Raw genomic sequence first — 54,810 nt, 5'->3', positions numbered from 1 at the left:
GATCAGCGGCACCACGATGGCCAGCTGCGCGGCGATCAGGTAGACGAACAGCAGCATCAGGAAGGTCAGCGGGTTCTTGCGGAACAGCCAGATGCCCTGGCGGAACCAGGTATAGCCTTCCTTGGCAGGGACTTCCAGTAGTTGCATACGGATCAGATCCAGGGGAGCGGGGCGCTTGCAGGGTCCGCGGGGTTTGCGTCCAGGCGCCGGCGCAGGATGCGTTCGAAATGGGTCGGGTCGTGCGGCTGCAGCATGTCGGCCTCGCGCGGCAGGTAGAAGTCCCACAGTCGCGATACCCAGAAGCGCAGCGCACCCGCGCGCAGCATGTCCTGCCAGTGCGCGGCCTCGGTGGCGGTCAGCGGCCTGACGGCATGATAAGCCCGCAGCAGGGCCTGCGTACGCGTGGGGTCGAGTTCGCCGCTGGCCAGGTCGATGCACCAGTCGTTGACGGTGACCGCCACATCGAACAACCACTTGTCGTTGCCGGCGAAGTAGAAGTCGAAAAAGCCGCCGAGGCGGTGGCGTCCGCTGCCGTCTTCCTCGAACAGTGCGTTGTCGCGGAACAGGTCGCAGTGGCACGGGCCCGCACCCAGGCCGGCGTAGTCCGCGCTGGCGAAGAAAGCGGCCTGGTGGGCGATCTCCTGCTGCAGCAGCGCGCGCTGGCTGGCATCCAGGAAGGGCAGGATCTCAGGCTCGGTCTGCCGCCACCAGGGCAGGCTGCGCAGGTTGGGCTGCTGGCGCGGATAGTCCTGGCCGGCCAGGTGCATGCGTGCCAGCATGTCGCCCACTTCGGCGCAGTGCTGCGCGTCGGGCGCCAGTTGCGACGCCCCGGGCAGGCGCGTGACGATGGTGGCGGGCTTGCCCTTGAGCGGGCGCAGGATCTCGCCGTCGCGCGCCGGGATCGGCGCGGGCACGCGGATGCCGCGCTCGGCCAGGTGCGCCATCAGGTGCAGGTAGTAGGGCAGCTGCGCGAACGTGAGCCGCTCGAAGATGGTCAGCACGTACTGGCGCGTCTGGCCATCGTGCTCCATGGTGAGGAAGAAATTGCTGTTCTCGATGCCCGAGGCGATGCCGCGCAGCTCGCGCACTTCGCCAAGGTTGAAATCCAGCAGCCAGCGGGCGATCTCGTCCTGCGAGACCGTGGTGAATACGGCCATACTCGTTGTGTGAAGCGAATCGGAAAGCGGCGGGCACCTGTTTCGGACAAAGTCCGGGCCACCGCCGCGGCATGACACTGCCGGAGGGCCGGCGCGGCCTGGGGCTTACGCCAGGCCGTGGGCAAGCGAACTCAGAACTTCAGGTTGACCGAAGGCACGCGGTTGACATCGTGCTCGCGGATCTTGGGCGAGCTGTCTTCCGGCTTGCTCATCTCGTACTTGGTGCCGAAACCCGATTTGACCTGGATATCGGTGGCCCGTCCCTTGTCGCGGTACTCGCGCACCTGGGTGCCATCGCGTTCATTGAGCTGGAAGCTCGGCTGGCGCGGCTGGTTCAGCTGCGACTTGGCCGCCGGGGCGATCGGCTGGTTGTTGATCTGGTTCAGCTCCTGCTGCGTCAGCGCATTGCTTTCCTGCGCGACGGCCCAGCCGGAAGCCAGCGCCAGCGTGACGGCCGCCACGGCGGCGAGGCTGGACACGGACCGCCTGGCAGGCGATTCAGGGTCGCCGGCCACGGCGCAAGACCGCGTGGGCCGGACCGAGCGGGCGGTGGAGGGGGAGGTCATCAGGTGCTCCTGTGCGGGGCTGCGGCGCAGCTTGCGCGCAGCCCCGCGGCATGCGGCGGTTGGACTGCAACCCGGCGGCGCCGGGCTTGGCAGACGGACAGGTTCCATTCTAGCAATTCCTGCCGTGCGCAGGCCGCCGCCGTGCCCCGAGGGGCACCTGCGCAACGGTGCCGGGTGCCGGGTACGTGGCTTGGTGCCGCGCGCCTGGCGTCCGGGTGCCTTACAGGTAGAACATCTCTTCCTTGGGCGGAATCGGCTTGTCGCCGCCGCGCTGCTCATAGTAGTCGTAGACCGCTTCCAGCACTTCGTGCGGCTCGTCGACGATCTTCATCAGGTCCAGGTCATGCTCGGCGATCAGGCCCATCGGCAGCAGCGTGAAGCGGAACCAGTCCAGCAGGCCCTTCCAGAAGCGGCTGCCGAACATGATCACCGGCACCGAGCGCGACTTGCCGGTCTGCACCAGCGTCAGCACCTCGGCCAGCTCGTCGAGCGTGCCGAAGCCGCCCGGCATCACGATAAAGGCGTCCGAATTCTTGACGAAGGTGACCTTGCGCGTGAAGAAGTGGCGAAAGCGCATGGCAATGTCCTGGTACGGATTGCCCTGCTGCTCGTGCGGCAGTTCGATGTTCAGGCCGACGCTGGCGGACTTGCCGGCGTGCGCGCCCTTGTTGGCTGCTTCCATGATGCCTGGGCCGCCGCCGGAGATCACGGCAAAGCCGGCGTCCGAAAACAGCCGGGCGATCTCGATGGTGCGCTGGTAGTACGGCGAATCCTCGCGCAGTCGCGCGCTGCCGTAGATCGACACGGCCGGGCGGATCTCGGAGAGGTACTCGGTCGCCTCGATGAACTCTGCCATAATCGTGAACATTTGCCACGAGGCGCGCGCCTTCTTTGCGGTAGCGCGGTCTTCGTCGGCCAGCGCACGCAGGCTGGGGATCATCTTGCGCGGATTGGCGCGCGCGGCCGCAGCAGCGGCCTTTTCAGCAGCAACTTCGGGCGGATGGCCCGCGGCAGCAGCATCGGCCGCCGCGGCGATGGCCGCGGCATGCTCGGAGGCAGCCTCCGGCGGGGGTTGCACGGTATCGCCGGAAATATCGGAAACATCCGGGTCAGCAAGGGGGGCGGTCGAAGCACCGCCTGCAGCGGCACCAGTCAATTTTGAGTCCATGGGAATGTCGGATAGTCCAAAAACACTTTTGCTCGTCGACGGATCGAGCTATCTGTATCGCGCTTATCACGCTCTGCCGGACCTGAGGAATGGGGAGGGTCTGCCCACAGGGGCAATCTACGGCATGATCAACATGCTGCGCAAGTTGCGCAACGACTACCCGGCAGAGTATAGCGCCTGCGTGTTCGACGCAAAGGGCAAGACCTTCCGCGACGACATGTATCCGGCCTACAAGGAACATCGCCCGTCAATGCCGGAAGACCTGGCGCGCCAGATCGAGCCGATCCATGAGGCTGTGCGGGCCATGGGCTGGCCGATCGTGGTGGTGGACGGCGTGGAGGCCGACGACGTGATCGGCACGCTGTCGCGCCAGGCCACGGAGCAGGGCGTGCGCACGGTGGTGTCCACCGGCGACAAGGACCTGGCGCAGCTGGTCAATGACCAGGTCACGCTGGTCAACACCATGAGCGGCGAGGTGCTCGATCCCCCCGGCGTGGCGGCCAAGTTCGGCGTGCCGCCCGAGCGCATCATCGACTACCTGTCGCTGATCGGCGACGCGGTGGACAACGTGCCGGGCGTGCCCAAGGTGGGTCCCAAGACCGCGGTCAAATGGCTGGCCGAGCATGGCTCGCTCGACGGCGTGATGGCCGCCGCCCCCGGCATCAAGGGCGTGGTGGGCGAGAACCTGCGCAATACGCTGGACTGGCTGCCGATGGCGCGCCAGCTGGTCACGGTCAAGACCGACTGCGACCTCTCCGCCGCGGTGGCGGACTTCCACGCGCTGCGCGAAACCGGCGAGGACAAGGACAAGCTGGTGGCGTTCTTCTCGCGCTACGGCTTCAAGACCTGGCTGCGCGAAGCGACCGGCGAAAGCCTGCCCGATGCCCGCGCCCAGGCCCGCGCCCGCGCGGCCGCCGCCCCCGCGCAAGGCGGCCTGTTCGATGCGCCGGCCGCGGCCGGCGAAGCCGCTGCACAGCCTGCCGACGAGGCTGCGCCGACTGAAATCCGCTACGAGACGGTCAGCACCGAAGGCATGCTGGAAGACTGGATGCGGCGCATCGAGGCCGCGCCGCTGGTGGCGATCGACACCGAGACCACCTCGCTGGACCCGATGCAGGCGCAACTGGTTGGCATCTCGCTGTCGGTCGTGGCGGGCGAGGCCTGCTATATCCCGGTGGCGCACCGTGGCCCGGACGTGGCCGGGCTGCCCGACCACGGCCAGCTGTCGCGCGAGTTCGTGCTGGGGCGCATGCGTGCGTGGCTGGAAGATGCCAGCCGCCCGAAGCTGGGCCAGAACCTCAAGTACGACGTCCACGTCTTTGCCAACCATGGCGTGACGCTGCGCGGCGTGGCGCACGACACCATGCTGCAGAGCTACGTGCTGGCCTCGCACCGCAACCATGGCATGGACAGCCTGGCCGAGCGCCTGCTGAGCCTGAAGACCATCACCTATGAAGAGGTGTGCGGCAAGGGCGCCAGCCAGATCGGCTTCGACCAGATCGACCTGGCGCGCGCCACCGAATACGCTGCCGAAGACGCTGACGTGACGCTGCGCCTGCACCGCAGGATGTTCCCGCAGGTGGAAGCCGCGGCGGGCCTGCTCCGCGTGTATGAAGAGATCGAGATGCCGGTTTCGGTGGTGCTGCAGAAGGTCGAGCGCAACGGCGTGCTGATCGACGCCGGCCGCCTGGCCACGCAGAGCGCCGAGCTGGGCCAGCGCATGCTGGCGCTGGAGCAGGCCGCCTACGAGGCCGCCGGCCAGCCCTTCAACCTGGGCTCGCCCAAGCAGATCGGCGAGATCCTGTTCAGCCAGATGAAGCTGCCGGTGGTGAAGAAGACCGCCAGCGGCGCGCCCTCGACCGACGAAGAGGTGCTGCAGAAGCTGGCCGAGGACTACCCGCTGCCCAAGCTGCTGCTGGACTACCGCGGCCTGGCCAAGCTCAAGTCCACCTATACGGACAAGCTGCCGAAGATGGTCAATCCGCAGACCGGCCGCGTGCACACCAGCTACGGCCAGGCCACCGCGGTGACCGGCCGGCTGGCATCGACCGAGCCCAACCTGCAGAACATCCCGGTGCGCACCGAAGAAGGCCGCCGCATCCGCGAAGCCTTTATCGCCGAGCCCGGCAGCGTGATCGTGTCGGCCGACTATTCGCAGATCGAACTGCGCATCATGGCCCATATCTCGGGCGACGAGAACCTGCTGCGCGCCTTTGCCAACGGCGAGGACATCCACCGCGCCACCGCCGGCGAGATCTTCGGCGTGGAGCGCGAGGCCGTCAGCAGCGAGCAGCGCCGCTACGCCAAGGTGATCAACTTCGGCCTGATCTACGGCATGAGCGCGTTCGGGCTGGCCAGTAACCTGGGCATCGAGCGCGACGCCGCCAAGCACTACATCGACCGCTATTTCATGCGATATCCGGGCGTGGCCCACTATATGGAAGAGACCCGGCAGACCGCGCGCGAGCAGGGCTACGTCGAGACCGTGTTCGGCCGCCGGCTGTGGCTGCCCGACATCAACGGCGGCAGCGGCCCGCGCCGGCAGGCCGCCGAGCGCGCCGCCATCAACGCGCCGATGCAGGGCACCGCTGCCGATCTGATCAAGCTGTCGATGATCGCGGTGCAGGACTGGCTGGACCGCGACGGGCTGCAGACGCGCCAGATCATGCAGGTGCACGATGAACTGGTGCTGGAGGTGCCGGAGCACGAACTGGAACTGGTCAAGGTGCGGCTGCCGGAGCTGATGTGCTCGGTGGCGCAGCTGCGTGTGCCGCTGGTGGCCGAAGTGGGCAGCGGCGCCAACTGGGAAGAAGCGCACTGACGAGGCGGCCTGTCAACCAGCCTGCGCCGCCCATGCGTTGTGGTATCGAATGAAGCGACTGCTGAGTCAGGCCTGCCGGCTTGCCAGCCATGCTGCAATGCAGCAGACTGTGGAAAACGCCTCAGGCAAGAATTCACAAAAACGCATCAGGTAGACCATGACAGAAACAAGGACGCCCCGCATTGTTGTCGTCGGTGGGGGAGCAGGCGGGCTGGAACTGGTAACGAAGCTGGGCGACAAGCTCGGCCGCAAGGGGCAGGCGCAGGTGGTGCTGGTAGACCGCCTGCCCACCCACATCTGGAAGCCGCTGCTGCATGAAGTGGCAGCCGGCAGCATGGATCCCAACACGCACCAGCTGGAATACGCGGCGCAGGCGCGCTGGCATCATTTCGAGTTCCAGCTGGGCGAGCTGACGGGCATCGACCGCACCCGCAAGACCATCTCGGTGTCGCCCAGCTTCGACGAGGACGGCGCCGAACTGCTGCCGGCGCGCGAGCTGCCCTATGACACGCTGGTGCTGGCGATCGGCTGCGTCACGCATTTCTTCGGCGTGCCCGGCGCGGCCGGGAATGCCATCGCACTGGACGTCGTGGCGCAGGCCGAGCGCTTCCGCAAGCGGCTGATCGCGGCCTGCGTGCGTGCCCAGAACGGGCGCGGGCGCGTGGGCGAGGACGGCCGGCCGCGCGTGGACGTGGCCATCATCGGCGCGGGCGCCACCGGCGTGGAGCTTTCGGCCGAACTGCGCAACACCGCGCACGTGCTCAGCGCCTACGGTCTGCACCAGCTTGACCCGCGCCGCGATGTGCATATCCACGTGATCGAGGCCGGCCCGCGCATCCTGCCGGCGCTGTCCGAGCGGGTCTCGGTCGAGACCGCCAAACTGCTGAAGAAGCTCGACGTCGATGTCCTGACCAGCGAGCGCGTGACCGAGGTCACCCCGCTGGCGGTGCTGACCGCCAGCGGCAAGCATATCGATGCTGACCTGACGGTGTGGGCGGCGGGCATCACCGCGCCGCCGGTGCTGGCCACGCTGGGGCTGCCGGTCAGCCGCCAGGGCCAGATCGTGGTCGGCCCGACGCTGCAAAGCGAGGGCGACCCGGACATCTTCGCCTTCGGCGACTGCGCCAGCTGCCCGTGGCCCGAGAAGCAGACCACGGTGCCGCCGCGCGCACAGGCCGCGCACCAGCAGGCCACCTTCCTCTATAACGCGCTGCGCGCCCGGCTGGACGGGCGCCCGCTGCCGTCGTTCGCCTTCCAGGACCTCGGCTCGCTGGTGTCGCTGGGGCATTTCAGCGCGGTGGGCAGCCTGATGGGCGGGTTGATCGGCGGCTCGATGTTCATCGAAGGGCTGATGGCGCGCGTCATGTACACGTCGCTCTACCGGATGCATGTGATGGCGCTGCACGGCGCCGTGGGCATGGCGCTGGACACGGTCTCGCACTGGCTGCGCCGCAAGACCAGCCCGCGCGTCAAGCTGCACTGACGCGCGCCGGGCCGAGGCTTCCCGCGCTGCACCATGCCGCGCTGGCGGCTGGCGTGCGGGGGCGGCTGCAAAGCCGCCCCATGTTTTCTCCATGTCTGCTTAAAATCTGCCGCTGGCGCCGCATCTCGGCCCAGCCACCAACGATCCTGGAGACACGCATGCTCAAACCGGAAGTGGATAGCCTCGTCCCCGGCCAGACGTTCGACCGCCGCGGGTTTGTCAAGACGGCGCTGGGTTCCGCCTTTGCGGCTGCGGCGCTGCCGGTGATGGCCCAGCAGGCCATCAAGACCGACTTTGCGGGCCTGACGGCCGGCGAGGTCACCATCCCCTCGGGCGGCTTCAGCATGCCGGCCTACCGCGCCCAGCCCGAAGGCAAGAAGAACCTGCCGGTGGTGCTGGTGGTCAGCGAGATCTTCGGCGTGCACGAGCATATCGCCGACGTGTGCCGGCGCTTTGCCAAGCTCGGCTACCTGGCGATCGGGCCGGAACTGTTCGCGCGCCAGGGCGATCCGCAGAGCTTCGGCACCATCCAGGCGCTGCAGCGCGAGGTGATCGCCAAGGTGCCTGACACGCAGGTGATGGGCGACCTGGACGCCGCGGTGGCCTGGGCCGGTGCCAACGGCGGCGACGTGTCGCGCCTCGCTATCACCGGCTTCTGCTGGGGCGGGCGCATGACCTGGCTCTACGCCGCGAACAGCAAGCGCCTGAAGGCCGGCGTGGCCTGGTACGGCCAGCTGGCGCCCGAGCCGACCCCGCTCAAGCCGAAGAATCCGATCGACCTGGTCGGCCAGCTCCATGCGCCGGTACTCGGCCTGTATGGCGGCAAGGACACCGGTATCCCGCTGGAGCAAGTGGAGAGGATGAAGTCCGCGCTGGCGGCGTCGTCCGACCCGGAAGCCAAGGCCTCGCGCTTTATCGTCTATCCCGAGTCCGGCCATGCCTTCCATGCCGATTACCGGCCCAGCTACCGTGAAGCCGACGCCAGGGACGGCTGGCAGAAGTGCCTGGACTGGTTCAGGCAGCACGGCGTGGCCTGATCCGGCCGTCCGGGCGCCGCGAGGCGCCTCTCGCGCGACAGCAGGATTGCAAAGTCCCGGTGGATACGTACAATGCGGCCTTTGAGTTATTGCAACATTGTTGCGTTAGCCGCCCGGCGCGATGCGGGCGGAACGGCGGGGCCGCCCGCTACCGCCACCCCGGGAGCCCATCATCCATTCGACGCTTTTGTATATCTTGCTCGCCGCCACGATCTCGGGGGTGGGCAGCATCTTCGGGGCGGCGCTGCTGTCGCTGACGGTGGCGTCCCGCGTGGTCGAGCGCATGGTGAGCTTTTCGGTGGGCGTGCTGCTGGCCACCGCGCTGCTGCATTCGCTGCCCGAGGCATTCGAGTCCGGCGCCGACCCGCGCGCGCTGTTCGGCACGCTGCTGGCGGGGCTGCTGGGCTTCTTCCTGCTGGAAAAGATCTCGCTGCTGCGCCACTCGCACCACCACGAGGGCGACGGGCACCACCACCACCACGGCCATGACCGCGAGGAAGCGGGCCGCAGCGGCCTGACCATCCTGGTCGGCGACACCTTCCACAATTTTGCCGACGGTATCGTGATTGCGGCGGCCTTCCTGGCCGATCCGCATATCGGCGTGGTCACCGCGCTGGCGATCGCGGCGCACGAAATTCCTCAGGAAGTGGGCGACTTTATTGTGCTGCTCAACGCCGGCTTCTCCAAGGCGCGCGCCTTCGCCTTCAACCTGCTGTCGAGCCTGGCGGCCATTGCTGGCGGGGTGGTCGGGTACTTCCTGCTCGACCAGCTGAGCGGATGGATTCCCTACGTGCTGGTGATCGCGGCCAGCAGCTTCGTCTATATCGCCGTCAGCGACCTGATGCCGCAGATGCAGCGCAAGCCGCGCTGGCGCGAATCGGCGATCCAGGTGGTGCTGGTGGCAGCGGGCATCTCTGCGATCGTCTTCATCACCAACGGCGTGCACGAGCGGCACAGCCACGGCGGGCACGGCCATGCCGCGCCCGTCGCATCTTCACACTGACTTCAGGCGGCCCCGGTAGCAACCGGGCGCGCCGGGTCGGCGCACCATTCGCTCCATGATCCCGGGTAGAGCGCCGCGCCCCCCAGGCCGGCTGCTTCCAGTGCCAGCAGGTTGTGGCAGGCGGTGACGCCGGAGCCGCACTGCATCACCGCCTGCGCCGGGGCGCGTCCGGCCAGGACCGCGCCGAATTCCGCGCGCAGGGTCTCGGCCGGCTTGAAGCGGCCGTCCGTCCCCAGGTTGTCCTTGAAGAAGCGATTGACCGCGCCCGGGATATGGCCGCCGACCGGGTCCAGCGTTTCGTTCTCGCCGCGGAAGCGGTCGGGGGCGCGGGCATCCACCACCAGCAGCCTGGCGCTGTCGAGGTTGCCGACCAGCGCGGCTGCGTCGACGGTGGGCACCAGCGATTTGCTGCGGCCGATCTTGCCGGGGAATTCCGGCTCGTGCGCGGCATCGTGCTCCAGCGGCAGGCCGGCCTTGACCCAGGCGTCCTTGCCGCCGTCGAGCACGGCCACGGCATCGTGGCCGATCCAGCGCAGCAGCCACCACAGCCGCGCGGCGAACATGCCGCCCTGGGCGTCGTAGGCCACCACGGGGGTGTCGTCATTGACGCCCAGCGCCTGCAGGCGCGCGACGAAGTCGTCGGCATCCGGCAGGGGGTGGCGGCCGTTGCTGCCGGTCTGGGGGCCGGACAGTTCGTTGTCCAGGTGCAGGTAGAAGGCGCCGGGCAGGTGGCCAGTGCGGTAGGCCTCGCGGCCGGCGGCCGGGTCGGCCAGGTCGAAGCTGCAGTCGATCACGACGCAGCCGCCGGGGGTGGCCAGCAGCGCTTGCAGTGCGGTGACGGAAATCAGCGGTTTCTGCATGGGAATCCTGTTGCGATCGATGGGAATGGGTCTATCCACCAGAGGATGCTACACCTCGGGGTGGACTTCCGCCTCCGGCGACTTGACCGGCGTGGCCGGCGTGGGCTTGGCATCGGTGCCCTGGCGCGCGCGCATCAGCGTGGTGGCGATGCCGCTGGCGATGATCAGCCCCATGCCCAGCCACGACAGCCAGTTCAGCCGGTCGGACCAGATCAGCATGCCCCATACGCTGGAAAATACGATGCCGGCGTATTGCAGGTTGGCGGTCAGCAGCGTGTTGCCGCGCTTGTACGCGCGCGTCATTGCGGTCTGGCCCAGCGTGGCCAGGATGCCGATGGCCAGCAGCAGGCCGGCGCCGTACCAGGTGTGCGGGCTGGTGCCGCCCAGCAGCATCCACGCCAGCCCGGCGATCATGCCGACCAGCGAGAAATAGAACACGATGCGGCCCTCGGGCTCGCCCAGCTGGCCGAGCTGGCGCACCTCGACATAGGCCAGCGCCGTGAACATGCCCGAGATCAGCCCGACCAGGCCGCCGGTCAGCTGGTCCTTGCCGACTGAAGGCTGCAGCAGGCAGATCACGCCGGCAAAGGACAGCAGGATCGCCAGCACCAGGCGCCGGTCGGCATTGCCGCCGGTGCCGGCCAGCGCCGCGCCGGCGCCCAGGATCAGCGCGATCGACACCGGCGACATGTAGTTCAGCGTCATCGCGGTGGCCAGCGGCAGCAGCGAGATCGAGGTGAACCACAGCATCAGCGCGGTCACGCCGAATACGCTGCGCTTGATGTGCGACAGCATGTAGGGCGTGCGCACCGGGACCCCGCGCGAAGACAGCAGCACCCACATGATGACCACGCTGATCAGGCCGCGGTAGAAGACGATCTCGCCGGTGGTATAGAGATCGGATGCCAGCTTGACGCCAACCCCCATCAATGAGAAGGCGAAGGCGGCGAACAGCATCCAGAGCGATTGCATGGCGAGGGTGTGGTGAAGCGAACAGAAGCGAAGGAGGGCGTCCGGCGCGCGAGCGGGGCTTCGCGGCTGGCCCCACGCCGCGAAAGCGGTCTGGCGCGGCGGCATGGCCGCCGGCGCCAAACGATGATTCTAGCAGCGCACATTGCGTCCCAAAGCAAAACGGACCGCCGCGGCGGTCCGTTCCTGCGTGGGCTGTGCGGTTATCGCACCGGCCGGCTTGCGATCAGTCGGCGTAAGCCATGGCGCGGCGATACCACTCATGGAAATGCTGCATGCCGTCTTCCATCGGCGACTGGTACGGGCCGACTTCGCTGGTGCCGCGCTTGAGCAGCGCCAGCCGGCCGGCATCCATGCGCTCGGCGATCTCGTCGTCCTCGATGCAGGTTTCCATGTAGGCGGCGCGCTCGGCCTCGACGAACTCGCGCTCGAACAGCGCGATTTCCTCGGGGTAGTAGAACTCCACCACATTGCGCGTCTTGCGCGGGCCGATCGGGTGCAGCGTCGAGATCACCAGCACGTTCGGGTACCACTCCACCATGATATTGGGGTAGTAGGTCAGCCAGATCGCGCCGTGCTTGGGCAGCACGCCGTCGTTGAAGCGCAGCACCGCGTCGTGCCACTTCTGGTACGTCGGGCTGCCGGGGCGCTTCAGGCCGGCATGCAGGCCCACGGTCTGCACGCTGTGCCACTCGCCGAACTCCCACTTGAGGTCGTCGCACGAGACGAAGCTGCCCAGCCCCGGGTGGAACGGCACGACGTGGTAGTCCTCCAGGTAGACCTCGATAAAGGTCTTCCAGTTGTAGTCGCACTCGTGCACCTCGACATGGTCCAGCATGTAGCCGTCGAAGTTCAGGTCGTGCGCCACGCCCAGCCTGGCCAGGTCGGCGCGCACGTCGCGCTTGCCGTCGAACAGCAGGCCGTTCCAGTTCTGCAGCGGTGAGCGCTTCAGGTGCAGGCAGGGTTGCTTGTCGAAATGCGGCGCGCCGAGCAGCTCGCCCTTCAGGTCGTAGGTCCAGCGGTGCAGGGGGCAGACGATGTTCTGCGCATTGCCGCGGCCGTTGAGCATGATGGCCTGGCGGTGGCGGCAGACGTTGGACATCAGTTCGATGCCGGCGGCGTTGCGTACCAGCATGCGCCCTTCGTCCTCGGCCCTGAGCGTGTGGTAGTCGCCGACTTCCGGAACCATCAGCTCGTGGCCGATATAGCCCGGGCCATTCCTGAACAGCAGTTCGAGTTCTTGTTGATGCAGCGCTTCGTCGAAATAGACGCCGACGGGCAGTTGCGAATCAGCCGGCGCCAGGTTGAGCGCGGTGCTGAGATTGGACATTATCCCCACTCCCAGATGAACAGGTGAAAGCAGTGAACAACCCAACCATCGAAAATGGAATCGATTTGGGAAAGACAGTCGCCAAGTCGGGAGAGACTCCCATACACCCCTGGCGGCGAACGGGGGATTGTACCCGAGCCAAAAAGTTAAGGGCCTGATTTTTTTGCCTTTTTAGCGAAAAAGTCGACCCGGGTCGTCATCTGGGTGCCGTACCGGGCGCATTCGGAAAGACGACCCGAGCGCACAAGTCACATATGCCCCAAAGGCACTCATCGGAGGCTGCCGCGCGGATGCGCAAGGATGGGGCAAGGGCCGGCTTTGGCGTAAAATCCGGGCTTCCCCATCCGGGTTTCCTTATGATTCGACCGGATTCCATATTTCCAGGGCCAGACATGCCAAAAACGATGACCGCTCCGGTCCAGACCGACGACACCACCGCGGCCTCGGCGCCGCCCGCTTCCTACGAAGCGGCAATGGCCGAGCTCGAGACCCTGGTGGCCAGCATGGAGAGCGGCGAACTGCCGCTCGAGGCATCGCTGGCGGCCTACCGCCGAGGCGCCGAGCTGGTGCGCTACTGCCAGCAAAAGCTGGAGCGCGTGGAGCAGCAGGTCAAGGTGCTGGAGGGCGACGTGCTCAAGCCGCTGGCCGGCGAAGGCAGTGGTGCAACCGGTGGCAATGGCGGCGCGTCGGGGGCGGACGACGAATGACCGACTTCGCCCAATGGATGCAGGCGCAGGGCGCCCGGACCGAAGCCGCGCTGCAGGCAGCGTTGCCCGATGCCAACACCGTGCCGCATACGCTGCACGAAGCCATGCGCTATGCTGCACTGAGCGGCGGCAAGCGCGTGCGGCCGCTGCTGGTGCATGCCGCCGGCGAAGTCAGCGCGGCGGTCCCCGCCGCCTGCGACGCGGCGGCCTGCGCGGTGGAGATGATCCATGCCTATTCGCTGGTGCACGACGACATGCCCTGCATGGACGACGACGACCTGCGCCGCGGCCGGCCCACGGTGCACAAGGCCTATGATGAGGCCACCGCATTGCTGGTTGGCGACGCGCTGCAGACCCAGGCCTTTGTCGTGCTGGCCGGTGCCGGGGCGATCGCGCCCGCGGCGCGGCTGCAGCTGGTGGCCGAGCTGGCGCTGGCGTCGGGCTCGACCGGCATGGCCGGCGGCCAGGCGATCGACCTGCAGAACGTCGGCCGCGCCATGACGCGCGAGGCGCTCGAGGCCATGCATCGCATGAAGACCGGCGCGCTGTTGCGCGCCAGTGTGCGCATGGGTGCGCTATGTGGTGAAATTGACGCCCAGGGCCTGGCTGCGCTGGACCGCTATGCGGCGGCAGTGGGATTGGCGTTCCAGGTGGTTGACGATATTCTGGACGTCACTGCCGATACCGCCACGCTGGGCAAGACCGCCGGCAAGGACGCCGCCCATGACAAGCCGACCTATGTGTCGCTGATGGGACTTGACCCGGCACGCGCACTGGCCGGGACGCTGCGCGCCGAGGCACACGAGGCGCTGGCCGGCTTTGGCGAGCGCGCGGACCGCCTGCGGGACCTGGCGGACCTGATCGTGCTGCGCACACACTAAACAGAGAGCCGGCCGAACGGACATCATGACCTACGCACTTCTCAACAAGATTGACGCCCCCGCAGACCTGCGCAAGCTCGACCGGCGTGAGCTCCAGACCCTGGCGGACGAACTGCGCGCCTATGTGCTGGAGTCGGTCTCGCAGACCGGCGGCCACCTGTCGTCCAACCTGGGCACGGTCGAGCTGACCATCGCGCTGCACTACGTCTTCAATACCCCGGACGACCGGCTGGTGTGGGACGTGGGCCACCAGAGCTACCCGCACAAGATCCTGACCGGGCGCCGCGAGCGCATGGGCACGCTGCGCCAGTGGGGCGGCATCTCGGGCTTCCCGCGCCGCAGCGAGAGCGAATACGACACCTTTGGCACGGCGCATTCGTCGACCTCGATCTCGGCTGCGCTGGGCATGGCGCTGGGCGCGCGCACGCTGGGCGAGAAGCGCGTCTCGGTGGCGGTGATCGGTGACGGCGCCATGACCGCGGGCATGGCCTTCGAGGCCCTGAACAACGCCGGCGTCTACAAGGACCTGCCGCTGGTGGTGGTGCTCAACGACAACGACATGTCGATCTCGCCGCCAGTGGGCGCGCTCAACCGCCACCTGGCGCGGCTGCTGAGCGGCCAGTTCTACGCGGCCACCAAGAAGGGCATCGAGAAAGTCCTGTCGGTGGCGCCGCCGGTGCTGGAGTTCGCCAAGCGCTTCGAAGAACATGCCAAGGGCATGATGGTGCCGGCCACGCTGTTCGAGGAATTCGGCTTCAACTACATCGGCCCGATCGACGGCCATGACCTGAACTCGCTGGTGCCGACGCTGCTGAATATCCGCCAGCGCGCACTCGAGGGCGCGGGCCCGCAGTTCCTGCACGTGGTGACCAAGAAGGGCCAGGGCTACAAGCTGGCCGAAGCCGACCCGATCCTGTACCACGGCCCCGGCAAGTTCGATCCGGCCGAGGGCATTCGCCCGGCGGCCAAGCCCGCGCGCAAGACCTACACCCAGGTGTTCGGCGACTGGCTGTGCGACATGGCCGCGGCCGACAAGCGCCTGGTCGGCATTACCCCGGCGATGCGCGAGGGTTCGGGCATGGTCGAGTTCGAGAAGCGCTTCCCCGACCGCTACTACGACGTGGGCATCGCCGAGCAGCACGCCGTGACCTTTGCCGGCGGCCTGGCCTGCGAGGGCCTGAAGCCGGTGGTGGCGATCTACTCGACCTTCCTGCAGCGCGGCTATGACCAGCTGATCCACGACGTGGCGCTGCAGAACCTGCCGGTGGTGTTCGCGCTGGACCGCGCCGGCCTGGTCGGCGCCGACGGCGCCACGCACGCGGGTGCCTACGATATCGCCTACCTGCGCTGCATCCCCAACATGATGGTGATGACGCCGTCTGACGAGAACGAGTGCCGTCAGCTGCTGACCACGGCGTTCCACCAGACCTGCCCGAGCGCCGTGCGCTATCCGCGCGGCTCCGGCCCGGGCGCGGCCATTGCCGCCGAGCTCACCACCGTGCCGGTCGGCAAGGGCGTGGTGCGTCGCGAGGGCGGTGCGCGCGCGGGGCATCGCGTGGGCTTCCTGGCGTTCGGCTCGATGGTGCACCCGGCCCTCGGTGCCGCCGAGGCGCTGGACGCCGCGGTCGCCGACATGCGCTTCGTCAAGCCGCTCGACGTGGAACTGGTCAAGCGCCTGGCCGCGGAGAACGACTACCTGGTGACGGTGGAAGAGGGCAGCGTGATGGGCGGCGCCGGCAGCGCCGTGCTCGAAGCGCTGGCCGAGGCCGGCATCGACAAGCCGGTGCTGACGCTGGGCCTGCCCGACCGCTTCGTCGACCACGGCGACCCGGCCTATCTGCTGCAGCAATGCGGCCTGGATGCGGCTGGCATCGAGCGCTCGGTGCGCGAGCGCTTCGGGCTGGACCAGCCCAAGGTCACGGTCGCCTCGCGCGTGGCCTGATCACCTGCTGTCCCGAAGGGGATTCGGCCCTCGCGCCACGAGTGCGTCCGAATTCCCTTAAACTCCCCTTTTTTTGTGTTCGCAGCTGCGGGCCGGCGCGCCATTTGCCGGATCCCGTGGTTTCACACTCGTTGCGCGGCATGGATGGACTGCGAAAATGCCGCGACCGTAAGGGCTCGTGCCGCCCCCTTGGGTGCGACCCTGGAGGAAACCGTAGATGAATGACATCAATCCCGCCTTCGTCATGCCCGACGTCCAGTCGAGCCCCGACACCCGCCAGATTCCGATCCAGCGTGTCGGTGTCAAGGGCGTGCGTTATCCCGTGACCCTGAAGACCCCGACCGGCATCGTGCCGACCGTGGGCACCTTCAATCTCGACGTGCACCTGCCGGCGGACCAGAAGGGCACGCATATGTCGCGCTTCGTCGCACTGCTGGAAGAAGAGCGCGCTCCGCTGGAGCTGTCCAGCTTCCGGCTGATGCTGGACAAGATGCTGGAAAAGCTGGAAGCCGAGGCTGGCCGTATCGAGGTCACCTTTCCGTACTTCATCAGCAAGATCGCGCCGGTGTCGGGCGTGGAGTCGCTGCTGGACTATGAGGTCACGCTGACCGGCGAAGTGCGCAACGGCGCCACGCGCGTGTTCCTGAAGGCGCTGGTGCCGGTGACCAGCCTGTGCCCGTGCTCGAAAAAAATCTCGCAGTACGGCGCGCACAACCAGCGTTCGCATATCACCATGGACGTGGAACTGGCCGGCGAGCTGCCGGTGGAAGCACTGGTCCGCATGGCCGAGGAAGAGGCTTCATGCGAGCTGTGGGGCCTGCTCAAGCGCCCCGACGAGAAGTTCGTCACCGAGCGCGCCTATGAGAACCCCAAGTTCGTCGAGGACCTGGTGCGCGATATTGCCATGCGGCTGAACGCGGATGACCGCATCGTGGCTTATGTGCTGGAGGCGGAGAACTTTGAGTCGATCCACAACCACAGCGCGTATGCGGTGATCGAGCGGGACAAGCGCGTCGACTGACCGCGTTGTCGCTGCAACAGAAAGAGCCACCGCATGCGGTGGCTCTTTCTTTGGTCCGGTTCAGGCCGCCGAAGGCAGGCGGATATCCGCCAGGTCCCAGCGCGGCGTCACGCCGTAGCCATACTCGTGCCGTGCCAGTTCGGGCGCGGCCTGCAGGCGCATCGCGCCGGCAAACGCGATCATCGCGCCGTTGTCGGTGCAGAACGCCAGGTCCGGGTAATAGACCTCAAGCTTGCGTTGCTTGCCAAGCTGGTCCAGCCGCTCGCGCAGTTGCCGGTTGGCGCCCACCCCCCCGGCCACCACCAGCCGCTTGTGGCCGGTCTGCTTGAGCGCCGCCATCGACTTGGCGGCCAGCACGTCGACAATGGCATCGACAAAGGCGCGCGCCAGGTTGGCGCGGTCCTGCTCGCAGGTATTGGCGAGCTTGCGGGTTTGCGTCAGCACCGCGGTCTTCAGCCCGGCGAAGGAGAAATCCAGGTTGCCAGAATGCAGCATCGGCCGCGGCAGCGCAAAGGCGCCGGGGATGCCGAATTCGGCCAGCCGCGACACTTCCGGGCCGCCCGGATAGCCCAGGCCCAGCAGCTTGGCGGTCTTGTCGAAGGCCTCGCCGGCGGCGTCGTCCAGTGTCTCGCCCAGCAGCGTGTAGTCGCCGATGCCGCGCACTTCCATCAGTTGCGTATGCCCGCCCGACACCAGCAGCGCCACGAACGGGAAGGGCGGCGGCTCGCGCGTCAGCAGCGGCGACAGCAGGTGGCCTTCCAGGTGGTGCACGCCCACCATCGGCACGTTCAGCGCAAAGCCCAGTGCATTGGCCACCGAGGCGCCCACCAGCAGTGCGCCGGCCAGACCAGGGCCCTGGGTGAAGGCGATGGCGTCGATGTCCTGGCGCGTACGGCCGGCATCGGCCAGCACCTGCTCCAGCAGCGGCAGCACGCGGCGGATATGGTCGCGCGACGCCAGTTCCGGCACCACGCCGCCGTAGTCGCGGTGCATGGCGATCTGCGAGTGCAGCGCATGCGCGAGCAGGCCGGCCCCGGTGTCATAGAGGGCGAGGCCGGTTTCGTCGCAGGAGGATTCGATGCCGAGGACAAGCATGGGAAGCGCATAGGGCCGTCTCCGGTCAGGGAAACGGCTGTCGAAACAACAGGTTGCAGGAAGCGCGCAGGGTAGCACAGCGGCGCGCGGCGTGCTTTTCGCTACAATCTGCCCTTTCTCTGGCGGTGGCAATACACATGGATGCGCGAGGCGTGCAATGAGCGGGGCAACATCGGCCCGGACGGGCCGGTATGACGTGGCCGTGCTGGGTGCGGGCGCGGCCGGCATGATGTGTGCCGCCGTGGCCGGCCAGAACGGCGCGCGCGTGGTGCTGATCGACCATGCCACCAAGCTTGCCGAGAAGATTCGCATCTCCGGTGGCGGGCGCTGCAATTTCACCAACCTGCAGGCCGGGCCGGCCAACTATCTGTCGTCCAATCCGCACTTCTGCCGTTCGGCGCTGGCGCGCTACACACCGCAGGATTTTCTTGGCCTGATGCGCCGCTATGGCATCGACTGGCACGAGAAGCATCGCGGCCAGCTGTTCTGCAATGACAGCGCCGAAGACGTGATCGCCATGCTGCGCGCCGAATGCGACACCGGCCACGTGCGCTGGCAGACCGGGTGCACCGTGGCCGAGATCCGGCGCGAGGGCGACGACTTCCTGCTGCTCACCGCCACCGGCACGGTGCGGGCCGGGGCGCTGGTGGTGGCCACCGGCGGGTTGTCGATTCCCAAGATCGGCGCCACTGACTTTGGCTATCGGATCGCGCGGCAGTTCGGGCTGGGCATTGTCGAAACCCGCCCGGCGCTGGTGCCGCTGACTTTCGATGGCAAGGACTGGGCGCCGTTCGCGCCGCTGGCCGGCGTGTCGCTGGAAGTGGATATCGCCACCGGCAGCGGCAAGGCGGCTGGCGCTTTCCGCGAAGACCTGCTGTGGACGCACCGCGGCCTGTCCGGTCCCGCCGTGCTGCAGATCTCAAGCTACTGGCGCCCCGGCACGCCGATCGCCATCGACCTTTTTGATGGCGAGGATGCCGCCGCCTGGTTGCTGGAGCAGAAGGCCGGCAGCCGCAAGCACCTGGGCAACCTGCTGGCGCAACGGCTGCCGGCGCGGCTGGCCGATGCCTGGTGCGCGGCCTCGGGCGTGGATGCAACCATGCCGCTGCATGATGTGACCGACAAGGGCCTGCGCAAGCTGGGGGCCACGCTCAACGGCTGGCGCATCGTGCCGTCGGGCACCGAGGGCTACCGCAAGGCCGAGGTCACGCTGGGCGGCGTCGACACGCGGGCGCTCTCGTCGACCACCATGATGGCCCGCGAGGTGCCCGGCCTGTATTTCATCGGCGAGGTGGTGGACGTGACCGGCTGGCTGGGCGGCTACAACTTCCAGTGGGCATGGGCATCCGCGGTGGCGGCGGGGCAGGCCGCGGCAGAGGCATCGCGCACCGCGTCGGCAGGGCAATCGGTAGCCCAGGGGTAGTCTGGCGATGGCTGGAGGGCAATGCGCGGCACTCGGCAAGTGTCACTGCACGCCACTTCCCCGTTGGATTGTTGATGCTACAATCCAGAACTTCGTAGAGCCGCTTATCCCGAAAATTCTTTATTTTCTGGCCAAATGACCACGATCCGTCTCAAGGAAAACGAGCCTTTTGAAGTTGCCATGCGCCGTTTCAAGCGCACCGTCGAGAAGAACGGGCTGCTCCCGGAACTGCGGGCACGCGAGTTTTACGAAAAGCCCACCGCCGCGCGCAAGCGCAAGAAGGCAGCCGCCGAAAAGCGCCATTACAAGCGCATCCGCGGCCAGATGCTGCCAAAGAAACTATACTGACCCGGCGCTCCCGCTTGCATCCGACCCGCTGTGGCATACGCTTCGGCGGGTTTTTGCGTTCTGGGCCTTGCAGCGGGCGGTCGCCGCCGCCACCTGTGAGTGTCCACCCACTTTCTGGAAGATCACGATGTCCCTCAAAGCCCGTATCAGCGAAGACATGAAGGCCGCCATGCGCGCCCGCGAAACGGAGCGCCTCGGCACCATCCGCCTGCTGCTGGCCGCCATCAAGCAGCGCGAAGTCGATGAGCGCGTGGAACTGGACGATACCGCTGTGCTGGCCGTGGTCGAAAAACTGATCAAGCAGCGCAAGGACTCGATTTCGCAATTCCAGCAGGCAGGCCGCAATGACCTGGCCGACAAGGAACTGGCCGAGATCGAGGTGCTGAAGGTCTACATGCCCGCCGCGCTGTCCGACGAGGAGGTCGCCGCCGAAGTCCGGCAGGCCGTTGCCGACACTGGTGCCGCCGGTCCGCAGGACATGGGCAAGGTCATGGGCGTGCTCAAGGGCAAGCTGGCCGGCCGTGCCGACATGACCGCCGTATCGGCCCTGGTCAAGGCCGCACTCGCAGCAAAGTAAATACTGATTTAATCGGTTGCTGGCAAGATAAGCGCCGGATCTGCGTGGTTCGGTGCAGTTGCGCGGAGATGTCATACAGTCCGGGCGGCTCTATCACGCTGCACTACAATATTCCGATAGCAGCCGGGCGCCGCACCGGTCACGCATTCCTAAAAGAAGCCGCCCGCCGCGGGACGGCCATGCCTCAGGACGGTCAGTCGGGTGATTCCGCAATCCTTTATTCAGGACCTGCTCAACCGTGTCGACATTGTCGATGTGGTGGGCAAGTATGTGCAGCTGAAGAAGGGCGGCGCCAATTTCATGGGGCTGTGCCCCTTCCATAACGAGAAATCACCGTCATTCACGGTGTCGCCGACCAAGCAGTTCTACCACTGCTTCGGATGTGGCGCCCACGGCTCGGCCATCGGCTTCCTGATGGAGTTTTCCGGCCAGTCCTACCCGGAAGCGGTGCGCGAACTGGCCCAGTCAGTTGGCATGAGCGTGCCGGAAGAGCGCGACCGGCTGCCGCCCGGGCAGCGCGCGGAGCAGCAGGCCCGTTCGGTGGCGCTGTCCGACGCCATGACCCGCGCCACTGATTTCTACCGCCGCCAGCTGCGCGGCGCGCCGCAGGCGGTCCAGTATCTGAAGGGCCGCGGCCTGACCGGCGAGATCGCCGCCAACTTCGGCCTGGGCTATGCCCCGGATGACTGGCAGGGCCTGGAGGCCGTGTTCGGCAGCTATCGTGATGACAACGTGTCGGCGCCGCTGGTCGAGTGCGGCCTGCTGATCGAAAGCGAGAAGCGTGATGCGGACGGCAAGCCGCGCCGCTACGACCGCTTCCGCGACCGCATCATGTTCCCTATCCGCAACACCAAGGGGGCCGTGATCGGCTTCGGCGGCCGCGTGATGGGGCAGGGCGAGCCGAAGTACCTGAACTCGCCCGAAACCCCGCTGTTCAGCAAGGGCACGGAGTTGTACGGGCTGTTCGAGGCCCGTCACGCGATCCGGGAAACCGGCTACGTGCTGGTGGTCGAAGGGTATATGGACGTCGTGGCGCTGGCCCAGCTCGGTTTTGCCAATGCCGTTGCCACCCTGGGCACGGCGTGCACCCCCGTGCATGTGCAGAAGCTGCTGCGCCAGACCGACGCCGTGGTGTTCTCGTTCGATGGCGATTCCGCCGGGCGCCGCGCGGCCCGGCGCGCGCTGGAGGCCTGCCTGCCGCATGTGGCGGACAACAAGACTATCCGCTTCCTGTTCCTGCCGGCCGAGCACGATCCCGACAGCTATGTGCGCGAAGAGGGCACCGAGGCCTTTGCCACCCAGGTGCGCAATGCCATGCCGCTGTCGCGTTTCCTGCTGCAGTCGGTCACCGAGGACCTGGACCTGCGCCAGCCCGAGGGCCGCGCCCGGGCCCAGTATGAGGCCAAGCCGCTGCTGCAGGCCATGCCCGCCGGCGGCCTGAGGCTTCAGATTGTGCGCGAACTTGCCGATGCCACGGGAACGACACCCGCGGAGATCGAGGCCATTTGTGGGCTGCGCAGCGATCCGGCCCGCGTCGGCCGCTTTGCCCAGCCGCGCCCGCGCACCCGCCGCCAGGCCCCGACCGGGCTGGAGCAGCGGGTGATCCAGCTGCTGATGTGCTATCCGGCGCTGTCGGCAAGGCTTGACGAGGATGCGCGCGCGCTGCTGCTGGGCGGCGAGAGCGGCGACAGTGAAGTGCTGGCACACCTGGTGGAGGCGTGCGACAGCGTGCAGGGCGAGGTCAATTTTGCTGCCTTCAGCGAACACCTGGCCCAGTCGCCCTATGCCGAGGTCTATGCCGTGGCGCGTACCGCGGTGCTGCGGGAAGAGATCGAAGAAGCACCCGCAATACAGGATTTCGATGCGGCCATTACCAAGCTGCTGGCCGAGCCTTTGCGGCGCGAACTCGACGGCCTGCAGGCGGAGGTGGTGGCCGGCACGGCCGATGAAGCGGCCAAGCAACGCATGCGCTGGCTGGTGGGCGAAATCCACCGGCGGCGCCAACTTGGCTGAGGTGCCTGTGGGCGCTCTGGCTATCAACCAGGAGGCAGCAGCAAGCGTTGGATAAGGGACTGGGCCCGGCCCCGCCGAGCTTAAGCCTTGATTTTTCAGGTGAAAACCTCACCTGACAGGGAGCCGGCTATGTGTGGCGTGCTACAATAGACGGTTTGGATTGCGAAATCTTTCTCTCCAGTTCTGGTGAAAGTGAGCGTGCCAATGGCAAAGGCCAAAGCAACCGAAAGGGTTACCTCTAAAGCTCCCCAATCAGGGAGCGGCAAGGCGTCTGTGAAAACAACGGCGGCGAAGACATCGACCGCGTCAGTCAAGACACCAGCCCGGTCTGCGCCATCAAAGTCCGTGCGTAGCGCGCAAGCGCCCGCCGTGACGACTCCCGCCAGGACTCGCACATCCGAAATGACAAAGGCCTCGACTTCGGCACGCGAGAGCGGCAAGAGCGCCAGTACGAGCGGCAAGGTCGCCGCATCTGCACCAGTGAAAGGCAAGAGTATCACCGTGGCGAAACAGCAGAATACCGAAGTCGAGAGCAAGCGAGCGGCAGCCGCCGGCGCCAAGAGTGGGGAAGCCAAGGCTGGCACCACCACGACGGCAACCAAGGCGCGTGCCGCGACACCTGCATCCGTTGCATCCGAGCGTCCCGCTGCGCCGGCAATCAAGCCGGAGCCGAAAAAGCGTGGCCGCAAGCCCAAGGCCGAGATGCAGCACGACGACAGCACAACAGACGACGTGACTGAAGAGTTTTACGAGAACGATACGCGCGCGGCGGCAACACCGTCCGCGGCGCCGAAAACCGAAAAGCAGAAAGCCAAGGACCGCAAGGCCAAGGAAAAGGCCCTGCTCAAGGAGTTCGCCTCGACGCAGCAGGGCACCGAAGAAGAGCTTGAACTGCGCCGCCAGAAGCTCAAGGCGCTGATCAAGCTGGGCAAGTCGCGCGGCTACCTGACCTACGCGGAAATCAACGATCACCTGCCGGACGACATGGTCGATTCGGAAACGATCGACACGCTGGTCGCCACGCTGAACGACATCGGCATCGCTGTCTACGAACAAGCGCCGGATGCCGAGACGCTGCTGCTCAACGACAACGCCCCGTCCGCCACCAGCGAGGAAGAGGCCGAGGAAGAGGCCGAAGCGGCCCTGTCCACGGTGGACTCCGAGTTCGGCCGCACCACCGACCCGGTGCGCATGTACATGCGCGAAATGGGCACGGTCGAGCTGCTGACGCGCGAAGGCGAAATCGAGATCGCCAAGCGCATCGAGGCCGGCCTGAAGGACATGGTGATGGCGATTTCGGCTTGCCCGGTCACCATCTCCGAGATCCTGGCCCATGCCGAGCGCGTGGCCAACGACGAGATCAAGATCGACGAATTTGTCGACGGCCTGATCGACCCGAACGCTGAGGATGTGGCCGAGTCTCCGGCTGCAGCCGCTGCGCCTGCCGCTGAAGAGGACCTCGAGTCCGACGACGAGGAAGACGCCGACGAGGATGAGGACGATGAAGGCGGCGCCGGTGCCGGCGCCTCCGCGCGCCAGCTGGAAGAACTGAAGCAGAACGCGCTGGAGAAATTCCGCGTGATCGCCGAGCAGTTCGACAAGATGCGCCGCGCGTTCGAGAAGGAAGGCTACAACTCCAAGCCCTACGTCAAGGCACAGGAAGCCATCCAGGCCGAACTGATGGGCATCCGCTTCACCGCCCGCAATGTCGAGCGCCTGTGCGACACGCTGCGCGGCCAGGTGGACGAAGTGCGCAAGCTCGAGCGTGCCATCCTGAACACCATCGTGGACAAGTGCGGCATGCCGCGCGCCGAGTTCGTCGCCCGCTTCCCTGGCAACGAGACCAACCTCGAGTGGGTCCACACCATCGTCGCCGACGGCAAGCCCTACAGCACCATCGTCGAGCGCAATGTACCGGCCGTGCATGAGCTGCAGCAGAAGCTGATCGACCTGCAGTCGCGCGTGGTGCTGCCGCTGAAGGAACTGAAGGGCGTCAACCGCAAGATGGCCGAGGGCGAGCGTCGTGCCCGCGAAGCCAAGCGCGAGATGACCGAGGCCAACCTGCGCCTGGTGATCTCGATCGCCAAGAAGTACACCAACCGCGGCCTGCAGTTCCTCGACCTGATCCAGGAAGGCAATATCGGCCTGATGAAGGCAGTGGACAAGTTCGAATACCGCCGCGGCTACAAGTTCTCGACCTACGCCACGTGGTGGATCCGCCAGGCCATCACGCGCTCGATCGCCGACCAGGCGCGCACCATCCGTATTCCGGTGCACATGATCGAGACCATCAACAAGATGAACCGCATCTCGCGCCAGATCCTGCAGGAAACCGGCAATGAGCCGGATCCGGCAACGCTGGCCGAGAAGATGGAGATGCCGGAAGACAAGATCCGCAAAATCATGAAGATCGCCAAAGAGCCGATCTCCATGGAAACGCCGATCGGTGACGACGACGACTCCCATCTGGGCGACTTCATCGAGGACACCAACACGCTGGCCCCGGCCGAAGCGGCGCTGCACGGCTCCATGCGCGACGTCGTCAAGGACGTGCTGGACTCGCTCACGCCGCGCGAAGCCAAGGTGCTGCGCATGCGTTTCGGCATCGAAATGAGCACCGACCACACGCTGGAAGAGGTCGGCAAGCAATTCGACGTCACGCGTGAGCGTATCCGCCAGATCGAGGCCAAGGCACTGCGCAAGCTGCGCCACCCGAGCCGCTCGGACAAGCTGAAGAGCTTCCTGGAAGGCAACTAAACGCTTCCAAGGGCCTCTAGCTCATGCCTGGTTAGAGCAGCGGACTCATAATCCGTTGGTGCCGTGTTCGACTCACGGGAGGCCCACCAATGTGAAAAGGGACTGCAGGTGATACCTGCAGTCCCTTTTTTTCTGCTGTCTCGAACTACCGCTTAATCCTGCGCCGTCACCAACCCCATCGCCGGGTCGCTAACCGTATGCCTGCCAGTCTCCACCCGCCCCGCAAAGCGTCGGTAGAAGGCCGGGTCGCTGTCGCATGTCACGGCAAAGTCATACCACTGTCCGCTTTCCTCGAGCGACCAATGCACGGATTTGTCGCCGTTGGCGCCGACAGTGACTGGCCACGGGCCATCGGTTCGGTACGCGAGCGCCTGGATGTTGAAGTGGCAGGCCTTGCGGCCGGCGTTGATCAGGTCGACGTAAACATCGCCATTGGCAATGTCGTAGCAGACGCGGATCTCCGGTGCGATGCCAGTGTCGCCGATGCGGTTGGTATCGCCGCGGAAATGGCGGTGGAAGCCGTTGGGGCCCAGCACCCACAGGTCGTATTGCCCGGCGTTGTCCTGGAACACGTTCCAGGTGTCGCTCAGGGACTTGCCGGCTTCCACGACATAGCGGCGCGGAATGCGTCCCAGCTGGTAGCGGTTGTAGACGTGGAACACCGCGGCTTGCGTGCCGGTGTTGGCGAACACCAGTTCGACCTGCCCCACGGCGCTGCAGCGCGCGCTGGCGTGCAGCTCATATGGCAGCGCGCGTGACGGGCGGGTGCCGGTGGCCTGCAGCGGCAATTGCATGTCGACCGGCAGCGGCACCGCGGGCAGGGCCTGCTGGGCCTTGCGGAGCTGGTCGGCGTCGCCGCGCGTGGTGCGGCCGCCCAGGGTGGGCAGGGCTTCTGAGTTGGGCGTCTTGAAGTTGAACGCGCTGGTCAGGTCGCCGCATACGGCGCGGCGGAACGGGCTGATGTTGGGTTCGGCCACGCCGAACCGCGCTTCCAGGAAGCGCAGCACGGAGGTGTGGTCGAACACCTGGGAATTGACCCAGCCGCCGCGGCTCCACGGCGAGATCGCGTAAAGCGGCACGCGCGGCCCGGGACCGTAGACGCGGCCGTCCGCAGCGGGCTGAGTCCTGCTGCCCGGCGGCGCCGGATGGTTGAAGTACTCGGCCTGCATTTCGGCGTCGCTCAGCGTTGCCTTGCCGGCCAGCGTCCTGTCGGGGTTCACCGACGGCGCGGAGGGGGAGGGGACGTGGTCGAAGTAGCCGTCGTTCTCGTCGAAGTTGACCAGCAGCACGGTCTTGCTCCAGACCTCGGGCACGGCGGTCAGCGCGTCCAGCACTTCCTGCAGGAACCACGCGCCCTGGACCGGGCTGGAGGGGCCGGGATGCTCGCAGTAGATCGATGGCGCGTTGATCCAGGAAACCTGCGGCAGCCTGCCTTCCTTGATATCGCGGCGCAAGGCGTCGAGGTATTCCTCGGGTCTGGTGCCGGGCAGGGTGTTGGCCACGCCCTTGTACAGCGGATTGGCGGCGTTGTCGGTGGCCGCATCGTAGGCGTGGTACGGCAGCGGCTGGCCGGTGTTGGCATAGGGCGCGCCCGGCGCGCCTCCGCTGGATACCGGAAAGCCCGACGCCAAGTTGGCCTTGCGGAACTGCTGGAATGCACCCAGCATGTTGTCGCCCCATTCGTCCGGCATGTTCTGGTAACAGATCCAGCTGATGCCGGCTGCTTCCAGCCGCTCGGCGTAGGTCTTCCAGGTGTAGCCGGTGTTGGCCGAGGCGGGCAGGCCGTCGATCGCATCCCACTCATTGTTGACGAAGGCGACGTTGGCGGCGGTCGGGCCGTTGGTGCCGGTCAGGTGGAACGAACGGTTCGCGTCAGTGCCCGTATGCATCGAGCAGTGGTAGGCGTCGCACAGCGTGAAGGCATTGGCCAGTGCGAACTGGAACGGGACCTCTCTCTCCTTGAAGTAGCCCATTGACGTATTGGTCTTGTACGTCGGCCAGTTGGCCATGCGGCCGTGGTCCCAGGCCTGTTGGCTGTCCACCCAGGCATGCGGCGTGCCGGCCGCGCGCTGCGCGTTGTTGTTGGTGCCATCCAGGTGATACGGAGTCAGCACGGCGCCGTTGGAGCGCTGTTGCTGCCATACCTTGCGCGCATTGGGCAGCGGGATGGTGAAGCGGTCGCCGAACCCGCGCACGCCCTTGAGTGTGCCGAAGTAGTGGTCGAAGGAACGGTTCTCCTGCATCAGGATCACCACATGCTCGACATCGTTGATGGTGCCGGTGGCATTGTTGGCCTGGATCGCCAGGGCCTTGCGGATGCTGGGCGGGAACGCGGCCAGCGCGGCGGCGGCGAAGCCGGTGCCGGCTGCGGCTTGCAGGAACTTGCGGCGAGAGACCATGGTCTTGTCGGATTGCGTCGGGGCTTGCGTTGTCAGGGGGCGCAGCGGATCACCGGGTCGGGCCGCTTGTCTGGCTTCTTGCCGGTTTGTTCCGGTTGTGCGTTCGGCGTGACAGTCGCGGACGGCGACAGGTTGCCGCCGCCGTCATCGCCACCGCATGCGGTGAGCAATGCCGCCGCGATCAGGGTCGCGGCCAGGGTTCTCGGGAGTTTGCAGGGGAGCATCGGGTTCGCCTGGCTGAGTTGGTGTGGCGGCTGCTGGGAGCCGGAGCCAGGCGAGTGTAGGAAGGCGGGGTGACGTGCCGATGACAGCATGTCCGGCGCCGATCCGTGCCGTCCGCCGGGCTGGCGGACGGCAGGCAGGATGGCTACTTCCAGAAGCCTGCGTGCGGTGCCGCGGCTTCGTCCTCCAGCACCGGCCCGACCACATCCACCTGGCGCTGACCGCGCGCGAACACTTCGCGGCAGGGCAGCGAAAAGGTCGGGTTCTCCGGGTGGTCGCCGGTCAGGCCCAGCAGCTTGTGCTCTGACAGCGCATAGACCACGCGCCCGATGCCGGTCCAGTAGATCGCGCCGGCGCACATGCAGCACGGCTCCGCGCTGGTGTAGAGGGTGCAGTTGGCCAGTTGCTCAGGCGGCAGCGCACGGGCGGCCTGCGCGGCGGCGACCAGTTCGGCGTGCTGGGTCGGGTCGCCCTCCGGCGGCATCGAGTTGTTGCCGGCGCTGGCGATGATATTACCGGCCTGGTCGGCCACTAGCGCGGCGAACGGATGGCGGCCGCGGGCCCTGGATGCATCGGACAGCGCGATCGACTGGCGCAGCAGCCCCAGGTCGAGCGGCGACAGTTCGGTGCCGGACGGGTCTGTGATTCGGGTCATGCTTGGGGTCTCCGGTTGGTGAAAAGAAATCAGGAACGGGTCGACTCTTCGGCTTGCGCTGGCAGCAGCGGTGCTTCCGTGCTGGCCTGCGCGTCGCTTGGAAGCCGCTTCCGCCTCTGGCAGGGCGGATCGGGCAGGGCCGGCCGGGTTTGCGGGGATTTGTGATCCCTCGGCCGTTGCGGCATCATCTCGGCAATTTCATTGGTACAACAAATCAATACCTATCGATCCGGTCGATGGGTCGCGGGAGGGTGGCCATGCGCTTTTCGCTGGACCAGTTGCAGGTATTCGCTCTGGTGGTTGAAACAGGCTCCTTTTCCGCCGCCGCGCGGCGCCTGGGCAAGACCCAGTCCACGATCAGCGCGGCGGTGGCTAACCTGGAGATCGACCTGGGCGTGCCGCTGTTCGACCGCAGCAGCCGCAATCCGGCGCTGACCGAGGCCGGCCGCAAGCTGCTGACCGAGGCCGAAGCGGTGCTGGAGCGCTGCCTGTCGCTGCAGGCCCATGCCGCCAGCTTGGCCGATGCCAACCCGCCCGGGCTGACGCTGGCGATAGAGATCCCGTACCACGCGGTGATGCCGGTGCTGGCCGAATTCGAGCGGGAGTTCCCGTATGTCGACCTGACCATCCGCAACCCGGTCTACGGCGATGTCAGCGAACTGGTGCTGCAGGGCGAGGCCGAGCTCGGCATTGCCTTCGCGCAGCCGCACTACGCGCCGGAACTGGCCTTCGTGCAGTTGGGCAAGCTGATCATGGTGCACGTGGTGCACCCGGGACACCCGCTGGCCGGGCGCGAGCAGGTCTCGTTTGCCGACCTGCATGCCTATCGGCGCCTGGCCTTCAGCGCGCATGCCGACAAGCTGCCCACCAGCGAATACCTGCGCGCGGCGCGGGTGTGGCGCGCCGAAAGCTACCTGGCGCTGGTCGAGATGGTGAAAAGCGGGCTGGGCTGGGCCACGCTGCCGCGGCAACTGGTGCGCGCGGCGCTGGAGCGCGGCGAACTGGTGGAACTGGACCTGGCGGCCTATCCGTACACGGACTGGCTGGTCAGCGTCGACCTGATCTGGGCGAAGTCGGGCCGGCCGCAGGGCCGGGCCGAGCAGTGGCTGCGGCAGCGCTTCCGGGAAAACATGGTGTTCGAGGTCGACCGGCGTGGGCAGCGGACCACCCGCTGAGAGCATGGCGATGGACTATGGTAGTCAGACGCAATCGCGCGTTTGATCCGATTCGCCCGATTCAATCCGATTCAATCTGACCAGGAGTAAAGCCCATGTCCTATATCGACGGATTCGTATTGGCCGTTCCCCAGGCCACTCGCGAGACCTATCGCCAGGTGGCGCAGAAGGCAGCCGCGGTGTTCAAGGAGCACGGCGCGCTGAAGGTGGTGGAATGCTGGGGTGACGATGTGCCGGAAGGCAAGGTCACGTCCTTTACCATGGCGGTGCAGCGCAAGGAGGATGAAGCGGTGGTGTTCGCGTGGATCCTGTGGCCGTCACGCGAGAAGCGCGACACGGGCATGAAGGCGGCGATGGCAGACCCGCGCCTGAAGGAAGGCATGGATCCGATGCCGTTCGACGGCCAGCGGATGATCTTTGGTGGCTTCGAGGTGATTGTCGACGAGTGAGCGGGCCGGGCGCCGGCGTGGCAGCGCTGGCGCCCGGCAAGCCAGTTCAGATCAGGTGGAAGACCATGCCCAGGGCAATCGCGCCGCCCAGGGTCTCCACTGCTGCGAGGGCGAGAAGGTTCTTCAGTACGAAAGCGTCTTCTTTCTTCGTCACCATGGTCTGTCTCCCGGTCATTGGACTTGTTCTGAGGCACCATCGGCTGCGGCGATCCGGCGTTTGCGGTGCCAGGCCGTCGATGTGAGTCCAGTAGACCGCATTCGCCCGCTGGCCGGAAGCTGGCGAAAACCCGCTCGGCGAAAACCCGGATTCCTGCAGGAATGTGACAGGGCCATGATTGACAGGCTTTGCAGGGCGCGTTTGCGGCCTGCCTGCAACGCGGCATGCGCTGATCCGCTGCACCGCTGCCGACACCCGCGGCAACCTCAGCACCCATCGCGAAGCCTTTCACCATGAGCTGCTGGCGATGGCGCAGGCGGCCCACAACTCGGGCGGCATCGTGATCGCGCAGGTGGAAAGCCTGGTCGACCACCATGAGATCCTGCAGGCCATCCACGTGCCCGGCATCCTGGTCGACTACGTGGTGGTCTGCGACAACCCCGCCAACCACCAGATGACGTTTGCCGAGTCCTACAACCCGGCCTACGTGACGCCGTGGCAGGGCGAGGCAGCCGTGGTCGCAGCGGAAGCGGCGCCGCTGGCTGCCGGCCCGCTCGACGCGCGCACTATCGTGCAGCGGCGGGCGGTGATGGAGCTGGCGCGCCGTGCGCCGCGCGTGGTCAACCTGGGCGTGGGCATGCCGGCAGCGGTCGGCATGCTGGCGCACCAGGCCGGGCTGGACGGCTTCACGCTGACCGTCGAGGCCGGCCCCATCGGCGGCACGCCTGCGGATGGCCTCAGCTTCGGCGCCTCGGCCTACCCGGAGGCGGTGGTGGACCAGCCCGCGCAGTTCGATTTCTACGAGGGCGGCGGCATCGACCTGGCCATCCTCGGCCTGGCCGAGCTGGATGGCCACGGCAACGTCAATGTCAGCAAGTTCGGCGAAGGCGAGGGCGCGCTGATTGCCGGCGTCGGCGGCTTTATCAACATCACGCAGAGCGCGCGCGCGGTGGTATTCATGGGCACGCTGACGGCGGGCGGGCTGGAAGTCCGCGCCGGTGACGGCCGCCTGCAGATCGTGCGCGAAGGCCGCGTGAAGAAGATCGTCCCGGAAGTGTCGCACCTGAGCTTCAACGGGCCCTATGTGACGTCGCTCGGCATCCCCGTGCTGTACATCACCGAGCGCGCGGTGTTCGAGATGCGAGCCGGCGCAGACGGCGATGCCCGCCTCACGCTGGTCGAGATCGCCCCGGGCGTGGACCTGCAGCGCGATGTGCTGGGCCAGTGCGCAACGCCCGTGGCCGTGGCGCCGGACCTGCGCGAAATGGATGCGCGCCTGTTCCAGGCCGGGCCCCTGCACCTGTAATCCTGTCATTCGCGGCCGGCGGCGCAAGCACCGCCGCCCTATGCGGCAAGCAGACGGGCCGGCCATGGCCGGTTCGCGAGGAGGCGTGCAGCACGAATGATCGCCGCGCTGCCGCACATCAAGGCCGGCAAGCTGCGCCCGATCGCGGTGGGCTCGTCCAGGCGCGTGAGCTTCACGCCCGACGTCAAGACGGTGGCCGAGCAGGGCTTCCCGGGCTTCGACGCCACCGCCTAGGGCGGGCTGCTGGCGCCGGCCGGCACGCCCAAGGAGGTGGTGGCCACGCTGTCGGCTGAGCTGAAGAAGGCGCTGGCCGATGCGGCCGTGCAGCAGAAGATGCTGGGCGCCGGCACGGTGGCCGCTTATATGCCGCCCGACCAGCTGGCCGCGCGCATGAAGGCCGACTACAGCAAGTGGGGCAAGGTGATCCAGGACAATGGCATCCGCGGCGACTGAGTGATTCGGATGCCGCTACGGCGGCCCGGCAGAAGCTCAGGCGGGCTGCTGCCCTTGCGGCTGGCTGGCCGGCAGCGCCGGCAATGGCAGTGCCGGCTGGCAGGCGGCCGCGGCCAGGCCAAGGAACTGGCTGGAGGTGCGCAGGAAATGCTGGCAGGTCTGGCGGAAAAACTCGAAGTCCATGTAGGTCTCGGTGAGATGGGGTTGCGCGGTCCGGCCGTGGCCACCGCGCCGCCAGCATCTTGCGTGGCCGATATGACAGTTTCTTGAAATCCCGCCAGCCTGCGCCGCCAACTGTCGCGCCAGGCGCACGGCGCTGCCAGAACGCCCACTGTGCTGGCAGAGGTGCTAAAATGTAAGTCTTTGATTCTCTTGGCCAAATGCTGCAGCCAGCATGGCCGTGCCGGAACCCTCCCGGCGCCAGGCGAGAGTCAGGGCGAGATGAGTTCCAGACGCGTATCCGTTTGTGCCGGGTTCGCCTCCCGCCAGATACCGATACCCATGACCACTACGAACGCACCAGAACCCACTACCGCGGGGCAGACCGCCGTGCAGACATTCGACAGCTTCGGCCTGGACGCGCGCATCCTGCGCGCCTTGTCCGAGCAGGGCTACACCACGCCCACCCCGATCCAGGCACAGGCCATCCCGGTCGTGCTGATGGGCAAGGACATGATGGGCGCCGCGCAGACCGGCACCGGCAAGACCGCGGGCTTCGCGCTGCCGATCATCCAGCGCCTGCTGCCGCTTGCCAATGCCAGCGCCTCGCCGGCACGCCACCCGGTGCGCGCGCTGATGCTGACCCCCACGCGCGAGCTGGCCGACCAGGTCTATGACAACGTCGCGCGCTACGCCAAGCACACCGACCTGCGCAGCACCGTGGTGTTCGGCGGCGTGGACATGAACCCGCAGACCGATGCGCTGCGCCGCGGCGTGGAGATCCTGGTTGCCACGCCCGGCCGCCTGCTGGACCACGTGCAGCAGAAGGCGGTCAACCTGTCGCAGGTGCAGATGCTGGTGCTGGACGAAGCTGACCGCATGCTCGACATGGGCTTCCTGCCCGACCTGCAGCGCATCATCAACCTGCTGCCGGCGCAACGCCAGACGCTGCTGTTCTCGGCCACGTTCTCGGCGGAAATCAAGCGTCTCGCCTCCAGCTACCTGAAGCACCCGGTCACCATCGAAGTGGCGCGCAGCAACTCGACCAACGAGAATGTGCGCCAGATGGTGTACCAGGTCGAAGACGGCCACAAGCAGGCGGCGGTCGTGCACCTGCTCAAGCAGCGAGCCGAGCAAGGGCTGTCGCGCCAGTGCATCGTCTTCGTCAACAGCAAGATCGGCTGCTCGCGCCTGGCGCGGCACCTGGAGCGCGAGGGCATCAACGCCGCCGCCATCCACGGCGACAAGACCCAGACCGAGCGCATGCAGACGCTGGACGGCTTCAAGACCGGCACCATCGACGCGCTGGTCGCCACCGACGTGGCCGCGCGTGGGCTGGATATCCCCGACATGCCGTGCGTGGTCAACTTCGATGTGCCGTACAGCGCCGAAGACTATGTGCACCGCATCGGACGCACCGGCCGTGCCGGCGCCAGCGGCGATGCGCTGTCGATCTACGTGCCGGGCAATGACGAGCGCCTGCTGTCCGATATCGAGAAGCTGATCAAGCGCAGCATCCCGCGCGGCAAGCTGGAAGGCTTCGACCCGACCGGCGAGCGCGCGCGCCAGGGCGACACCGAGCGCCGCCGCGAGCGTAGCGACGTGCGCCGCGCGCGTGGCAACGGCGAGGGCGAAGAGCGCCCGCGCCGCCACGACCACAGCGCCAACCGCCAGGTGTTCCGTGCCTCGGATGATCCGTTCTTCTCGCGCCCGTACGAGCCCAGCGCCGCGAGCGTCGCCCAGGCCAAGGCGGCCGATGAAGTGGCCGCTGCACTGACCCGCGGCCGCCAGGCGCCCAAGCGGCCGGTGGCTGCCTTGCTGGGCGGCGTGCCGCGCAAGTCCTGACCCTGCTGTTGCGCAATGATGGCCCGCCTGTGCGGGCCATTTGATTTTGCGCGCCCGCTAGCCATGCGGGGGCTGCGGCAGCGTGGCCAGGCGCTGGCGCCAGGCGTCGGTGGCCTGCGCCAGCCAGCCCTGCACCTGATTCGCGCTGCTCGACAGCCCCAGGTGGGCGCCGGCCTCGCGCAGCGCATCCAGCGGTGCGCCGGTGTCGATCGCTTGCGCGCCGCTCTGCTTGCTGAGTTTTTCGCCGGTGCCGTTGACCACCACCGGCACGTGCAGGTAGGCCGGCGTGGGCAGGCCCAGCAGGTGCTGCAGGTGGATCTGGCGCGGCGTGGAGTCGAGCAGATCGGCGCCGCGCACGATATGCGTGATGCCCTGCCGGCCGTCATCCACCACTACCGCCAGTTGATACGCCCACAGTCCGTCCGCGCGGCGCAGCACGAAGTCGCCCAGCTCGGTTTCCAGGTCCTGGCACTGGCGGCCCTGCCAGCGGTCGTCGAAGCAGAGGGTGGCGGCCGGGCCATCAGGCACGCGCACGCGCCAGGCGCGCGGCAGCTTGCCGTTCAGGCCGTGGCGGCAGGTGCCGGGATAGCCCAGGGTCTGGTGCCGCTCGCGCACGTGCACCAGCGAATCGGCAATCTCCTTGCGTGAACAGCCGCAGGGGTAGAGCTGCCCGGCGGCGTCGAGGTGGCGCAGCGCATCGGCATAGAACGGTTCATGCCGGCTCTGCCACACCGGCGGCTCGTCCGGCGTCATGCCCAGGCGTTCCAGTGTGAGCAGGATGTCTTCGTCCGCGCCGCGCACGCAGCGCGGCATGTCGATGTCCTCGATGCGCACCAGCCACTGGCCGCCGTGCGCGCGCGCGTCCAGCCAGCTGGCCAGCGCGGTGACCAGCGAGCCCATATGCAGCGGCCCGGTGGGCGACGGGGCAAAGCGGCCGCGATAGCCGGCCGCGGCAACCATCGGTGCTGCCGTCACTGCTGTCACTGCCATGAGGCCTGCCCTCAGCCGGCGAAGTCGGGTTGCTGCAGCAGCGCCTGCGCCAGGCGCGGGTCTTCCAGCTTGCTGGCCCACCACTGCAGCGCCTTGCCGCGGTTGCTGGTGCGCCAGGCTACCTTGAAGTTGCCGGGCGCGCGCACCTCGACGGTCTCGCGCGCCTGCAGCACGCCGCTTTCGATATGGGGTTGCGCCATCGGCGCCGGCAGCCAGCCGCAGCCCAGCCCGCGGATCTGCGCTTCGAGCTTGTCGCGCATGGTGGGCACCACCAGCACGTCCTGCCCGGCCAGCACACCGTGGGTGCGCGCGGGCAGGTTGCGCGAGGTGTCGCCCACCGCGACGATGCGATGCCTGGCGATCTGGATGGTGGTGAGCGGGCCTTCCTCGGTCGCCAGCGGATGGTGCGCGGCCACCGCGAACACGAATGGCATCGAGCCCAGCGGCCGGATCTGGAAACCCTGCGTGCTGGGCGCATCGTAGGCGCCGCCGATCACCAGGTCGGCACGGTTGCTGACCAGCGCATCCCAGGCGCCGCCCAGCACCTCTTTGGAGAAGCGCAGCCGGGTGGCGGTATTCTCGGCATAGAAGTCGTGGATCACCGGCAGCAGCGCCCGGAAGTTGATCAGGTCGTCGACCACGATGGTGAGGGTGGCCTCCCAGCCGGTGGCCAGGCGCTTGACGCGCCGTGCCAGGTCATCGGCGGCATGCAGCAGATGGCGGCCCTCATCGAGCAGGGCACGGCCGGCCGGCGTCAGCTCGGCGCGGTGGCGGCGCCGGTCGAACAGCAGCACGTCCAGGTCTTCTTCCAGCTTGCGCACCACGTAGGTCAGCGCGGAAGGGACCTTGCCCATCTCGTGGGCGGCGGCTGCAAAGCTGCCCTTGCGTTCGATGGCGTCGAGGACTTCGAGGGATTCTAGTGAGAGTGCCATGTTCAGAAATTCTGAATGACTGCTTCTAAGGTGATCCCCGTAAATATACGCCTCAGGCCCTAAACTTCCTAGCATCAAAAGCGAAAACGTATGCCGCGACACGCTACCAAGCCGGTGCTTGCGGGCAAACAGGCTCAAGGAGGGCCATCAAAATGATTGAAATCAGAAAGTCTGCAGAGCGTGGTTACGCCGATCATGGCTGGCTGAAGTCCTTTCATTCGTTCTCGTTCGGCGACTACTATGATCCGCAATATGTGCAGTTCGGGCCGCTTCGCGTGATCAACGAGGATCGCGTCGCGCCGGGCATGGGCTTTGGCACCCACGGCCACCGCGACATGGAGATCATCAGCTATGTGCTTGAAGGCGAACTGGCCCACAAGGACAGCATGGGCAACGGCAGCGTGATCCGTCCGGGCGACGTGCAGCGCATGAGCGCTGGCACCGGCGTGCGCCATTCGGAGTACAACCACGCCGCGCACGACACCACCCACTTCCTGCAGATCTGGATCATGCCGGCCGAGAACGGCATCGACCCTGGCTATGAGGAAAAGCATTTCAACGCAGCCGACAAGCGCGGCAGGCTGCGCCTGGTGGCCAGCGCCGACGGCGCCGAGGGCTCGGTGGTGGTGCACCAGGACGTGCGCCTGTACGCCGGCCTGTTCGATGGCGACGAGGCGGCCACGCTGGCGCTTGCGCCGGGCCGCCGCGCCTATGTCCACGTGGCGCGCGGCCGGGTGATGGTCAACGGCAAGGCGCTGGAAGCCGGCGACGCAGCGAAGCTGGAAGCCGTGGGTGAGGTCGCGCTGTCTGGCGGCGATGGCGCCGAAGTGCTGGTGTTCGACCTGCCCTGAGCATTGTTCATTGCCGCATGCGAGAGCCCGCCTTCCGGCGGGCTTTTGTTTTTTGCACTGCGCGCCGGGCCCCGGCAGGTAGCGCTGTGCTATCTTCTCGCTATGCATTGCGCCTGCACCGGCACATCGCCGGCAAGCCCGCAAGGGCCAGGCCCTTGGAACACCCCGTACCAAGATGACCTTTGTTTCCATTCTCCTGGCGCTGATCGCTGAACAGTTCCGCGCCCTGGGCCGCAACAACCCGATCCACGAGATCGTGCGCGCACTCGGCGACCGCGCGGAACACGCCTTCGACACCGGCCGGCCGCGCGATGCCGCGCTGGCCTGGCTGACCGTGGTCGTGCCGTTGACCCTGGCGGTGATCGTGGTGCACTATCTGCTGGCCTCGATCAGCGTGGCGCTGACGCTCGCCTGGAATGTGCTGGTGCTGTACATGACGCTGGGCTTTCGCCAGTTCAGCCACTACTTCACCGACATCCACGAGGCCCTGAACCGCGACGACGTCCATACCGCGCGCACGCTGCTGCACGAGTGGACCGGCCTGGACACCGTCGAGATGCCGGTCTCCGAGATCGTGCGGCACACGCTGGAAGCGGCCATCATCGCCGTGCACCGGCATGTGTTCGGCGTGTTCTTCTGGTTCCTGGTGCCGGTCGGCCCCGGCGGGGTGGTGCTGTACCGCACCGCCGAATACCTGAGCCGCCACTGGAACCTGCCCTCGGCCGAGCGCAGCCCCGCGCTGGGCCGCTTTGCGGCGCGCGCCTTCTATTTGCTGGACTGGATTCCGTCGCGGCTGACGGCGATCGGCTTTGCCATCGTCGGCAACTTCGAGGATGCGGTCTACGCCTGGCGCAACCACGCGCGCAAGTGGAACGATGCCGTCAACGGCATCCTGCTTGCCAGCGGGGGCGGGGCGCTGGGCGTGCGCCTGGGCACGCCGCTGGCCGAGGACGATTCCACCGTGGTGCTGCGCGCCAGCGTGGCCGGCCCGGCCGTGGACTACGCGCCCGGCATGGAAGAGGACAACGGCGGCCCGGAACCGGTGCCGCCCGAATTCGGCACCGAGCCAGGCGTACGCACGCTGCAGTCGGCCGTGGGCCTGGTATGGCGCGCGGTAGTGCTGTGGATGCTGCTGCTCGCCATGCTGTCGCTGGCGCTCTGGGTCGGCTGAAGGGCGTTGAGAAGGGGGTGGCGCGCTAATCGCGGGCCGCGCCGCAGCGCCAGCAGGCGCCGAACTGGGCCTCGTGCCATTCCAGGCAGTGGCGGCATTGCCAGCTGGGCCCCGGCGCCGGGTTGGCGGCGGCATTGAGCACCGCCCACGCCTGCGCTTCCATCTCGTCATCCACCAGCCACACCTGCGCTGCGCTCTCCCGGAACGGGATCTCGCCGGTGGCGCCGGCCAGCCAGGTATTGCGCAATTCCGCCCGGATGCCGGCCGCCCGCAGGACGTTCCGGCAATGGGCCGCATGGACGAAGGAAGTGGCGGACAGCAGCAGTTTCATGGCAGCGCACCGGGTAGCCCAGGTGCGCTTACCTTACCACGGCTTCTGCTGGTTGGATTCGTGCAGCAACTGCATATAGAGCTGGTGGCGGCGCTCGGAGATCGCTCCCGATGCGACCGCGGCCAGCACGCCGCAGCCGGGCTCGTTGACATGGTGGCAGTTGTAGAAGCGGCACTCGGTCAGCAGCGGCCGGAATTCCGGGAAGGCGCGTTCGAGCATGCCCTCGCTCAGGTGGTACAGGCCGAATTCCTGGAAGCCCGGCGAATCGATCAGCGCACCCGGGCGGCCGTCCACGGTGCCCCATTCGGCTGGCAGGTGATAGAGCCGCGTGAAGGTGGTGGTGTGCTTGCCGGAGTCAAGCTTGGCCGAGATCTCGCGGGTCTGCGCATCCACGCCCGGGATCAGCAGGTTCAGCAGCGATGACTTGCCCATGCCCGATTGCCCGATCAGGATGCTGGCCAGCCCCGCCAGGCGCGGCTTGAGCGCGGCCAGCGCCTGCGCCGGGTGGGCGCGCACCGACAGCTCCAGCGTGTCGTAGCCCAGCTCGCGGTACAGCGCCAGGCGCCCTCGCGCTTCTTCCAGCCGGTCGGGCAGGTCGGTCTTGTTGAGCACGATCAGCGGCCGGATCTCCATCGCCTCGGCCGACACCAGCGCGCGGCCGAGCAGGTCTTCGGAGAAGCCCGGCTCGGTTGCCAGCACGATCACGACCTGGTCGATGTTGGCGGCCAGCAGCTTGGATTTGAACTGGTCGGAGCGGTGCAGCAGGTTCTTGCGCGGCGAGGCCGCGGTGATCACGCACTGGTCGGCGGCGGCGCGTTCCACGCTGACATGGTCGCCCACCGCGCAGTCGCTCCTCTTGCCGCGCGGGAAGGCATGCATGCGCGTGCCGTCGCCCAGCTCGACCACGTAGTGGCGGCCATGGGCGGCGATGATCAGCGCGGGTTCGGTGCTCGTGCCGGCATGGCTGCCGCCGCCGGCGTTGCGGTGACGCGCGGCGCGGCTCATGCGTGCGCCAGCAGGCGGTCGATCCGCTGCGCGGCGGGCGGATGCGAGTAGTAGAAGGCGCTGTAGAGCGGATCGGGCGTCAGCGTCGAGGCGTTGTCCTTGTACAGCTTCACCAGTGCCGACACCAGGTTGCCGGCATCGGTCTGGCCGGCGGCAAAGGCGTCGGCCTCGAACTCATGGCGGCGCGACGACAGGCTCGACAACGGCCCCAGCAGGAAGGTGAACACCGGCAGCGCCAGGAAGAACAGCACCAGCGCCAGCGCGTTGTTGGACACACCCAGGTTGGGCACCACGCCCAGCCCGGTGTAGAACCAGCTGCGCGTGGCCAGCCAGCCCAGCAGCGCCAGGAACACCAGGCTCAGCGCAAAGGTGACGACGATGCGCTTGGCCACGTGGCGGCGCTTGAAGTGGCCCAGCTCATGCGCCAGCACCGCCTCGATCTCGTCGCCCGACAGGCGCTCCAGCAGCGTATCGAAGAAGACAATGCGCTTGGCCGCGCCGAAGCCGGTGAAATACGCATTGCCGTGGGCGCTGCGCTTGCTGCCGTCCATCACGAACAGGCCCTTGCTGGCAAAGCCGCAGCGCTGCATCAGGGCCTCGATGCGCTGGCGCAGCGAATCATCGGTGAGCGGCTCGAACTTGTTGAACAGCGGCGCGATAAAGGTCGGGAACACCACCAGCAGGATCAGGTTGAAGGCCATCCACACCAGCCAGGTCCAGACCCACCACAGCGAGCCGGCGCGCTCCATCAGCCACAGCACCGCCAGCAGCAGCGGCAGGCCCAGCGCGCAAGCCACCACCAGCATCTTGGCCACGTCGGCCAGCCACAGGCCGAACGTCATCTTGTTGAAGCCGAAGCGCTCCTCGATGCCGAACTGGCCGTACAGCGAGAACGGCAGGTCGACCAGCCCGCCGATCAGCGCCACGCTGGCCACCAGCGCCACGCCGTAGGCATAGCCCGGACCGAAAGTGTCCAGCCAGGACTGGTTGAGCCACTGCAGCCCGCCCAGCATGGTGAAGCCGATCAGCACCGCGGCCCCGGCCAGCACCTCGAGCATCGACAGCCGGGTGCGGGCGATGGTGTAGTCCGCGGCCTTCTGGTGCGAGGCCAGGGTGATGGTGTCGGCAAAGCGCGGCGGCACCGCGTTGCGGTGCTGCGCCACATGCCGGACCTGGCGGGCGGCCAGCCAGAGCTTGGTCAGCACCATCAGCACCAGGGCGGCGAGAAAGACAATCGTGAACATCGGCAAGAGCCTTGTTGTGGGGGCGGGCGCCCGGCATTGCGCGCGGCGGGCGTCCGTTGGGACCGCCGGGCCCCGGGGTGGGGCAGGCGGCGCTCCGGGATATCCGGAAATCACCCCGGCGCTGGTGCGCAAACGGCCATTCCGGACGGATATGCGAGAATTATAAATTGTTCGCGCCCGGCCCCGCCGCGGCCGCTTTCCTGAAATCCCTTCTTCCGCAGTCCCGATGACAAGCCAAGCCACCGCCAAATCCGTCAAAAGTGAAAACAACCTGATCTGGCTGGATATGGAAATGACCGGTCTGCAGCCGGATACCGATCGCATCATCGAAGTGGCGATCGTCATTACCGACTCCGAACTCAATATCCTGGCCGAAGGCCCCGTGCTGGTGATCCACCAGAGCGACGCCGTGCTCAATGGCATGGACAACTGGAACAAAGGCACCCATGGCCGCTCGGGCCTGATCGACAAGGTCAAGGCATCGACCCTGACCGAAGAGCAGGCCGAGGCCGAGCTGCTGGCCTTTCTCAAGCGCTGGGTGCCGGCCGGCAAGTCGCCGATGTGCGGCAACTCGATCTGCCAGGACCGCCGCTTCATGGCGCGCTACATGCCCAAGCTGGAGTCGTTCTTCCACTACCGCAACCTGGACGTGTCCACGCTGAAGGAGCTGTGCAAGCGCTGGGAGCCGGCCATCCACAAGGGCTTTATCAAGCGCCAGCTGCATACGGCGCTGGCCGACATCCTGGAATCGGTCGAAGAGCTGCGCTACTACCGCACGCATTTTATCCGTCACGCCGCGCCGGGGACCGCACCGGCCGCCGACGCACCAGCCGCCGACGCACCGGCCGCCAACACGCCAGCCGCCAACACGCCGGCGCAATAACCGGGGCCAGCGGCTCCCGAAACAACAACCCACCACAAGCGACGGGCCGCCCGCACCGGGCGGCCGCGTTGCCGCCGCCGGGCGCCGTGCGCTGTCGGGGGCGTGTCCCGCCCGCCTGCCCATGCTTGAGCGCATCGTCTCCATCATCACACCGGTCATCCTGATCATCCTGGTCGGGTGGCTGTACGGGCGCAAGGCCCATCCGGACATGGCCGGCATCAACCGCGCCACGCTGGACGTGATCGCGCCGCTGCTGGTGGTGTCGGCCTTCGTCAGCAAGGATTTCGTGCTGGCCGACCAGCTGGTGCTGCTGGGCTGCGCGGTGGCGGTGGTGCTGGGCTCGGGCGTGCTGGCGTGGGCGCTGGCGCGGCTGCTGAAGGCCGATCCGCGCACCTTCGTGCCGCCGATGATGTTCAACAACTGCGGCAATATGGGCCTGCCGCTGTCGGTATTTGCCTTCGGTCCGGCCGGGCTGGCGCCGGCGGTGGCGCTGTTCGCGGCATCGAACCTGATGCACTTCACCATCGGCATGAAGATCGTCAACCGCCATGCGTCGATGGCGCAGATCGCCCGCAATCCCATGGTGCTGGCTACCGTGGCGGGCGTGGCGCTGGCGCTGGCGCGGCCCTGGTTCACGCTGCCGGACCCGGTTTACCAGTCGGTCAAGCTGCTGGGCGACGCCACCGTGCCGCTGATGCTGTTTGCGCTGGGCGTACGCATGAAGGACGTCAGCCTGCGCAACTGGGGCATAGGCCTGGTCGGTGCCGCTGCGTGCCCGCTGACAGGCATTGCGGTGGCGCTGCTGCTGGCGCAGTGGGTGCCGCTGACCGAATTGCAGCGTGGCCTGCTCTTTGTGTTCGCCGCGCTGCCGCCGGCGGTGCTGAACTTCCTGGTGGCGGACCATTTCCGGCAGGAGCCGGACCAGGTGGCGTCGATCGTGCTGCTGGGCAATATCGCCGCGGTGGTGTTCGTGCCGGTGGGGTTGTACCTGGGCTTGCGCTGAGGCGCGGGAAGGGGGAGCCCGCAGGCGGGCGCCTGCGGGCGATTGGTGCGATTGGTGCGATTGGCGAGATTACGCCGCGGGCTTGGCCCGCACGGCGTTTTTCGGGCGCCAGGCCTTGACGATGGCTTCGTCGGTTTCCATGTAGGGGCCGCCGATCAGGTCGATGCAATACGGCACCGCAGCAAAGATCCCTTGCACCACGGCCTTGCCATCGGCATCGCGCAGGCCCTCCAGGGTCTCGCGGATGGCGCGCGGCTGGCCGGGCAGGTTGACGATCAGCGCGGCGCGGCTGGCGGTCTCGCGGATCACCGCCACCTGTCGCGACAGGATCGCGGTCGGCACGAAATGCAGGCTGACCTGGCGCATCTGCTCGCCAAAGCCGGGCATTTCCTTGGTGCCCACGGCCAGCGTGGCCTCGGGCGTCACGTCGCGGCGCGCCGGGCCGGTGCCGCCGGTGGTCAGCACCAGGTCGCAGCCGGCCACGTCGACCAGGTCGATCAGGGTGCGCGAGATCTGCGCCTGCTCGTCCGGGATCAGCCGTTCCACCGCCTGCCAGGGCGTGGTCAGCGTGCGCCCGAACCACTCGCGCAGCGCCGGGATGCCTTCGTCCTGGTAGGTGCCGGCCGAGGCGCGGTCCGAGATCGAAACAAAGCCGACAACGAGTTCGTCGGGACGGTTGCGGACAACCGGCTGCGTGGTCTGGGTCATGCCTCGGGCTCCGTAGGGGGTTGGTCCTCGGCGGCGCCGGCCTTGCCGTCCTTCACGTCCAGCGCCGTCTTGATCGCCTGGAACAGCTCGCGGAAATAGCGCGGCGGCTTGCTTTGCTCTTTTTCCTTGCGCGCGTTGCGGATGGTGTTGCGCAGCGCCTGCACGTCGATGCCGGGATGCTCGGCGAGGAAGCGCGTCAGCGCCGCGTCGTCGGCCAGCAGCAGCTCGCGCCAGCGCTCGATCAGGTGCATGCGGGCGGTTTCGGCCTTGCTGGTGCCCTTGAAGCCCTCCAGCGCTTGCCGGATCACCTCGACCTCTTCGTCCTCGAGGCCGCGCATGATCTTGCCCACGAACTGCATCTGGCGGCGCTTGCCTTCGTGGCTGTTGATGCGGCGGGCCTGGTGGATGGCGTCGGCCAGTGCTTCGGGCATGGGCACGCGCGCCAGGCGGTCCTTGGCCAGCGCTTCCAGCTCGGCGCCAAGGTCCTGCAGGGCGGTCATGTCGCGCTTGCGCTGCGACTTGCTTTTCGGTTCGTCGTCTTCCGGTTCGGGCGCAAAGCCTCCGGGAAAGCGCGAGCCATTCGGATTACGGGAATTTCGCGTCATGCCCGGCATTTTATCTTGCTATGATTGCCGCTTGGACTTTTGATGACACCCGCCCAGCATGGACCAGATCGCAGAACAGACCGCGCACTTCACCTACACCCAGGCCCAGCTCAGCGAGATGGCCGCCGATGTGCTGCGCGTTGCACGCGAACTTGGGGCGACCGACGCCGCCACCGAGATCTCCGAAGGCAGCGGCCTGTCGGTATCGGTACGCAAGGGGCAGGTGGAAACCATCGAGCAGAACCGCGACAAGGTGGTCGGGGTCACGGTCATGATCGGCAAGCGCCGCGGCAATGCCAGCACCTCTGACTTCTCGCCGGCCGCTCTGCGCGCCACCGCCGAGGCCGCCTACAACATCGCCCGCTTCACGGCCGAGGACGATTGCGCCGGCCTGGCCGAGGAAGAACTGCTGGAACGCGCGCCACAGGACCTGGAACTGTTCCACCCGTGGGCGCTGGACGCCGAGCGCGCCATCGACATCGCCACCCGTGCCGAGGCCGCCGCCTTCGCGGTGTCGCCGCGCATCCGCAACAGCGACGGCGCCAGCGTGTCGGCGCAGCATTCGCAGTTCGTGCTGGCGACCACGCGCGGCTTCTCGGGCGGCTACCCGTATTCGCGCCATTTCATCTCGTGCGCGCCGATCGCCGGCAGCGGCAGCGGCATGCAGCGCGATGACTGGTACTCGTCCAAGCGCTCGCCGCTGGCGCTGGCCGCGCCCGAGGACATCGGCCGCTACGCCGCCGAGCGCGCGCTGGCGCGGCTGCAGGCGCGCCAGTTGTCCACGCGCCGCTGCCCGGTGCTGTTCGAGGCGCCGCTGGCCGCGGGGCTGCTGGGTGCCTTCGTGCAGGCGGTGTCGGGCGGCGCGCTGTACCGCAAATCCACCTTCCTGTGCGATTCGCTGGGCCAGGCCGTGTTTGCCCCGCATATCCAGATCCATGAGCAGCCGCATACCCCCGGCGCCATGGGCAGCGCCCCGTTCGACGAGGAAGGCGTGCGCACCCGCGCCCGCGACGTGGTGCGCGACGGCGTGGTGCAGGGGTATTTCCTGTCGACCTATTCCGCGCGCAAGCTCGGCATGCAGACCACCGGCAACGCCGGCGGCTCGCACAACCTGACGCTGACGAGCTCGCTGACCGAGCCCGGCGACGACTTCCCGGCGATGCTGCGCAAGCTTGGCACCGGCCTGCTGGTGACCGAGCTGATGGGGCAGGGCGTCAACTACGTGACCGGCGACTATTCGCGCGGCGCCTCGGGCTACTGGGTCGAGAACGGCGTGATCCAGTACCCGGTGGAGGAAATCACCATCGCCGGCAATATGGCCGAGATGTTCCAGCGGATCGTCGCGATCGGCGCGGATTCGCTGGTGCGCGGCACCAAGGAAACCGGCTCGATCCTGCTTGAGCAGATGACGATTGCCGGCACCTGAGCGGCGCGTGCCAGCCAAAGAAAAAGCAGGCCGGCCGGCCTGCTTTTTTTGCGCGCGCAACGCCTTACGACTCGTCCGACGGCGGCCGCTCATACGTGACGAAGGCATAGTCGAAGCCATTCGCCTCCGAATGATGCGTTTCGCGCGCGGTTTCAATCCATTGGGTGCGGTCGATCGCCGGGAAAAAGGCGTCGCCCTCCACCTCCGCGTCAATCTCGGTCACCACCAGCCGGTCCGCGCACGGCATCGCCTCGGCATAGAGCTGCGCGCCGCCGATCAGGAAGATCTGCTCCGCGCCCACGCACAGGCGCTGGGCGTCTTCCAGCGAGGCCGCCACCTCGGCGCCTTCGACGCGCAGGTCCGGGTTGCGGCTGACCACGATATTGCGGCGCCCTGGCAGCGGGCGGCCGATCGAGTCCCAGGTCTTGCGGCCCATGATCACGGGCGCGCCCATGGTGGTGCGCTTGAAGTGGGCCAGGTCTTCCGGCAGGCGCCAAGGCAGCGTGTTGTCGCGGCCGATGGTGTTGTTGCGCGCGCGCGCGACGACCAGTGTCAGCAGCGTCATACGGCCACCGGTGCCTTGATGGCGGCGTGCGACTGGTAGCCAACCAGTTCAAAGTCTTCGTAGCGGTAGTCGAAGATGCTGTCGGGCTTGCGCAGGATCTTCAGCTGCGGCAGCGCCAGCGGCTCGCGCGCCAGCTGGGTCTGCACCTGCTCGAAATGGTTGTTGTACAGATGGCAGTCGCCGCCGGTCCAGACGAAGTCGCCCACTTCCAGCCCGGTCTGCTGCGCCATCATGTGGGTCAGCAGCGCATAGCTGGCAATATTGAACGGCACGCCCAGGAAGATATCGGCGCTGCGCTGGTAGAGCTGGCACGACAGCCGGCCATCGGCCACGTAGAACTGGAAGAACGCGTGGCAGGGCGGCAGCTTCATGCGCGGGATGTCGGCCACGTTCCAGGCCGATACGATCAGGCGGCGCGAATCCGGGTTGGCGCGGATCTGCGCCACCAGGTCGGTGATCTGGTCGATATGGCGGCCGTCCGGCGCCGGCCACGAGCGCCACTGCGAGCCGTAGACCGGACCCAGTTCGCCGTTCTCGTCGGCCCACTCGTCCCAGATGGTGACGCCGTGCTCCTGCAGCCAGCGCACGTTGGTCGAGCCCTGCAGGAACCACAGCAGTTCATGGATGATCGACTTCAGGTGCAGCTTCTTGGTGGTGACCACCGGAAAACCTGCGCGCAGGTCGAAGCGCATCTGGTAGCCAAACACCGAGCGCGTGCCGGTGCCGGTGCGGTCGGCCTTGTCGGTGCCATGCTCGTACACATGGCGCATGAAGTCGAGGTACTGTTTCATCGGCGCGGGGCGGGATGGGAAGTGACGCGGGCGCTGGTCCCGCAAAACTGGCATTTTAAAGCAAAAGGGCCATCCCTCAGGATGGCCCTTCACCGGGCTGGCGGGGACGGGTGCCCCGCCATGCCTGGCGCGGCCTGCCGCCTTAGTGGCTGCTGGCCGGCTGCTGCACGCGGCGCTTCTGCACCAGGTAGCCGGCGCCCAGCACGCCGCCGACGATCAGCACGTACAGGCCCCAGTTGACCGCCGGGTTGGCTTCGAAGAACGCCTTGATCATCGGCTCGTGCACGATCATCTTGACCGCCGTGAACGCCAGCACGCCCGCGCCCAGGTAGATGATGACCGGGAAGCGGCTCATCAGCTTGAGCACCAGGCTGGAGCCCCACACCACGATGGGGATGCTGATCAGCAGGCCCAGCACCACCAGCAGGAAGCTGCCGTGCGCGGCGCCGGCCACGGCCAGCACGTTGTCCACGCCCATCACCGCGTCGGCGATGATGATGGTCTTCATTGCGCCCCACAGGGTCGAGGCGCCCGAGCCGTGCCCCTCGCCGTCGCCTTCATCGGACAGCAGCTTGTAGGCAATCCACACCAGCGCCAGGCCGCCAATCAGCATCAGCCCCGGAATCTTCAGCAGCCAGACCACGCCGATCGTCATGGCCGAGCGCACCACCACGGCACCGACGGTACCCCAGATGATGGCCTTTTTCTGCAGGTGGGGGGGCAGGTTGCGCGCCGCCAGGGCAATCACGATGGCATTGTCGCCGGCCAGCACCAGGTCAATGACGACGATGGACAGCAGTGCCGTCAGGAACTGCATCGTGAACAGATCGGTAAACCACTCCATGAACTCTCCTCAGGGTACGAATCAGCGCTAGTGCGCGTTGGGTTCGCCTGGATTCACGGAGCACGGGGAGCGTGGGGCCGCCTTTGCAAACCATGAGAACCAGGTTGCAAAGGTCTTGCTCGACCACTGACGCGGTATGCGCGCCTGTGGTCAGCACAACCGGGGACACAGGTCCCGGAATGACGATTGTGCTAAGGGCATGGGCCCCGGAGCTACTCCCCTTTGAGGGACACGACCCGTTGGGGTCGCGTTGGGGCGCATTATAAACGAACCGCAACGGATATGCCTCATTGGGAAAGATACTGACTCAAGGTTTCGATGTGCCGCATACGGCCCCTATGGGCATCTTGCGGTGCGCGATCCGCCGGATGGGCCTATCCTTTAAGCTCGGCTTCGCCCGATGCGTCCCGGACCGCACAGGGAGGTGTTGCGGAGACCGGCGCGCACGACATGTACAGCGCGGCCTTGGGAATACGCAGTGAAGCAGTGACCATTCGCGATCACACAAGGAAACGACATGCCGGCTGTCCCGAATCCGCCGAATACTCCTCCCTTCCAGAACAAAGCCCCGCAGACACCTCTCCCTCCGCTGAACCACCACAACGGCCATGCGGCCGCACCGCCCGCCCTGGTCGCGCTGGCCAATGGCCGCGCGCACTGGCCGCCGCCCCAGCCGGAGTTCGTGCAGCAGTACCGCGAGGACAGCGGCGCGCTGCGCGAGCAGGTGCTGGCCGGGCTGCGTGCCGGGCAGGCCGCCATCAGCCCCAAGTTCTTCTACGACGTGCTGGGCTCGCGCCTGTTCGAGGCCATCACCGACCTGCCGGAGTACTATCCGACCCGCACCGAGGCCGCGATCTTTGCCAGCGCGGCGCCGGCCATTGCCGCGCGTGCCGGCAGCGGCTGCGTGCTGGTGGACCTGGGGGCGGGCAATTGCGAAAAGGCTGCCAGGCTCTTTGGCAGCCTGCGTCCGGCGCAGTACGTGGCGCTGGATATCTCGGTGGAGTTCCTGCGCGCGACGCTGTCGTCGCTGCAGCAGCAGCATCCCGAGATCCCGATGCTGGGTCTGGGCGCCGACCTGTGTGCGCCGTTCGATTTGCCCGCCAAGGTCAGGCGCGGCAGGCGGCTGTTCTTCTATCCGGGCTCGAGCATCGGCAATTTCGCCCCGGTCGAGGCCCTGGCATTGCTGCAGCGCATGCGCGGCGCGGCCGGGCGCGGCGACGGCGTGCTGATCGGAGTGGACCTGCACAAGGACGAAGCCACGCTGGTGTCTGCCTATGACGATGCGCTGGGCGTCACCGCCGCGTTCAACCGCAACGTGCTGCGCAATGTGAACCGCATCGTCGGCACGGATTTCTCGCTGGACGACTGGCGCCATGTGGCGAGCTTCGACCGCGCGGCATCGCGCATCCAGATGCATCTGCAGGCGTGCCGCGACGTGCGCGTGCAGTGGCAGGGCGGGGCGCGCGAGTTTGCCGCCGGCGAACGGATCCATACCGAGGACTCCTACAAATACCGCCCTGAGGACTTCACGCTATTGCTGGAAGCCGCCGGATTCGATGACCCGGTGTACTGGACCGACCCGAGCGGCTGGTTCGCCGTGTTCCACGCGCGCGGCTGATCCGCCCGCGCGGGCGCCATGGGGCAGGGATGGCAGGTAGTGTCATAATGGCCGCAGCTGGCCTGGCGTGCGAGCGCCAGGCCAGCAGTTGCCTGCTTCGGTCACTGCCTGTCCACTGTTGACTCCCTGCACGGACTTTCCCGATGAGCGGCTTTCCCATGCTTCCCGATCTCTACTTCACCGGCGGCAAGGCGATCTGGTCCGACCCGCGCCGGCTGCCGCGCGAAGGGCTGGCGCAGGCGCTGGTCGATGCGCGCAACCGCACGCTGGCGTGGCTGGCACCGTTCGGGCAGACGCGCCGCGCCTGGGACGTGCCGCATCAGTACGATGCCGATCCGCCGTTGTGGACGCTCGGGCACGTGGCCTGGCATGCGGAGTGGTGGTGCCTGCGCGGCGTGCGCCAGGTGGACCGCGGCGGCGTGCCGGTGCCAGTGGCGTCCGAGCCGTCGCTGCTGGACGGCGCCGACGAGTGGTTCGACCCGGACCGCATCGGTCCCGACGAGCGCTGGGAGATCACGCTGCCAGACGTCGCGGTGATCAAGCGCTATGCCGCCGACGTGCTCGACGGCGTGCTGCGCCGGATTGCGCTGCTGCCCGACGACAGCGACCTGACCCTGTACCCGTACCGCCGCGCGCTGCTGCATGAGGATGCGCAGGGCGAAGGCGTGGCCGCGCTGTTGCAGGCGCTGGGCATGGCGCCCACGGAGGCCATCGGCGCCGGTCCGGTGCAGCCTGCGGGGCATGGCGGCACGCTGCATTTCCCGGGCGGTCGCTTCACGCTCGGCTGGAGCGATCCCGACGGCTTTGCCTGGCCGGATGAACTGCCGCCGCAGCCCACCTACGTACCCGCATTTGAAATGGACATGGCGCCGGTCAGCAACGCGCAGTTCCTCGAGTTCGTCGAGGACGGCGGCTACGAGCACCCGGCGTGGTGGTCGTCAGCGGGGCGCCAGTGGCTGATGACGCAGGAACGCTCGGCACCGCGCTACTGGTCGCGCCATCCGGAATCGCGCGCCTGGATGGTGGAGCGCTTCGGCACGCTGCGCACGCTCAATCCGGATGAGGCGGTGCGCCACGTCACGCTGTACGAGGCGCAGGCGTGGTGCGTGTGGGCGGGGCGGAGGCTGCCGGCGGAATCGGAATGGGAACTCGCCGCGACGCAGAACCGTGGCCTGCAGTGGGGGGCGCTGCGTGAGTGGACTGCCACGCCCTATGAGCCGTACGCGGGATTTGCCGCCGCGCCGTCCGACAGCGACGTGGTGGGGCGCTTTGGCACGCACCAGGCGGTGCGCGGCGTGTCGTTTGCCAGCCCCGCGCGGCTGCGCCATGTGCGGGCAAGGTGGGCGCGGTTGCCGGAAGATGATCTTTCCTTTATCGGTTTTCGCACCTGCGCGCCGTAGCGGGCTGGACGCGACAACGGAAAAAGGGCACCCGAGGGTGCCCTTTGTTCTGCCTGGCAGGTGCGCTTAGCGCACCACCACATCAACGCTCGTAGCGCGAGCGGCTGTTGCGGTTGCCGTTGCCGTTGCCATTGCCGCCGAAACCGCCAAAGCTGCGATTGCCGTCACGGTTGCCGTCGCGGTTGCCGAAGCTGCGGCCTTCGCCGTTGCCACCGGTGTTGCCACCGGTGTTGCCACGATAGCCGCCGCCGGTGCGGTCGCCGAAGCCACCACGGTTGTTGTCGCCAAAGCTGCGGGCGGCGCCGTCGCGGTTGCCGAAACCACCGCGGTTGTCGTCGCCGAAGCTGCGGCCGCCTTCGCGGTTGCCGAAGCCACGCGCACCGTCGTTGGCGCCGCGGTAGCCGGCGCCCTGGCCGCCCTGGCCCTGGCCACGGTAGCCGCCTTCACGATTGCCGAAGCCGCCGCGGTTGTCGTCGCCGAACGGGCGTGCGCCTTCCGGGCGGTTGCCGAAGCCACGGCTCTCGCCGCTGAACTTGCGCTCGCCGAAGCCGGTGCGGTTCTCGCCGCCGCCGAACTTGCGGTCGCCGAAGCTGCGTTCGCCGCCACGGTAGCCGCCGCCATTGCCGCGGAAGTCACCGCGGCCGCCGCTCGGCTTGCCGCCGAAGTTGGAACGCGGCTTGGGCGAACGGCGCGGCTCCAGGCCTTCGATTACCGAAGCGTCGATGCGCTGGTTGGTGAAGCGCTCGATTCGCTTCCACTGGAACATGTCGTTGTGGTTCACCAGGTTGATGGCGGTGCCCGAGCGGCCCGCGCGGCCGGTGCGGCCGATGCGGTGCACGTAGTCCTCGGCCTGCTTGGGCAGGTCGAAGTTCACCACGTGGGTGATATCGGGCACGTCGATGCCGCGCGCGGCCACGTCGGTGGCCACCAGCACGCGCAGGTTGCCGCGGCGCAGCGCGGTCAGGGTGCGGTTGCGCGCGCCCTGGGTCATGTCGCCGTGCAGCGCGCCGGCGGAGAAGCCGGTGTCGGACAGGCGCTCGGCCAGCGAATCGGCATCGCGCTTGGTCGCGGTGAAGACGATGGCCTGCTTGAGCGACGCATCGCGCAGCAGGTGGTCGAGCAGGCGTTCCTTGTGCGACATGTCGTCGGTGAAGTGCAGGCGCTGCTCGATATGGCTCTGGTCGGCGCGGGCCGCGGCGATCTCGATGCGTTGCGGATCCTTCAGCTGGCGCGAGGCCAGCTGGGCGATGCGCTGGTCGAGCGTGGCCGAGAACATCAGCGTCTGGCGGGTCGTCGGCGTGGCGGCCACGATGGCGTCGATGTCGTCGGCAAAGCCCATGTCGAGCATGCGGTCGGCTTCGTCGAACACCAGCATGTCCAGTGCCGACAGGTCGATGCGGCCGGCGTCGATATGGTCGAGCAGGCGGCCCGGCGTGGCCACCAGGATGTCAGGCATCTTGGACAGCGCGGCCAGTTGCTTGGGGTAGGGCATGCCGCCCAGGATGCTGGCGCACACGATGCGGCGCAGGTTGCGGCCGTACTTGGCGGCAGCTTCAGTCACCTGCAAGGCGAGTTCGCGGGTCGGCGTCAGCACCAGCAGCGCGGGCTGCGCGGGCGACGGACGGGGGCGCTTGCCCTTCATGCGCTTGACCGGCTCGTCCGGGCGCGGACGGTTCGGGGCAGCCTTTTCGCTGATGCGCTGGATCGCGGGCAGCATGAACGCGGCGGTCTTGCCCGAGCCGGTCTGGCTCGAGACCAGCAAGTCGCGGCCGGCCAGGAAGGCCGGGATGGCCTGGGCCTGCACCGGCGTGGGCGTGTTGTAGTTCAGTTCGGAGAGGGCGCGCAGGATGGCCGCATCGAGGCCAAGCTTGGCGAAACCGCTTTCCACGGCCGGGGCTTCTTCAACTGCCGGGCTGGGGTTGAGCAGGGCGTCGAGCTTGTCGAGCGGGCTCTGGACAGCGTCGGAAGTGATCGAGGCGTCGGTCGCGGAGGCAATAGCTTGCTCCGCACGAATGTCGTGCTGGGTCATGTCGGAATGGTCAAATAAATGCATGGCACCCCGGCAAAGCAAAATGGGGTGGGCGCAGTGCAAAGTCTTAAAAAGGCTTCGGCGCCAATCGGTGAGGCCGTTACGACAGACACAGCTGGCAGTACGGCGGCAGGCAGGGCGGTGGCTGGTCCCGCTAGGCGGTCCGGCCGTATCCCTGGCAGGCAAACAGCTCAGGTTTCAGGCTGTTCAACAGGATCGGAGACGAGGCGACGTCAGGTGAGCGGTGCGTTCTGCTGGGCGGCTGGGGCCATGAGTGATGACTAGGCGACCGGCAGCGAGGAAACAGAGCTTGGGAGGGCAGCGGATTCGCCGCGGCAGGAAGCCGGGCGCTTGGCGGATCTCACAGTTGCGAAACTCACGGCGCGGATTATAGCAGAGTACGGAATTTTTGTTGCACTGCGAAAACGTAACCGGATATGTCAGGCGCTCGTCACCTTCCAGACGCGCCCCGCACCACGCTGGTTGAAAGCCGAAAACCCCCGCCTATACTGGAGGCGCGAGCACACAGGATGCCCGCACGGGGCGGACGAAAACGCTCCCGCTTGACCTCTTCCAGCGGCATTGGGCCGCTGTTCGCGGCGAGCACTGCGGTCATTGACTCCAAGCGCCAGTCTTCCTGCGACTCTCCGGGTGGTCCGGATGGGCGTCCGCAACATGCTTCATGGGCGGAATCATGGGAAGCCTGCCTGGAACAGAATGACCGAACTGCTGACCGCGTGACCCAGGTGGTCCGGGCCCGTCCGCATCCAAAGCCCGCCAGCGATGGCGGGCTTTTCATTGGGTGCCTTCCTATTGCTATTGCGCGTTCGATTCTTGCTGCTCAGTCCTCGGCATCCTTGCCCGCTGCCTTGCGCGGCAGGCGGCCCAGCGGCTGCTCCTGCGGCATCACATAGCGATTGCCCGGCAGCCCGCCCGGGTAGTCGACGATGCGGGTGGTGCCCTGGCGCCGCAAGCCATGCCATGCCTGGCCGCCGGCGGTGCGTCCGCCGCCCAGGATGGTGGTCATGGCCTGCCGGTCGAGATCGATGCTGTCGGGCAAATCCTTGATGACGATCACTGCCATGGCTGTCTCCGGTCAAGTGGGGCCACGGCCATGCGGCCGCGGGACCGCTTCAGTATAGGCGAGGCGGTCCGCGGGCTTGCCCGCGTGCCCGCCGCGCGGTGCGCTCAGACGGCGGCGAAATTGCCGGCCCATTGCGACGGGTCCACGTTGACGCGCACCGGGCCGACGCCAGGGCCGATGCTGCCGACGTTGTTGAGGGTGTTCACCTTGGTGAGCTGGACCTGCGCGGCGTCGACTCGCTGCTGATCAGTTGTGCGGACATCCAGGTCGGCGCCGTCGTCGCGGAGATCGAGCGGATGGGCAGGCCGGTCATTACCAGCAATCAGGCGCTTCTCTGGCATTGCCTGAAGACACTCGCCCTGCCGGACCGGCCGCCTGGCTACGGCGCGCTGCTTCGCAGGGAGTTTGAGTGAACTCCATCCGAGCCGTCCTAGCCTGGCAGGCCACTCTCAATACCCTGCTGGGCCCGCCACATATGCGCAGGCACGGGACGACGCCCGGATATGTATTCGTCTGGCCAACAGTGCCGTGAAATGAGTTGGCCAGCGCCCAACACCGATTCGGCCTGACGGTGCATCGCAAAGCGCCGGAATCCTTTGAAAAATCTTTGTTTTTCAAGACCTTACGAATTTTGATGCAACACTCTCCGTGGCATGGCATGGCCCGTGCTCTATAGCCTTCGAGCGCAACAACGTGCTCTCCCAACCGAACCCCAAGGAGATTTACCATGCAATCGACCCTCATGATCAAGGATCTGCCGCTCGACAAGGAACTCGACGGCAAGACCATGTCCGCTGTGCGCGGCGGCCACGCCGTCTCTGTTGTCGGCGGCAATGCTCAAAACGTCATCGGTGGCGGCGGCTTTGCCAGCCCGACCATCGGCGTGCAGGTCGGGCCGACCGTGAACACGATCGACGCGAGCTCGCACTTCAGCCTGAAGATGCCCACCATGCAGAACTTCGGCAACGGCACCCAGGCGGCCGTGCTGTAACGCTGCATGCGGGAGTCCTGCCGAGGCGGAACTCCCTCAACCGAACCGAACCCCCAGGAGACGTACCATGCAATCGACTCTCATGATCAAGGATCTGCCGCTCGACAAGGAACTCGACGGCAAGGCCATGTCCGCTGTACGCGGCGGTAGCGCCTACTCTGTTGTCGGCGGCAACGCTCAGAACGTCGTCGGCGGCGGCGGCTTTGCCAGCCCGACCATCGGCTTGCAGGTCGGGCCGACCGTGAACACCATCGACGCGAGCTCGCACCTCAGCCTGAAGATGCCCACCATGCAGAACTTCGGCAACGGCACCCAGTTGGCCGCGCTGTAACGGGATCGAGATGCGTCGCCCCCCGCTTCA

52 protein-coding genes, 1 tRNA gene and 2 pseudogenes (1 of these 55 only partly in view) are annotated in these 54,810 nt (G+C 67.1%); 29 read left to right on the top strand and 26 right to left on the bottom strand.

All coding sequences use genetic code 11. From position 1 onward, the window contains the following. The 4 genes from A3A5_RS0116490 to A3A5_RS0116475 all read right to left on the bottom strand — a co-directional run. A protein-coding gene (locus A3A5_RS0116490; RefSeq protein WP_018311654.1) for a BPSS1780 family membrane protein crosses the window boundary here: on the bottom strand, window positions 1-147 show its start. It extends 660 nt beyond the left edge of the window; 147 of the gene's 807 nt are visible here — the first part of the coding sequence; it begins with the start codon at window positions 145-147; the stop codon falls past the left edge of the window. A 5-nt stretch (window positions 148-152) separates the two neighbouring features. Further along, on the bottom strand, window positions 153-1,157 hold the full coding sequence (locus tag A3A5_RS0116485) for a homoserine kinase (protein WP_018311653.1): 1,005 nt from the start codon (window positions 1,155-1,157) through the stop codon (window positions 153-155). A gap of 131 nt (window positions 1,158-1,288) precedes the next feature. Next, on the bottom strand, window positions 1,289-1,723 hold the full coding sequence (locus A3A5_RS0116480; RefSeq protein ID WP_018311652.1) for a membrane protein: 435 nt from the start codon (window positions 1,721-1,723) through the stop codon (window positions 1,289-1,291). Between the two features lie 220 nt (window positions 1,724-1,943). Then, window positions 1,944-2,891 carry a TIGR00730 family Rossman fold protein gene (locus A3A5_RS0116475; RefSeq protein ID WP_226797602.1) on the bottom strand — a complete coding sequence of 316 codons (948 nt, stop codon included), beginning with the start codon at window positions 2,889-2,891 and terminating at the stop codon, window positions 1,944-1,946. 4 nt (window positions 2,892-2,895) lie between these two features. On the opposite strand from A3A5_RS0116475, the gene polA reads away from it, so the two are divergent. The 4 genes from polA to A3A5_RS0116455 all read left to right on the top strand — a co-directional run bounded on the left by polA (window position 2,896) and on the right by A3A5_RS0116455 (window position 9,235). After that, on the top strand, window positions 2,896-5,712 hold the full coding sequence (polA, locus tag A3A5_RS0116470) for a DNA polymerase I (RefSeq protein WP_026200841.1): 2,817 nt from the start codon (window positions 2,896-2,898) through the stop codon (window positions 5,710-5,712). Between the two features lie 157 nt (window positions 5,713-5,869). Then, window positions 5,870-7,195, top strand: a complete 1,326-nt coding sequence (locus tag A3A5_RS0116465; protein WP_018311649.1) for an NAD(P)/FAD-dependent oxidoreductase — start codon at window positions 5,870-5,872, stop codon at window positions 7,193-7,195. Window positions 7,196-7,353: 158 nt separating this feature from the next. Continuing rightward, window positions 7,354-8,232, top strand: coding sequence for a dienelactone hydrolase family protein (locus A3A5_RS0116460; RefSeq protein WP_018311648.1), 879 nt, complete (start codon window positions 7,354-7,356; stop codon window positions 8,230-8,232). A 121-nt stretch (window positions 8,233-8,353) separates the two neighbouring features. Then, window positions 8,354-9,235 (top strand): ZIP family metal transporter, encoded by an 882-nt coding sequence (locus A3A5_RS0116455; protein ID WP_026200840.1) that lies wholly within the window; start codon window positions 8,354-8,356, stop codon window positions 9,233-9,235. Between the two features lie 2 nt (window positions 9,236-9,237). Here A3A5_RS0116455 and A3A5_RS0116450 read toward each other — a convergent pair whose 3' ends face one another. The 3 genes from A3A5_RS0116450 to A3A5_RS0116440 all read right to left on the bottom strand — a co-directional run bounded on the left by A3A5_RS0116450 (window position 9,238) and on the right by A3A5_RS0116440 (window position 12,394). Continuing rightward, window positions 9,238-10,095, bottom strand: coding sequence for a sulfurtransferase (locus tag A3A5_RS0116450; protein ID WP_018311646.1), 858 nt, complete (start codon window positions 10,093-10,095; stop codon window positions 9,238-9,240). Between the two features lie 48 nt (window positions 10,096-10,143). Continuing rightward, window positions 10,144-11,067 (bottom strand): DMT family transporter, encoded by a 924-nt coding sequence (locus tag A3A5_RS0116445; RefSeq protein WP_026200839.1) that lies wholly within the window; start codon window positions 11,065-11,067, stop codon window positions 10,144-10,146. 223 nt (window positions 11,068-11,290) lie between these two features. Beyond that, entirely contained in the window at window positions 11,291-12,394 is a 1,104-nt protein-coding gene (locus A3A5_RS0116440; RefSeq protein ID WP_018311644.1) for an SRPBCC family protein, read from the bottom strand. Between the two features lie 392 nt (window positions 12,395-12,786). On the opposite strand from A3A5_RS0116440, the gene A3A5_RS0116435 reads away from it, so the two are divergent. The 4 genes from A3A5_RS0116435 (at window position 12,787) to folE2 (ending at window position 16,945) form a co-directional block, all read left to right on the top strand. Next, entirely contained in the window at window positions 12,787-13,101 is a 315-nt protein-coding gene (locus tag A3A5_RS0116435) for an exodeoxyribonuclease VII small subunit (RefSeq protein WP_026200838.1), read from the top strand. Next, complete coding sequence (locus A3A5_RS0116430; protein ID WP_018311642.1) at window positions 13,098-13,982, top strand: polyprenyl synthetase family protein; 885 nt, start codon at window positions 13,098-13,100, stop codon at window positions 13,980-13,982. The genes A3A5_RS0116435 and A3A5_RS0116430 overlap by 4 nt, the downstream gene beginning before the upstream one ends. Before the next feature lie 25 nt (window positions 13,983-14,007). Continuing rightward, window positions 14,008-15,924, top strand: a complete 1,917-nt coding sequence (gene dxs / locus A3A5_RS0116425) for a 1-deoxy-D-xylulose-5-phosphate synthase (protein WP_018311641.1) — start codon at window positions 14,008-14,010, stop codon at window positions 15,922-15,924. 217 nt (window positions 15,925-16,141) lie between these two features. Next, window positions 16,142-16,945: a GTP cyclohydrolase FolE2 gene (gene folE2, locus A3A5_RS0116420; protein ID WP_018311640.1), complete on the top strand. Its 804-nt coding sequence runs from the start codon at window positions 16,142-16,144 to the stop codon at window positions 16,943-16,945. 60 nt (window positions 16,946-17,005) lie between these two features. Here the strand turns inward: folE2 and tsaD are convergent, their stop codons facing one another. Next, window positions 17,006-18,040, bottom strand: a complete 1,035-nt coding sequence (gene tsaD, locus A3A5_RS0116415) for a tRNA (adenosine(37)-N6)-threonylcarbamoyltransferase complex transferase subunit TsaD (protein ID WP_018311639.1) — start codon at window positions 18,038-18,040, stop codon at window positions 17,006-17,008. A gap of 157 nt (window positions 18,041-18,197) precedes the next feature. Here tsaD and A3A5_RS0116410 point away from each other — a divergent pair, with 157 nt between their 5' ends. The 4 genes from A3A5_RS0116410 to dnaG all read left to right on the top strand — a co-directional run bounded on the left by A3A5_RS0116410 (window position 18,198) and on the right by dnaG (window position 22,401). Beyond that, the gene (locus tag A3A5_RS0116410) at window positions 18,198-19,463 is read left to right on the top strand and encodes an NAD(P)/FAD-dependent oxidoreductase (protein ID WP_026200837.1); all 1,266 of its coding nucleotides are present in this window, start codon (window positions 18,198-18,200) and stop codon (window positions 19,461-19,463) included. Window positions 19,464-19,598: 135 nt separating this feature from the next. Then, window positions 19,599-19,811 (top strand): 30S ribosomal protein S21, encoded by a 213-nt coding sequence (rpsU, locus tag A3A5_RS0116405; protein ID WP_018311637.1) that lies wholly within the window; start codon window positions 19,599-19,601, stop codon window positions 19,809-19,811. A gap of 127 nt (window positions 19,812-19,938) precedes the next feature. Continuing rightward, complete coding sequence (locus tag A3A5_RS0116400) at window positions 19,939-20,388, top strand: GatB/YqeY domain-containing protein (RefSeq protein ID WP_018311636.1); 450 nt, start codon at window positions 19,939-19,941, stop codon at window positions 20,386-20,388. Window positions 20,389-20,589: 201 nt separating this feature from the next. Beyond that, window positions 20,590-22,401, top strand: a complete 1,812-nt coding sequence (gene dnaG / locus A3A5_RS0116395) for a DNA primase (protein WP_018311635.1) — start codon at window positions 20,590-20,592, stop codon at window positions 22,399-22,401. A gap of 95 nt (window positions 22,402-22,496) precedes the next feature. Here the strand turns inward: dnaG and A3A5_RS44825 are convergent, their stop codons facing one another. Next, window positions 22,497-22,892: a hypothetical protein gene (locus tag A3A5_RS44825; protein WP_232431361.1), complete on the bottom strand. Its 396-nt coding sequence runs from the start codon at window positions 22,890-22,892 to the stop codon at window positions 22,497-22,499. On the opposite strand from A3A5_RS44825, the gene rpoD reads away from it, so the two are divergent. After that, on the top strand, window positions 22,804-25,158 hold the full coding sequence (gene rpoD, locus A3A5_RS0116385) for an RNA polymerase sigma factor RpoD (RefSeq protein ID WP_232431360.1): 2,355 nt from the start codon (window positions 22,804-22,806) through the stop codon (window positions 25,156-25,158). The genes A3A5_RS44825 and rpoD overlap by 89 nt on opposite strands. Window positions 25,159-25,168: 10 nt before the next feature. Then, window positions 25,169-25,247, top strand: a tRNA-Ile gene (locus A3A5_RS0116380). A 63-nt stretch (window positions 25,248-25,310) separates the two neighbouring features. Here the strand turns inward: A3A5_RS0116380 and A3A5_RS0116375 are convergent. The 3 genes from A3A5_RS0116375 to A3A5_RS0116365 all read right to left on the bottom strand — a co-directional run bounded on the left by A3A5_RS0116375 (window position 25,311) and on the right by A3A5_RS0116365 (window position 28,434). Next, window positions 25,311-27,557, bottom strand: a complete 2,247-nt coding sequence (locus A3A5_RS0116375; RefSeq protein WP_018311632.1) for a phosphocholine-specific phospholipase C — start codon at window positions 27,555-27,557, stop codon at window positions 25,311-25,313. A 32-nt stretch (window positions 27,558-27,589) separates the two neighbouring features. After that, window positions 27,590-27,781 carry a hypothetical protein gene (locus A3A5_RS0116370; RefSeq protein ID WP_018311631.1) on the bottom strand — a complete coding sequence of 64 codons (192 nt, stop codon included), beginning with the start codon at window positions 27,779-27,781 and terminating at the stop codon, window positions 27,590-27,592. A gap of 143 nt (window positions 27,782-27,924) precedes the next feature. Then, entirely contained in the window at window positions 27,925-28,434 is a 510-nt protein-coding gene (locus A3A5_RS0116365) for a nucleoside deaminase (protein ID WP_018311630.1), read from the bottom strand. A gap of 257 nt (window positions 28,435-28,691) precedes the next feature. On the opposite strand from A3A5_RS0116365, the gene A3A5_RS0116360 reads away from it, so the two are divergent. The 4 genes and pseudogenes from A3A5_RS0116360 to A3A5_RS38670 all read left to right on the top strand — a co-directional run. Further along, window positions 28,692-29,609 (top strand): LysR family transcriptional regulator, encoded by a 918-nt coding sequence (locus tag A3A5_RS0116360; RefSeq protein ID WP_018311629.1) that lies wholly within the window; start codon window positions 28,692-28,694, stop codon window positions 29,607-29,609. A gap of 95 nt (window positions 29,610-29,704) precedes the next feature. Then, a complete protein-coding gene (locus tag A3A5_RS0116355; RefSeq protein ID WP_013957521.1) occupies window positions 29,705-30,058 on the top strand; it encodes a DUF1428 domain-containing protein in 354 nt (117 codons plus the stop codon). 386 nt (window positions 30,059-30,444) lie between these two features. Continuing rightward, window positions 30,445-31,521 (top strand): annotated as a pseudogene (locus A3A5_RS38675) (malonate decarboxylase subunit alpha); the annotation flags it as partial. 96 nt (window positions 31,522-31,617) lie between these two features. Next, a pseudogene (locus A3A5_RS38670) lies at window positions 31,618-31,974 on the top strand (Bug family tripartite tricarboxylate transporter substrate binding protein); the annotation flags it as partial. 36 nt (window positions 31,975-32,010) lie between these two features. On the opposite strand, the gene A3A5_RS44080 reads toward A3A5_RS38670, so the two are convergent. Further along, window positions 32,011-32,157, bottom strand: a complete 147-nt coding sequence (locus tag A3A5_RS44080) for a hypothetical protein (RefSeq protein WP_018311625.1) — start codon at window positions 32,155-32,157, stop codon at window positions 32,011-32,013. A 318-nt stretch (window positions 32,158-32,475) separates the two neighbouring features. On the opposite strand from A3A5_RS44080, the gene A3A5_RS0116325 reads away from it, so the two are divergent. Beyond that, the gene (locus A3A5_RS0116325; protein ID WP_026200836.1) at window positions 32,476-33,978 is read left to right on the top strand and encodes a DEAD/DEAH box helicase; all 1,503 of its coding nucleotides are present in this window, start codon (window positions 32,476-32,478) and stop codon (window positions 33,976-33,978) included. Window positions 33,979-34,035: 57 nt separating this feature from the next. Here A3A5_RS0116325 and gluQRS read toward each other — a convergent pair whose 3' ends face one another. Next, a complete protein-coding gene (gluQRS, locus tag A3A5_RS0116320; protein ID WP_026200835.1) occupies window positions 34,036-34,968 on the bottom strand; it encodes a tRNA glutamyl-Q(34) synthetase GluQRS in 933 nt (310 codons plus the stop codon). Window positions 34,969-34,979: 11 nt separating this feature from the next. Then, entirely contained in the window at window positions 34,980-35,900 is a 921-nt protein-coding gene (locus A3A5_RS0116315) for a LysR family transcriptional regulator (protein WP_018311622.1), read from the bottom strand. Window positions 35,901-36,052: 152 nt separating this feature from the next. On the opposite strand from A3A5_RS0116315, the gene A3A5_RS0116310 reads away from it, so the two are divergent. Continuing rightward, on the top strand, window positions 36,053-36,751 hold the full coding sequence (locus tag A3A5_RS0116310) for a pirin family protein (RefSeq protein ID WP_018311621.1): 699 nt from the start codon (window positions 36,053-36,055) through the stop codon (window positions 36,749-36,751). 175 nt (window positions 36,752-36,926) lie between these two features. After that, window positions 36,927-37,922: a CobD/CbiB family protein gene (locus A3A5_RS0116305; RefSeq protein ID WP_018311620.1), complete on the top strand. Its 996-nt coding sequence runs from the start codon at window positions 36,927-36,929 to the stop codon at window positions 37,920-37,922. A gap of 25 nt (window positions 37,923-37,947) precedes the next feature. On the opposite strand, the gene A3A5_RS0116300 is transcribed toward A3A5_RS0116305, so the two are convergent. Genes A3A5_RS0116300 through A3A5_RS0116290 form a run of 3 tightly spaced genes read right to left on the bottom strand, consistent with a single transcriptional unit; the run spans window position 37,948 to window position 40,502 of the window. Next, window positions 37,948-38,253, bottom strand: coding sequence for a putative signal transducing protein (locus A3A5_RS0116300; RefSeq protein WP_018311619.1), 306 nt, complete (start codon window positions 38,251-38,253; stop codon window positions 37,948-37,950). A gap of 33 nt (window positions 38,254-38,286) precedes the next feature. Next, window positions 38,287-39,258: a ribosome small subunit-dependent GTPase A gene (gene rsgA, locus A3A5_RS0116295; protein ID WP_018311618.1), complete on the bottom strand. Its 972-nt coding sequence runs from the start codon at window positions 39,256-39,258 to the stop codon at window positions 38,287-38,289. Next, window positions 39,255-40,502 (bottom strand): M48 family metallopeptidase, encoded by a 1,248-nt coding sequence (locus A3A5_RS0116290; protein ID WP_018311617.1) that lies wholly within the window; start codon window positions 40,500-40,502, stop codon window positions 39,255-39,257. Before A3A5_RS0116290 ends, rsgA begins: the two co-directional genes overlap by 4 nt. A 226-nt stretch (window positions 40,503-40,728) precedes the next feature. On the opposite strand from A3A5_RS0116290, the gene orn reads away from it, so the two are divergent. Both orn and A3A5_RS0116280 read left to right on the top strand, forming a co-directional pair. Then, the gene (orn, locus tag A3A5_RS0116285) at window positions 40,729-41,385 is read left to right on the top strand and encodes an oligoribonuclease (RefSeq protein ID WP_018311616.1); all 657 of its coding nucleotides are present in this window, start codon (window positions 40,729-40,731) and stop codon (window positions 41,383-41,385) included. 121 nt (window positions 41,386-41,506) lie between these two features. After that, complete coding sequence (locus tag A3A5_RS0116280) at window positions 41,507-42,388, top strand: AEC family transporter (protein WP_018311615.1); 882 nt, start codon at window positions 41,507-41,509, stop codon at window positions 42,386-42,388. A 69-nt stretch (window positions 42,389-42,457) separates the two neighbouring features. On the opposite strand, the gene mog is transcribed toward A3A5_RS0116280, so the two are convergent. Both mog and yjgA read right to left on the bottom strand, forming a co-directional pair. Next, complete coding sequence (gene mog / locus A3A5_RS0116275) at window positions 42,458-43,096, bottom strand: molybdopterin adenylyltransferase (RefSeq protein ID WP_018311614.1); 639 nt, start codon at window positions 43,094-43,096, stop codon at window positions 42,458-42,460. Further along, window positions 43,093-43,701, bottom strand: coding sequence for a ribosome biogenesis factor YjgA (gene yjgA, locus A3A5_RS0116270; protein ID WP_304412937.1), 609 nt, complete (start codon window positions 43,699-43,701; stop codon window positions 43,093-43,095). The genes mog and yjgA overlap by 4 nt, the downstream gene beginning before the upstream one ends. 58 nt (window positions 43,702-43,759) lie before the next feature. Between yjgA and pmbA the strand changes: the two genes are divergently transcribed. Then, window positions 43,760-45,127, top strand: coding sequence for a metalloprotease PmbA (pmbA, locus tag A3A5_RS0116265; RefSeq protein WP_018311612.1), 1,368 nt, complete (start codon window positions 43,760-43,762; stop codon window positions 45,125-45,127). 64 nt (window positions 45,128-45,191) lie between these two features. Here the strand turns inward: pmbA and A3A5_RS0116260 are convergent, their stop codons facing one another. The 3 genes from A3A5_RS0116260 to A3A5_RS0116250 form a co-directional block, all read right to left on the bottom strand. Further along, window positions 45,192-45,692, bottom strand: a complete 501-nt coding sequence (locus tag A3A5_RS0116260; RefSeq protein WP_018311611.1) for a dihydrofolate reductase — start codon at window positions 45,690-45,692, stop codon at window positions 45,192-45,194. Next, window positions 45,689-46,483, bottom strand: coding sequence for a thymidylate synthase (locus A3A5_RS0116255; RefSeq protein WP_018311610.1), 795 nt, complete (start codon window positions 46,481-46,483; stop codon window positions 45,689-45,691). Before A3A5_RS0116255 ends, A3A5_RS0116260 begins: the two co-directional genes overlap by 4 nt. Window positions 46,484-46,625: 142 nt before the next feature. Beyond that, window positions 46,626-47,327: a TerC family protein gene (locus A3A5_RS0116250; protein WP_018311609.1), complete on the bottom strand. Its 702-nt coding sequence runs from the start codon at window positions 47,325-47,327 to the stop codon at window positions 46,626-46,628. A 517-nt stretch (window positions 47,328-47,844) separates the two neighbouring features. Between A3A5_RS0116250 and egtD the strand changes: the two genes are divergently transcribed. Continuing rightward, window positions 47,845-48,945: an L-histidine N(alpha)-methyltransferase gene (gene egtD / locus A3A5_RS0116245; protein WP_018311608.1), complete on the top strand. Its 1,101-nt coding sequence runs from the start codon at window positions 47,845-47,847 to the stop codon at window positions 48,943-48,945. 143 nt (window positions 48,946-49,088) lie between these two features. Beyond that, entirely contained in the window at window positions 49,089-50,345 is a 1,257-nt protein-coding gene (locus A3A5_RS0116240) for an SUMF1/EgtB/PvdO family nonheme iron enzyme (RefSeq protein WP_026200833.1), read from the top strand. An 82-nt stretch (window positions 50,346-50,427) separates the two neighbouring features. Here A3A5_RS0116240 and A3A5_RS0116235 read toward each other — a convergent pair whose 3' ends face one another. From A3A5_RS0116235 to A3A5_RS44820, 3 genes are all read right to left on the bottom strand, one after another. Beyond that, complete coding sequence (locus A3A5_RS0116235; protein WP_018311606.1) at window positions 50,428-52,374, bottom strand: DEAD/DEAH box helicase; 1,947 nt, start codon at window positions 52,372-52,374, stop codon at window positions 50,428-50,430. A gap of 841 nt (window positions 52,375-53,215) precedes the next feature. Beyond that, the gene (locus tag A3A5_RS0116230; protein WP_018311605.1) at window positions 53,216-53,458 is read right to left on the bottom strand and encodes a hypothetical protein; all 243 of its coding nucleotides are present in this window, start codon (window positions 53,456-53,458) and stop codon (window positions 53,216-53,218) included. Window positions 53,459-53,562: 104 nt separating this feature from the next. Then, complete coding sequence (locus tag A3A5_RS44820) at window positions 53,563-53,781, bottom strand: hypothetical protein (protein WP_232431363.1); 219 nt, start codon at window positions 53,779-53,781, stop codon at window positions 53,563-53,565. Here A3A5_RS44820 and A3A5_RS44815 point away from each other — a divergent pair. From A3A5_RS44815 to A3A5_RS0116215, 3 genes are all read left to right on the top strand, one after another. Continuing rightward, window positions 53,698-53,871, top strand: coding sequence for a hypothetical protein (locus A3A5_RS44815; protein ID WP_232431362.1), 174 nt, complete (start codon window positions 53,698-53,700; stop codon window positions 53,869-53,871). The two genes, A3A5_RS44820 and A3A5_RS44815, sit on opposite strands and share 84 nt — an antisense overlap. A 314-nt stretch (window positions 53,872-54,185) precedes the next feature. Further along, window positions 54,186-54,449 (top strand): hypothetical protein, encoded by a 264-nt coding sequence (locus A3A5_RS0116220; RefSeq protein ID WP_018311603.1) that lies wholly within the window; start codon window positions 54,186-54,188, stop codon window positions 54,447-54,449. A gap of 67 nt (window positions 54,450-54,516) precedes the next feature. Next, complete coding sequence (locus tag A3A5_RS0116215) at window positions 54,517-54,780, top strand: hypothetical protein (RefSeq protein WP_035812743.1); 264 nt, start codon at window positions 54,517-54,519, stop codon at window positions 54,778-54,780. The last annotated feature ends 30 nt before the right edge of the window (window positions 54,781-54,810 follow it).

Origin of the sequence: Cupriavidus sp. UYPR2.512, assembly GCF_000379565.1 — a bacterium.
Lineage (GTDB): Bacteria > Pseudomonadota > Gammaproteobacteria > Burkholderiales > Burkholderiaceae > Cupriavidus.
The sequence above is the reverse complement of the archived record's forward strand: the minus strand, read 5'-3'. Positions and strand labels throughout refer to the sequence as shown.

Bases quoted from the DNA above. Each gene is read 5' to 3' on its own strand.
- A3A5_RS0116220 (WP_018311603.1), top strand. From the start codon at position 54,186: ATGCAATCGACCCTCATGATCAAGGATCTGCCGCTCGACAAGGAACTC.
- A3A5_RS0116465 (WP_018311649.1), top strand. From the start codon at position 5,870: ATGACAGAAACAAGGACGCCCCGCATTGTTGTCGTCGGTGGGGGAGCA.
- A3A5_RS0116400 (WP_018311636.1), top strand. From the start codon at position 19,939: ATGTCCCTCAAAGCCCGTATCAGCGAAGACATGAAGGCCGCCATGCGC.
- A3A5_RS0116460 (WP_018311648.1), top strand. From the start codon at position 7,354: ATGCTCAAACCGGAAGTGGATAGCCTCGTCCCCGGCCAGACGTTCGAC.
- A3A5_RS0116455 (WP_026200840.1), top strand. From the start codon at position 8,354: ATGCGGGCGGAACGGCGGGGCCGCCCGCTACCGCCACCCCGGGAGCCC.
- dxs (WP_018311641.1), top strand. From the start codon at position 14,008: ATGACCTACGCACTTCTCAACAAGATTGACGCCCCCGCAGACCTGCGC.
- gluQRS (WP_026200835.1), bottom strand. From the start codon at position 34,968: ATGGCAGTGACAGCAGTGACGGCAGCACCGATGGTTGCCGCGGCCGGC.
- A3A5_RS0116450 (WP_018311646.1), bottom strand. From the start codon at position 10,095: ATGCAGAAACCGCTGATTTCCGTCACCGCACTGCAAGCGCTGCTGGCC.
- rpoD (WP_232431360.1), top strand. From the start codon at position 22,804: ATGACAAAGGCCTCGACTTCGGCACGCGAGAGCGGCAAGAGCGCCAGT.
- A3A5_RS0116255 (WP_018311610.1), bottom strand. From the start codon at position 46,483: ATGAAACAGTACCTCGACTTCATGCGCCATGTGTACGAGCATGGCACC.
- A3A5_RS0116370 (WP_018311631.1), bottom strand. From the start codon at position 27,781: ATGCTCCCCTGCAAACTCCCGAGAACCCTGGCCGCGACCCTGATCGCG.
- A3A5_RS0116250 (WP_018311609.1), bottom strand. From the start codon at position 47,327: ATGGAGTGGTTTACCGATCTGTTCACGATGCAGTTCCTGACGGCACTG.
- A3A5_RS0116300 (WP_018311619.1), bottom strand. From the start codon at position 38,253: ATGAAACTGCTGCTGTCCGCCACTTCCTTCGTCCATGCGGCCCATTGC.
- A3A5_RS0116475 (WP_226797602.1), bottom strand. From the start codon at position 2,891: ATGGACTCAAAATTGACTGGTGCCGCTGCAGGCGGTGCTTCGACCGCC.
- A3A5_RS0116410 (WP_026200837.1), top strand. From the start codon at position 18,198: ATGAGCGGGGCAACATCGGCCCGGACGGGCCGGTATGACGTGGCCGTG.
- A3A5_RS0116290 (WP_018311617.1), bottom strand. From the start codon at position 40,502: ATGTTCACGATTGTCTTTCTCGCCGCCCTGGTGCTGATGGTGCTGACC.
- rpsU (WP_018311637.1), top strand. From the start codon at position 19,599: ATGACCACGATCCGTCTCAAGGAAAACGAGCCTTTTGAAGTTGCCATG.
- A3A5_RS44080 (WP_018311625.1), bottom strand. From the start codon at position 32,157: ATGGACTTCGAGTTTTTCCGCCAGACCTGCCAGCATTTCCTGCGCACC.
- A3A5_RS0116360 (WP_018311629.1), top strand. From the start codon at position 28,692: ATGCGCTTTTCGCTGGACCAGTTGCAGGTATTCGCTCTGGTGGTTGAA.
- A3A5_RS0116215 (WP_035812743.1), top strand. From the start codon at position 54,517: ATGCAATCGACTCTCATGATCAAGGATCTGCCGCTCGACAAGGAACTC.
- A3A5_RS0116260 (WP_018311611.1), bottom strand. From the start codon at position 45,692: ATGACGCTGCTGACACTGGTCGTCGCGCGCGCGCGCAACAACACCATC.
- A3A5_RS0116325 (WP_026200836.1), top strand. From the start codon at position 32,476: ATGACCACTACGAACGCACCAGAACCCACTACCGCGGGGCAGACCGCC.
- A3A5_RS0116305 (WP_018311620.1), top strand. From the start codon at position 36,927: ATGACCTTTGTTTCCATTCTCCTGGCGCTGATCGCTGAACAGTTCCGC.
- rsgA (WP_018311618.1), bottom strand. From the start codon at position 39,258: ATGAGCCGCGCCGCGCGTCACCGCAACGCCGGCGGCGGCAGCCATGCC.
- A3A5_RS0116430 (WP_018311642.1), top strand. From the start codon at position 13,098: ATGACCGACTTCGCCCAATGGATGCAGGCGCAGGGCGCCCGGACCGAA.
- folE2 (WP_018311640.1), top strand. From the start codon at position 16,142: ATGAATGACATCAATCCCGCCTTCGTCATGCCCGACGTCCAGTCGAGC.
- A3A5_RS0116240 (WP_026200833.1), top strand. From the start codon at position 49,089: ATGAGCGGCTTTCCCATGCTTCCCGATCTCTACTTCACCGGCGGCAAG.
- A3A5_RS0116485 (WP_018311653.1), bottom strand. From the start codon at position 1,157: ATGGCCGTATTCACCACGGTCTCGCAGGACGAGATCGCCCGCTGGCTG.
- A3A5_RS0116440 (WP_018311644.1), bottom strand. From the start codon at position 12,394: ATGTCCAATCTCAGCACCGCGCTCAACCTGGCGCCGGCTGATTCGCAA.
- A3A5_RS0116315 (WP_018311622.1), bottom strand. From the start codon at position 35,900: ATGGCACTCTCACTAGAATCCCTCGAAGTCCTCGACGCCATCGAACGC.
- A3A5_RS0116230 (WP_018311605.1), bottom strand. From the start codon at position 53,458: ATGGCAGTGATCGTCATCAAGGATTTGCCCGACAGCATCGATCTCGAC.
- A3A5_RS0116375 (WP_018311632.1), bottom strand. From the start codon at position 27,557: ATGGTCTCTCGCCGCAAGTTCCTGCAAGCCGCAGCCGGCACCGGCTTC.
- tsaD (WP_018311639.1), bottom strand. From the start codon at position 18,040: ATGCTTGTCCTCGGCATCGAATCCTCCTGCGACGAAACCGGCCTCGCC.
- A3A5_RS0116280 (WP_018311615.1), top strand. From the start codon at position 41,507: ATGCTTGAGCGCATCGTCTCCATCATCACACCGGTCATCCTGATCATC.
- A3A5_RS0116235 (WP_018311606.1), bottom strand. From the start codon at position 52,374: ATGACCCAGCACGACATTCGTGCGGAGCAAGCTATTGCCTCCGCGACC.
- A3A5_RS0116365 (WP_018311630.1), bottom strand. From the start codon at position 28,434: ATGACCCGAATCACAGACCCGTCCGGCACCGAACTGTCGCCGCTCGAC.
- A3A5_RS0116445 (WP_026200839.1), bottom strand. From the start codon at position 11,067: ATGCAATCGCTCTGGATGCTGTTCGCCGCCTTCGCCTTCTCATTGATG.
- mog (WP_018311614.1), bottom strand. From the start codon at position 43,096: ATGACCCAGACCACGCAGCCGGTTGTCCGCAACCGTCCCGACGAACTC.
- yjgA (WP_304412937.1), bottom strand. From the start codon at position 43,701: ATGACGCGAAATTCCCGTAATCCGAATGGCTCGCGCTTTCCCGGAGGC.
- A3A5_RS0116480 (WP_018311652.1), bottom strand. From the start codon at position 1,723: ATGACCTCCCCCTCCACCGCCCGCTCGGTCCGGCCCACGCGGTCTTGC.
- egtD (WP_018311608.1), top strand. From the start codon at position 47,845: ATGCCGGCTGTCCCGAATCCGCCGAATACTCCTCCCTTCCAGAACAAA.
- orn (WP_018311616.1), top strand. From the start codon at position 40,729: ATGACAAGCCAAGCCACCGCCAAATCCGTCAAAAGTGAAAACAACCTG.
- A3A5_RS0116310 (WP_018311621.1), top strand. From the start codon at position 36,053: ATGATTGAAATCAGAAAGTCTGCAGAGCGTGGTTACGCCGATCATGGC.
- polA (WP_026200841.1), top strand. From the start codon at position 2,896: ATGTCGGATAGTCCAAAAACACTTTTGCTCGTCGACGGATCGAGCTAT.
- A3A5_RS0116355 (WP_013957521.1), top strand. From the start codon at position 29,705: ATGTCCTATATCGACGGATTCGTATTGGCCGTTCCCCAGGCCACTCGC.
- A3A5_RS0116435 (WP_026200838.1), top strand. From the start codon at position 12,787: ATGCCAAAAACGATGACCGCTCCGGTCCAGACCGACGACACCACCGCG.
- pmbA (WP_018311612.1), top strand. From the start codon at position 43,760: ATGGACCAGATCGCAGAACAGACCGCGCACTTCACCTACACCCAGGCC.